This is a genomic window from Aromatoleum sp., from assembly GCF_035254505.1.
Classification (GTDB): Bacteria; Pseudomonadota; Gammaproteobacteria; order Burkholderiales; family Rhodocyclaceae; genus Aromatoleum.
In genome coordinates, this window is the sequence record NZ_DATFAO010000086.1 from 57,071 (window position 1) to 114,741 (window position 57,671).

Here is a 57,671-nt window from a genome sequence, read left to right on the forward strand (position 1 = left end):
ATGAATGCGTCGAAGAGCGAGCTGATCAAGGATTTCAAGACCGCGATCGATTTCGATCAGAGCGCGCTCTTCAAAAAGGTCTATGAAGAGGAGTTCGGAACCTTTGGCGGCGCCCCCTTCGGCACCTTGATCGGCCAGTTCGAACTGACGCGGCAACCGGAGGACATGTATTTTGTTGAACAGATGTCGCATGTCGCGGCTGCGGCCCACGCGCCCTTCATTGCTGCCGCATCACCTGAACTGTTCGGCCTAGATTCATATACCGATCTGGGCAAGCCCCGCGATCTCGCGAAGGTGTTCGATACCGTCGAGTATGCGAAGTGGAAATCTTTCCGAGATTCCGAGGACGCACGCTACGTCGGCTTGGCACTGCCGCGCTTCCTTGGACGATTGCCCTACAACCCGATTGATGGCGTCACTACCGAGGGCTTCAACTTCGTCGAGGACGTCGACGGGTCGGATCACGACAAGTACCTGTGGTGCAGCGCCGCGTTCGCGTTCGGCGCACGCCTCACCAGCGCATTCGAGAATTTCGGCTGGTGCGCCGCCATCCGCGGCGTTGAAGGGGGCGGCTTGGTCGAGGATTTGCCGACTCATACCTTCCGTACTGACGACGGAGAAGTGGCCTTGAAGTGCCCGACCGAGGTCGCAGTGACCGATCGGCGCGAGAAGGAACTGAGCGACCTGGGTTTCATTCCGCTGGTTCATTGCAAGAACACGGATTACGCCGCGTTCTTCGGCGCTCAATCCGCGCAGAAGCCTAAAAAATATGACAGCGACGCGGCGAACGCAAACGCATCGCTTTCGGCCCAACTGCAATACATCTTCGCCGTGTCGCGAATCGCGCATTACATGAAAGCGATGATGCGCGACAAGATCGGCAGTTTTGCGTCGCCCGCAAACGTCCAGGGCTATCTCCAGCGCTGGATCGACCAATACGTTACCGCGGACGACTCCGCGTCGCAGGAAACCAAGGCGCAGTTCCCTTTGCGGGAAGCTTCAGTCGAAGTGAGCGAGGTGCCGGGACGACCCGGCGTGTACCGCGCGGTCGCGTTCATCCGTCCCCATTTCCAGCTCGACGAGCTTTCGGTGTCCTTGCGTCTCGTCGCCGAGTTGCCCGGTTCCGGTCAGGCTTGATCCTGAATACCAGTTCTCAAACAGAGGAGCAGCGTCGTAATGAAGGATATTTACATCGAATTCAAGGGAAGCGACATCAAGGGCGATTCCCGCGATACCCGTCACAAGGATACCGTTGAGGTTTATAGTTGGACGCACCAGATGCGTCAGCCGAAGTCGGCCACTGCATCGGCGGCGGGCGGACATACCGCGGAACGCGTCGAGCATGGTGAAATGATCTTCACCAAGGATATCGACGGCGCGAGCCCCAAGCTGTACCAGGCGTGCTCGTCGGGGCTTGTCGTCAACGATGTGATCATCTACTTCTACCGCGCCTTCGGCGGCAAGAACACGACCGGCAACCCGTCTTCGACTCAGAGCCGGCATCAGTTCATGAAGATCGAACTCAAGAACGTCATCATTGGTTCGATTTCGCCGAGTGTGAGCGGCGAAGGAATCCCGCAGGAAAGCTTCTCGCTGAAGTACTCAGCAGTGAAGTGGACCTACGACGAGCTCAATATCGACGGTACCAAGTCGGGCAAGGTCAATATCCAGGGCGCCTGGAACCTGGCGAAGAACACGCCGAACCTGACCTGATGGGTTGCGTCTCACATGATTGCGGCGGAATTGCGTTTCCGCCGCTTTTTTTCCGGCCTTCGCGATGAAGGAATTCGAACCGTCGCTATTCGACAAACTCTTCGACGACGTGCCGATGCTCGCGACGCGTCGTCGTCTTTCCCTTGAGGAATTGAAGGACTCGGTCGCACGGGATCTCGAAGCACTCTTGAATGCGCGCACGATCATCGACGACGAGGCGATAGAGGCTTTTCCCCAAGTTTCCGACTCGGTCGCCAGCTTCGGGTTGAGCGACTTCGCCGGACTTAGCCTGGCCAGTGTCCACGATCGTTTCCGCATCTGTGGATCGATCGAAAGGGCGATTGCACGTCACGAACCGCGCCTCAAGGATGTGCATGTGACGCTGGAACTCAATCGTCAATCGACCAATGCACTCTATTTTTCGATCCGGGCCGTGCTGGTCGTGAGGCCGGCGCAGGAGCCCGTGTGCTTCGACGCCTTGCTGCAACCCACGACGTTGCAGTATTCCGTGAACAAACAGCGATTGCGCGGAGTGGCATCCTGAATGGAGGAACTGCTTCCGTATTACGAGCGGGAACTGGGATTCCTGCGCCGGCACGCGCGGGAATTTGCCGAGCGCTATCCAAAGATCGCAGCGCAACTGCTGATCTCCGGCGAAGGCTGCGACGATCCGCACGTCGAGCGGATGATCGAATCCTTTGCGCTGTTGAATGCGCGAGTCACCAAGAAACTCGAGGACAGCTATCCTCAGTTCACCGAGGCGCTCCTCAACGTTCTGTATCCGCATTATCTGCGACCGTTTCCGTCCTGTTCGATTGCGCATTTCGATACAGAAGGCAACGCCCAGGCCCTGTCGACCCCTGTGACCATCCCGCGCGGGACGGATCTGCATTCACGTCCGGTAAAGGGCGCGGTCTGCCGGTTCCGTACCGCCTGGTCGGTCGATCTCGTGCCTGTGCGGGTGGTCGACGCGGCCTTTGAACCCGTCATCCGCGCGCCCGCAGACCTTTCATTGCCCGTCGGCAGTTGCGCGTCGCTGTCGTTGACTCTTGAAATGCCGAAGGGTGAGGGCACGCAGGCGACCATCGGCCAGTTTCCGTTGCGCTTCTACATCGACGCCGAGCCGTCCGTGGCGGTCGCGGTACGCGATGCCTTGTTCCTCAAACTCGCCAAGGCATTCGTCATGGGAGAGGACGGGAGATGGATAGCGTGCCCGGAGGATCTGATCGGCGAGGTCGGGTTCGCCGATGATGAGGCGCTGATCGATATGCCGGCCAGTTCTCACCGCGCCTATCGGCACCTGACTGAATATTTCGCCTTCCCGGAGAAGTACAATTTTTTCGACGTCGCCTTGCCCCGGTTGTCACGGTCGGTACGTGCGCAGACGCGGATTACGCTGTTGCTGGTCATGAAGGAATTGCGCGCGGACAGCGATGCGTCGCGTCTATTGCAGACACTCACGGCGAAGAATTTCAGGCTGGGGTGCGTGCCGGTCGTGAACCTGTTTCAGCAACGGGGCGATCCGATCCGCGTGACTGAAAGAGCGTCGAGCTACCCGGTCGTGGCGGATGGCCGTCGTGCATTCGCGTACGAGGTCTACTCGATCGACGCCGTACGACGCGTGCGCCAGTGCTCTACCGGCGAGACGGTCACGGAGTTTCGCCCCTTGTTTTCGCTGCAGCACGGCGAGGATGTGGGCCGTCATGGCAACTACTGGTATGCGCAGCGCAATGCGCTGGTGGCTGCAAGAAGCCCCGGGTACGAGACGGAAATTTCGCTGGTCGATTCCGATTTCGATCCTGTTCAGGAAAAGGCCGATGTCCTGAGCATCCAGCTCACCTGCACCAATCGCGAGTTGCCGACGTTCATGTCGGTTGGCTTGCCGTCGGGAGATCTGTTCGTCGAAGGCGGATCGGTCGCGAAGTCGGTCCGGCTGCTGCGCAAACCGAGCCAACCATATCGCTTCGACCACCGTGGCAGTGGCCAGTGGCGCCTGATTTCCCATCTCTCGCTGAATCATCTGTCCCTGAGCGGAAGCGGTGTTGCGGCATTTCGCGAGATGCTGACCCTCTACGATTTGCCGCGCTCCGCTTCGTCGCGGCGACGTATCGACGGCATCCTCGCAATCGAGCAGGCGGAAAAGACGGTGTGGATGGCGGGCCGGCCGTTCGCGACGTTCGTGCGCGGACTGGAGGTCAGGATCACCGTGGACGAGGCGAACTTCGTGGGCAGCGGTCTGGATCTCTTTGCCCGATGCATAGACCGCTTCCTCAGCTTGTATGCTCATTTGAACAGTTTCGTACAACTGGTGCTGCTATCGGGCAGGACCGGTGAGGAGTTGATCCGATGCGTCCCGCGTACCGGCGAATCGATCCTGGGCTGATCGAGCAACTGGTCTCGGCTCCGCAGCGATTCGAGTTCTTCCAGGCGGTCCGGGTACTGGAACGGGTATTCGCAGCCAGGGAGGCGCGTCTCTCCCGCGAAAGGCCCTTGGAGTCGATCCGTTTCCGCAATTCAACCGCGCTTGCATTCGCCCCAAGCCAGATCGAAGCTGTGGAATGCCATCGTCGCGTCGATGCCGAAGGGCAGGCGCGCGGCGAGCTGGAACGGATCGAAATCACGCCCAGCTTTATCGGCATGTTGGGCATTCACGGTACGCTGCCTTCCCACTATACGGAGCGCGTTGCCGACCGCGAGCGCTATCACAAGGATCGCGCTGCCCGCGCGTTTTTCGATCTCTTCTCGAATCGGGCGGTTGGCAATTTCTATCGCGCTTGGAAGAAATACCGCCTGCCGGTCGCCTATGAGCAAGACCGGCGCCAGTCCTTCCTGCCCATGGTCCTTGCGCTCGCCGGTTTGGGCTTCGATGCGCTGCGGGATCGATTTCAAAGCGACTCGGGTAGCGTCGATGATGAAGTCATCGCGCATTTCGCCGGCGTGCTGCGGCAGCGTCCGCTGTCGGCCGCGGTGCTGCAGGACGTGCTGGCGGGCTATTTTCGCGTGCCGGTGCGGATCGAGCAGTTCGTCGGGAAGTGGTATGCGCTGCCGCCGGACCAGCGTTCGACGCTTGGCGGCACGAACGCCGCATTAGGGGCCTCGATGCTGCTGGGCGAACGCGTTTGGCAGCGGAATCTGCGCATTCGCATCTGGATCGGGCCGCTTGCACGCGACATGCACGCCCAATTCCTCCCGCGGGGCGAGCGGGCGGCCGCGCTGGAGAAGCTGCTCTCGCTTTCGTCCGGCCACCACTTCGAGTACGAGATTCGACCCATCCTGCGCGCGGATGATGTCCGCCCTGCGCGGCTTGGAGGTGGAATGCGGCTCGGTTTCGACAGTTTCATCCTCACACGTCCCTCGGACACGGATCGTGACGATCCGATGTTCGAATCGCACCCTGTCCATTGACTCGAAACAAGCCAAGAACAATGAGTACTTCGCTCAAGATACTGATCAGCAAACTCAACAACACCAGTCGCAAGGCAGCAGAACACGCCGCGAGTCTTTGCATGGGACGCGGCAATTACGAGGTGGACCTGGAACACTTGTTCCTGGCACTGCTTGAGCAGCATGACAGCGATGTATATGTGATTGCCACGCGCTGCGGAATCAGCCCGTCGGCCCTGGAACGGGACTTGATGAAGGAGATCGAGGGATTCAAGACCGGAAATTCGCGCACGCCGGTCTTCTCCCCGCATTTGCCCCGGCTGTTCGAGCAGGCGTGGTTGCTGGCCTCGCTGGATGAACGATTGCCTCGCATCCGCTCCGGCCATTTGCTACTCGCGCTGCTGACGGAGCCCGAGCTGTCGCAGTTGGCCTTGCGCGGGTCGTCTCTGTTCGCGCAGGTCAAATTGGGCGAGCTGAAGCACAACTTTTCGGCACTGACGGAGGGTTCTGTCGAGGCAACTGAAGCAGTCGGTTTGTCGCCGGACGCTGCTACGGCCGGCTCGGCCGAAAACGTCGACGGTCGGACGATAACTGGAGATGGCGCCGCTACTCCGGCTCTGGATCAATTCACGACCAATCTGACGCAACGCGCCCGGGACGGCAAGGTCGATCCGGTGATCGGGCGCGACAGCGAGATCCGGCTCGTGATCGACATCCTGATGCGGCGGCGGCAGAACAATCCCATCCTGACCGGCGAGGCCGGCGTGGGGAAGACGGCAGTCGTTGAGGGGCTTGCACTGCGAATCGCATCCGGCGACGCGCCGGCGCCTTTGCAGGAGGTCGAGCTTCATGTGCTCGATATGGGTTTGCTGCAGGCCGGGGCAAGTGTGAAGGGCGAGTTCGAAAATCGTCTGAAGAACGTCATCGACGAGGTGAAGGGCAGTCTCCGGCCCATCGTGCTTTTCATCGACGAAGCCCACACCATGATCGGTGCCGGAGGGCAATCGGGCCAGAACGATGCGGCCAATTTGCTCAAGCCGGCCCTGGCCCGCGGAGAACTGCGGACCATCGCTGCCACCACCTGGGCGGAGTACAAGAAATACTTCGAGAAGGATGCGGCGTTGGCTCGCCGCTTTCAGGTGGTCAAGGTCGAGGAGCCTACGGAGCCCATGGCCGCCGCGATGTTGCGCGGGATGGTGCCGTTGATGGAAGACCATTTCGGGATCCGCGTGTTGGACGAGGCGGTTACCGAGGCGGTCCGGCTGTCCCACCGCTACATCAGCGGCCGTCAGCTGCCGGACAAGGCGATCAGCCTGCTGGATACCGCGTGCGCGAAGGTCGCGCTGGGCCAGAGTTCGACACCCGCGCTCATCGATGACGATGAAAAGCGATTGCTGCGTGACCGGGCCGAGTTGGCCGTGCTGGAGCGCGAGGCGACGACCGGAGCCGGTCACGACGTGCGCCTGGTGGAATTGCGGGAGCAGATTGCAGCCGTCGAATGCGATCTGGCGATCTGGAAGGCCCGCTTTGATGAAGAGCGGACCTTGGTGGGGAAGATCCTCGACTTGCGGCGGGGTATGGAAGATCCGGCGGAGCCGCAGGCCGACGCGGATGTCGCTTATGCCGCAGATGCAGGTCGTGCGGTCGGGTGGCGCGGCGCGAAGGACGAGTTGGACGCGCTAATGTCCCGATTGCGGGACATGCAGGGCGAGACGCCGATGGTGCCGCTTCAGGTGGACGGCCATGTCGTCGCGGAAATCGTGGCGGCATGGACGGGAATTCCGCTCGGCAAGATGGTGAAGGATGAAATTCGCACGGTGCTGAATCTGAAGGCGCTCCTGCAGGAGCGGGTGATCGGGCAGGACCATGCGTTGGAGTCGGTTGCTCAACGCATACGGACGGCGCGCGCGAACCTCGAGGATCCGAACAAGCCCAAGGGCGTCTTCATGTTCGTCGGGCCCTCCGGCGTCGGGAAGACCGAAACCGCGCTTGCCCTGGCAGATATCCTGTACGGCGGAGAGCGCAAGCTCGTGACCATCAATATGAGCGAATACCAGGAGGCGCACAGCGTATCGGGGCTGAAGGGTTCGCCCCCTGGCTATGTCGGGTATGGGGAAGGGGGTGTCCTGACGGAGGCCGTGCGGCGCAATCCTTATAGCGTGGTGCTGCTCGACGAGGTCGAAAAGGCGCACCCCGACGTGTTGGAGCTGTTCTTCCAGGTTTTCGACAAGGGGGTGCTCGACGATGCCGAGGGGCGCGAAATCGATTTCCGCAACACCCTGATCATCCTGACGAGCAACGTTGGCTCGAGCCAGATCATGCAGGCGTGCCTGAACCGGCCTGCCGAGGAGATGCCGTCAGCAGAAGACCTGGGGGCGGCGCTGCGGCCGGTGCTGTGCAAGGCGTTCAAGCCAGCCTTTCTCGGGCGGATGCAGGTGGTGGCCTACTATCCGATTTCGGATGAGGTGCTGGCGCAAATCATCACGCTCAAACTGCGCCGCATCCGCGACCGCGTCGCGACGAATCACAGGGCGGCTTTCGTGTGGGACGAAAAGCTGGTGGATGCCGTTCTCGCCCGCTGCACCGAGGTCGATTCGGGGGCTCGCAATGTTGATCACATCCTGAACGGCACGCTGTTGCCGGAGATTGCCGAAGCCGTATTGGGACGCATGGCGGACGGTGCGGAGATCGAGAGGATCCGGGTGACGGCCTTGAAGAGCGGCGGATTCCGCTATTCGATCAAATGAACCGATTCGCATGAGTCGCCAGGGCTGCGGCGAGGGGCGGTGTTATACTGCAATTGATTGATCTCTCGACGGAAAAGCATGGATTCGCTGTACAACCTTCTCAAGCGTCCGCTACTTCATGTGGCGGGCTTCTCGTTCGTAGTGAATCTTCTGCTGCTTGTGCCGTCGTTGTTCATGCTGCAGGTGTTCGACCGCGTCTTTTCGAGCCAGAGTGGCGATACCTTGCTGGTGCTGACGCTCGGCGTCGGCATCGCACTCGCGATGATGCTTGCGCTCGACTACTTGCGCAGCCGGTTGCAGGGCGTGATCGGCAATCTCGTGTCGGACTCGCTGTCTCCGGCGGTCGCGCGGATCATGCTGGCGATGGGCGCGCAGCGTGCCGGGCGGGCGCCATCGGAAGGCTTGCGTGATGTAGCGTCGCTTCGGACCTTGTTCTCGTCTCAGGGTGTCGTTGCGCTGTTCGACGCGCCGTGGGTGGTTGTCTATGTCGCAGTGATCTTTCTTGCCCATCCCGCGCTTGGAATTGCCGCCGCCGTTTCGGCGTTGCTGATGCTCGCGTTGGCTTACTTGAACGACCGACTGACGCGGCGGGATATCGAAGGGGTGGTGAAGGCGTCGAGCGAAGCCACACGCTACCTCGAGGCTTCGCTTCAGAACGCGGAGGTCGCGCAGGTTCTGGGCATGAGCGACGCGCTGATCGCACGCTGGCGCGCCCGCAATGCCGACGTGCTGGCATTGCAGTCGCCGACGGCGCGCAAGTCGGTGGCGATGACGGCCTTTACGCGTGTCGTGCGCCAGAGCGTCCAAGTGCTGATGATGGCGCTGGGGGCCTGGCTGGTGATCAACGGTGAGGCGAGTGCCGGCGTGATGATTGCGACGACGACGCTGCTCGGCCGTGCACTCGCGCCGGTGGAGCAGGTGGTCGGAAGCTGGCGTGTGCTGGCCGAAGGACGGGTGGCATGGCGTCGACTGCAGGACTTGCTGGGCACCGCTGCGGCGGAGCCGGAGCGGATGAATCTGCCGCCGCCGGCAGGGCAACTGGTTGCACAACAACTGGTCTATCGGCCGCCGCGCGGGGACCGAACGATTCTCGCGGGTGTGTCGATGCAGTTGGAGCCGGGTGAATCGGTTGCGGTGATCGGCCCGAGCGGTGCAGGCAAGTCGACGTTGGTGCGACTGCTCACCGGTGTGTGGAAGCCGACAGCGGGCACCGTCCGCCTCGATGGGGCAGACCTCGCGGCGTGGCCGCGTGATCAGATCGGGCCCTGCATCGGATATGTGCCTCAGGACGTCGAACTGTTTGGCGGGACCGTGGCGGAGAACATCGCGCGGCTCGGTGAAGTCGATGGCGAGAAGGTCGTGCGTGCGGCGAAGCTCGCCAACTGCCACGAGATGATCCTCGGCTTGCCCGACGGCTACGATACCGTGATCGACCCGCAGAGCGCGGTGCTGTCCCCGGGGCAGCGCCAGCGCATTGCGCTGGCGCGTGCGCTGTACGGGGACCCGCGGCTGGTGATCCTCGACGAGCCGAATTCGAACCTCGACGGCGCCGGTGAACAGGCGCTGGGCGAGACACTCAAGGCGCTGCGCGGTAACACGACGGTCGTGATCGTAACGCACCGGACGACCCTGGTTCAGCACATCGACAAGATCCTGCTGATCGAAGGCGGTCGGGCGCAGAAGTTCGGGCCTGTTGCCGAGGTAATGGGAGCAATGCATGGCGGGCGCGTCGCGGGCGGTGGGCAGGTGGTGCCTCTGCCGGGAGCGGCATTGGCCCGGCCGGGAATGGAAGCAGGCGAGGCAGCACGATGAGCGGCGCAATGACTGTAGTGGGCGATTCGGTGGTTGTGCATCAGACCGAGGCCCGTCGGCTGGCGCGAAGCGGCAAGTATGTCCTGCTGGGCGGCCTGCTTCCGGCGGTGCTGTGGCTTGCCCTGGCACCCTTGAGTTCCGCGGTCGTCGCCCCGGGGGTCGTCAAGGTCGATCTCAACCGGCGCACCGTGCAGCACGCCGAAGGCGGCATCGTGAGCGAGGTAAAGGTCCGCGACGGGCAGCATGTGAAGCAGGGCGATACCTTGATCGTGCTGGGCGACGTGGGTGTCGCGGCCGATGAGAATCGCTGGACCTACCGGGTCAAGGCCGAGCGCCTCGGCATGGTGCGGCTGGAGGCCGAACAGGCCTTTGCCGGCACGCTGGCGTTTCCGGCCGACTTGGTCGAGGCGGCAGGCAAGGATGCGCGCCTGGCGGAACTGCTCGGCAAGGAGCGGGCGTTGTTCGCTGCGCATCGCAACGGGATCGTCGGCCAGTTGTCGTTGTTGAGCAGCCAGCGAACCATGGTGTTCTCGGAAATGGCCGCGCTGAAGGGGCAGATTGCGCAAGCTGAACTCGCGCTCAAGCACCAGCAGGAAGACCTCGACCGCAATCGCAGCCTGCAAAAGGATGGTTTCATTTCGACGTCCCGCATCACGCAGCTGGAAGCGAGTGTCGCGGACTATGGCGTCAAGCTCGAGGAAAAGCGCACAGATCTTGCGCGCGCCGAACAGCGGGTCGTGGAGATCGACCTGAAGGTGCGGTCGCTGGAGAGCGATTTCCGCCAGCAGGCGAGCGACCAGTTGAAAGTGACGGCTGCACGGCTGACGGAAATCGAGCAGGAGCAGCGCAAGTCGGTCGACGCGGCCGCGCGCCAGGTGATCATGTCGCCGGCGGACGGCGAGGTGATCGGCCTGAAGTTTACGACGCCAGGGGCAGTCATCGCCCCCCGTGAGCCGATCGCGGACATCGTTCCGAAGGACCCCCTGCTGGTGGTGGAAGCGCGGCTGCGCACAGAGGATTCGAGTCGCGTCACGAAGGATCAGCCCGCGGAGCTGCGCTTTACAGCCTTCAAGTACCGGACGACGAAGATGGTGCAGGGGCGGGTGAGCTATGTGTCGGCTGACCGCTTGGTCGATCAGAATGCGAACGTCGCGTACTACAGCGCCCTGATCGAGGTCGATCCGGCATCGCTGGCCGATGCCGGCAACATTCAGCTGCTGGCGGGCATGCCTGCGGAAGTCTATATCAAGGGTGAAGAACGTACGCCGCTGCAATATCTGGTCGAGCCGATCACCCAAGTCCTGCGACGCGCGGGCCGCGAGCGTTGAACCAGCGGATATTCGGAAGCGAGGCGCAGCGGCGACAGATAGAGCTGATTAATCAACTCCGATCTGTCGATAGCTGCCCAAAAATGATGCAGGATTCCGAAACCCCGTTGGCAGAAGCACTTGGCGACGCCATCCATCGGCAGCTCACAGGTTTATCCACAGCCGATGGGGACAAAGCGATGCAATACAGAGCTGTCGCCGCTTCAGGATTGCCTTGTCGAACAGGCCGCTTTCTCCCGCTGTGAAGATGTTGCTTCGCGTGCTGCCTTGGCTGGTCGGCATGGTGGTGCTGATTGCCGGGTTGGCTATAGGGATTGCGCTTGGGCGTCTGGATGCGGCACGCAAGCTCAGCGATGCGCGGAGCAGGACAATCGCCGAGCTGGCCGTCGTTCACGCGGAACTCGACGGGGTGATGAAGGAGGCGCTCAGCGGCGCAGAGGGGATCGTTCACCTCGTGCAGTACCAGGGCGACATACCGCAGGAACTCTTCGATGCGATGGCGGAACAGATCATCCGCAATCATCCGCAGATCAAGAACATCGCCTATGCCCCGGGCAATGTGATCACGCGCCTTTATCCGTTGTCGAGCAATGAAAAGGCGCTCGGGCTCGATTACCGCGCGATTCCCGAGCAGTGGCGAACCGTCGAGCGGGCGATGACCTCAGGCGTGCCCGTGCTGTCGGGACCTGTCCCGCTCGTCCAGGGGGGCTCAGCGGTGATCGTTCGCGCCCCGGTGGTGCTGAGTTCGACCGGTACTTCGGGCCGCAGCGGATATTGGGGCGTGATCTCGATTGTCGGGGACATCGACCGGATTCTGGTCGATGGCGGCGTCACGTCGTCGACATCCTTGCGCATCGGCGTCCGGGGCAAGGATGGCGAGGGCGCCGCGGGCGGACTTGTCGGGGGCGACGCGAGGGTGTTTGCCCATGATCCGGTCGTCACGAAGCTCGGTGTACCCGGGGGCGAATGGACGCTCGCCGCGATCCCGATCGACGGGTGGCCGCGGTTGGCGATCATCGACTCGCAGTATTTTCTTGCCGCGCTGGCAAATTCCTTGCTGCTTGCCTTGTTGGCCGCGATGCTTGTCGCACGTCACCGCCAGTTGCATGAGCGGCACGGGCTGCTGGAGACAGAGAGCCAGGAGCGCCAGCGCGCCGAGCGGGCCTTGCGGGACAGCAAGAATACGCTGCAGGCGATCGTCGATAACGCGCCGGCACTGATGTATATGTTCGATCTCGAAGGGCGGCTGCTGTTGTGCAATCGTCCGTTCGAGTCGATGGTCGGCCGGTCGAGCGACGAACTGCTCGGACGGACGCGCGAAGAGTTCCTGCCGACTCACATCGCCCGGCAGCATCAGGCCAACGACCACAAGGTGCTTGAGTTGGGGCGGATGTGCGAGTTCGAGGAGACGGGGCTCGACGCGCACGGCGTGCATACCTACCTGACGACGAAGTGCCCTTTGCACGATGAAAGCGGACACGCGATCGCAGTCATCGGGATGTCGACGGATATCACGCAGCGCAAGGCGTCCGAGGACGCGCTGCGCCTCGCTTCGACGGTGCTGGAATGCACCGCGGACGGCGTCGTCGTCACGGATCCGGCCGGACTGATCGTCGCGACCAATCCGGCCTTCACGGAAATCACCGGTTACGCTGCCGATGAAGTCAGGGGCAAGCGCCCGAGCATCCTCAAGTCCAGTCGTCACGAGGCCGACTTCTACCAGGCGCTCTGGAGTTCGATCACGACTGCGGGGGATTGGCAGGGTGAGATCTGGAATCGTCGCAAGAGCGGCGAGATCTTTCCCGAGTGGCTGACGATCAGCGCCGTTCGGAATGCCGACGGCAGCATCTGCAATTTCGTTGGCGTGTTCTCGGACATCTCGGCAATCAAGCGGAGCCAGGAAGACCTCGAGCGGCTCGCGCATTTCGATCCGCTCACCGCCTTGCCGAACCGTGTGCTGTTCCAGGATCGGATGCAACACGCGATCGATCGCGGCGGTCGGTATCAGCACAAGATCGGCGTGTTGCTGCTCGATCTCGACGGATTCAAGACGATCAATGACAGTCTCGGCCATCCGGTCGGCGACCAGCTGCTGCAGTTGGTTGCTGCTCGACTCAACACCTGCGTCCGTATTGAAGACACGGTCGCCCGCCTCGGCGGGGACGAATTTGCGGTCATTCTTTCCGAGCTGAGCGAAGGGACCGACGCCGTGGAGGTGATCCGGCGGATTCTTTCGGTGATCCAGGCGCCATTCCAGATGACAGGCGGCAACGGCATGGTGACGACCAGCATTGGCGTGGCCGTCTACCCGGACGACGGCGACTCGGTGACCGAGCTGATCCGCAACGCCGATGCCGCGATGTATGAAGCGAAGGGCGCGGGCAGGAATACCTATCGCTTCTATCAGCGGAGCATGACGCAGGAGGCTCAGTCGCGGCTGCATCTTGAGAATGCGCTGCGCCGGGCGATCGAGAAACGGGAGTTCGAGGTGTGGTTCCAGCCGCAGTTCAGCCTCGCGGACGGCGCTTATCTCGGAGCGGAGGCCTTGATCCGCTGGCGAGATCCGGAGCGCGGCCTAATTCCGCCAATCGAGTTTATTCCACTGGCCGAGCGCAGTGGCCTCATCATCCCGATCGGGGAGCAGGTGCTCGAGATGGTCGGCGAAGCGGCGCGGCGGTGGCTGGATGCGGGGTTGAACGTCGGGCGGCTCGGCGTCAATGTGGCAGGACCACAGATCGAACGCAGCGACTTCGTTGCGGTATTGCGTCGCGTGACCTCGCAGTGGAACCTGCCGCCCTCCGTGCTCGAGATCGAGATCACCGAAACGGTCATCATGGAGAATCCCGACCATGGACGGAAGGTGTTGAACGAGATCCAGGCACTCGGAATCACGACCGCGATCGACGATTTCGGTACCGGTTATTCGTCGCTCGCCTATCTCAAGAAATTGCCCATCGACACGATCAAGCTCGACCGCGCGTTCGTGAAGGACGTGCCTGACCATCCGTGGGATGTGGCGATTAGCCGGGCGGTCATAGCGCTGAGCCACAACCTTGGTTTCAAGGTAATTGCGGAGGGGATCGAGACCGAGGCCCAGCGGCACTTCCTCCACGATGAAGGGTGCGACGAAGGGCAGGGCTATCTCTTTGCGCGTCCGATGCCGGTGCAGGACTTCGAGACCTGGTTGCGGGCGAGGGCGACGCCGCCGGCGGCGACGGTGGGATCGCAGCGGGCGGTCAGCGACCGCCCTAGTGCGAGCTAGCTTCTTCTTGAAGCGGGAGGCTTACGTGGACGATGCCGGGCTCGTCGGAGGCACCCGCGCTGAAGCCAAAGACCTTCAACAGCTTGAGCATCGGTGCATTCTCGGCCATGACGTCGCCGGTCATTTCGTGGATGCCTCGTTGGCGCGCGTAGTCGATCATCTTGATCATCAGCTTTGACCCCAAGCCCAGGCCTTTCATGTCGGAGCGGATGATGATCGAGAATTCGGCGCTGTGCTTGTCCGGGTCGGCGATCGCGCGGATGACGCCGAGAGTTTCCGGTTGGCCGTCGTCATCCTGGGCACTGGCGATGAAGGCCATCTCGCGGTCGTAGTCGATTTGCGTCAGGCGCGCCATTTCGCTGTGCGGCAGCGTGCCGATGTAGTGGAAGAAGCGGAACAGGATATCTTCCGGCGTGAGCCGCGACATGAAGACGTAGTGCGTCGGTTCATCTTCTGGGCGGATCGGGCGCAGGACGACCGAACGGCCGTTGCGCAGCGTCGTCGTTTCTTCGAGCCCTTCCGGATAGGGACGGATCGAGAGGCGCTGCGCCTTGGGCGCTTCGGCGGAGATCTGAATGTGCGCATCGACGGCGATCACCCCTCGATCGTCGGCGAACAGCGGGTTGATGTCGAGCTCCCGGATCTCGGGCAGGTCGACGACGAGCTGTGAGACCTTTATCAGCGTCAGGGCGATCGCATCGCGATCGGCTTGCGGATGAGTGTGGTAGGCGGCGAGCATCGCGGCGGCGCGACTGCGGTCGATCAGGTCCTGGGCGAGCGGCAGGTTGAGCGGCGGCAGGCCCACGGCCATATGGCGGTAGACTTCGAGCGCGCGGCCGCCTTCGCCGAACACGATGATCGGTCCGAACAGCGGGTCGGTCGCGACGCCGATGATGAGCTGGCGGGCGTGGGCGCGCGATTCCATCCTTTGCACGGCGAAGCCGCTGACTGGGGTGTCCGGCCGCAGCGCGCCGATACGGGTGAGCATGCCTTGGGCAGCGGCCGCGGCTGCTGCAGGTGTCTCGACGTTCAACGCGACACCGCCGACTTCCCATTTGCGGCGGATGTCGCGCGACATGACGGTGACCGACACCGGTGGGCCAATGCGATCTGCGACGCGAGCTACTTCTTGCGGATTGGCGGCCAAGACGCTTTCCACGACCGGGATGCCGTAGGCGTCGAGGATCGTCTTCGCTTCCGGTTCGGTGAGGCGGGTACGGCCTTCGGCAAGGGCGCGGCGGACGATGGCGCGGGCGCGTTCGACGTCCGGCAGGAAGTCGTGTGGCATCGACGGCGGGACCTGCATCAGGACTTCGCGTGCGAGGCGGTGATTGACCATGTGCAGGAAGGCGCGTGTCGCGTGCTCCGGCGTGTCGAAGGTGGCGATCCCGGAGTCGACGAAGAGTTTGCGTTCGGCGGCCACGCTTTCGTCGCCGACCCAGCAGGTGAGAAGGTTGCCGCCCGAACTGCGGATGGTCTTGATGACCGCCTGCGCGGTGTCGATGCTGCTCGTCAATGCATTCGGGGTGTGCACGAGCAGGATCGCGTCGCCGTCGCGGTTTTCGGCGAGGATCTTGAGGACGTCATCATAGCGCTTGGGTGGCGCGTCGACGCGGATGTCGATCGGGTTGCGGCCGTCCCAGCCGGTCGGAAGCAGGCGACGCAGCCGCGTGACCGTGTTTTCCTGCAGTTCGGGCATCGTGTACCCGCCGAGGTGAAGGCTGTCCTCGGCCATGACGCCGGCGCCGCCGCCGTTGCTGACGACGACCAGCCGGTTGCCGACCATGGGCCGCGAACGGACGACCGTTTCGACGGCGCCGAAGAGTTCGTCGAGGTCGTCAACGCGCAGGATGCCGGCGCGGCGAAGCACTGCGTCGAAGACGTCGTCTTCGTCGATGAGGCCGGGGGTGTCGAGGAAGAGCGGGTCGGCGAGGGAGGCTGAAGCGCTGCGAGGGGCGCGTCCGGCCTTGATCGCGACGACCGGCTTGTTGCGGGCGGCCGAGCGCGCCGCGGCCATGAAGCTGCGGCGGTCACGGATCGATTCGATATAGAGCAGGATCGCCCGCGTTCCGGGGTCGCTGCCGAGGAAATCGAGGGCTTCGCCGAAGCCGATGTCGAGCGCGCTGCCGAGCGAGACGAAGTGGGAGAAGCCGACTTTCTTGGGCAGGGCCCAGTCGAGCACCATGGTGCCGACCGCGTCCGACTGGGATACGAAGCCGACGTTGCCGGGCTGGACGCTGACCTGGGAGAAGGTCGCGTTGAGCCCGAACTGCGGCACCATTACGCCGAGTGTGCCGCCCCCGAGCAGGCGGATGCCGTGGCGGCGGGCGGTCTCGAGGATCGTCTGGTCGAGCGGACGGCCGTCGGGGCCGATCGTGGTGGCGAGGTGACCGGCCATCACGATCGCCGCGCGGGTGCCGCGTCGCCCGAGCTGCTCGAGGATGCCAGGGATGGTCGCGGCGGGGGTGCAGATGATCGCGAGGTCTGGCGTCCGCGGCAGCGCGTCGACGTCGGGGTAGGCGAGAACGCCGCCCACGGCGTCGCGCTTGGGATTGACCGGCATGATGACGCCGGCGAAGCCGCCCGCGAGCAGGTTGCGCATCAGCACGCTGCCGATGCGGTGGGGTCGCGAGCTCGCGCCGATGACTGCGATCGACTGCGGGTTGAACAGGCTCTGCAGGTAGCGGAAGCTCATGATTCGATTCGGCGGCGCGTTCGGCTGTGTGTTTGACGACGTAAGAGGATCATCGCACGCGCCGGCACAGCAGGGCGTGGGTGACGATGTACTGGTACTTGCGAACGTGCTCGCGGATCAGCAGCGGAAACTCGGCTTCCTTGACGAGCTCGAAGCCGTCGCCGGCGAGTGTCACTCGCAGCGTGTCCGCACTGTGGACCGGGCCCTTGGCGTCCGAATAGCCCCCGAGCCAGGCACCGCGCGGCGTGAACTGCTCGAGCCAGGTGTAGGGCGAGAAGATCGCCAGCATCCCGCCGACGCGCACGAGCCCGCGCGGCCCGCCGAGACGTCCAAGCAGGGAGCGCGGACTCGGCAGGCGGCAGAGCAGGTTGGAGATCAACACCGCATCGTAGTCGGCGAGCTCGGTCGGCAGCGAACAGGCGTCCGCCTGACGGAAGCTCACGCGCTTGCGGGCGATCGCGGGATCGATCTGGGCGGTGACATGGTGGCCGAGTTCGCCCTCGTCGCGGCAGAAGTGTTCCAACACGCCGTTGCGCTTCAAGGCGTCGGCGGTATCGATGAAGGCACGGCTGAGGTCGACGCCGAGGACTTCGCGGTACGCCCGCGCGAGCTCGAAGCTCGCGCCGCCGACCGCGCAGCCGATATCGAGGGCGCGCTCCATCGGTGCTCCGCTGGCCCGTGCGCCTTCGATCAGCCAGCGCGCGCAGCGCTGCGGGAATTGACAGGCGTCGCGCGGCCCTGAGTCGAAGGGCATCTGTTCGGCGGCGCTGCCGAAGTGCAGCAGCAGGTAGTCGTCGACCATCTGCGCGCTTTCATAGACCTGGCTCGCGGCGTCTTCGGTATCGAGACGCACCGCGCCGCCGTCGTGCTCAGCCTGCACGACACGGAAGCCGGCATGCTGGAAGAAGTGTGGGCGGAAATGGAAGCGCGACCAGACGCTTGCTTCGTCGCCCGTCGAGACCCACGAGCCGCCGAGGATCATCTGGTGCTGGCCGTCGTAGCAGGGGCTGCTGAAGTCGTCGTAGTAAGGATGGACCTGGGCGCCGGGGAGCGGGTTGAAATGGTCGGCGAGCCATTGCCACACGTTGCCGAAGACGTCGCGGAAGCCCTTCGCAGTCGGGCGGCCGGCGTCCACCGGGGACGAGGAGCCGCAGCCGAGATTGAGGTTGAGCCCGCGATCGTGCAGCAGCGTGCGGCCGTCGGCTGCCATCACGGGATCGTCCGTCTCGTGGGAGACCGGGTCGCGCAGCGCGTTGTGCTCGGCCTCGCTGAGGAGCCTGTATTGCTCGCCGTCACGCTCCGACAGCCACGCGCAATAGGCGCTCGCCTCGTGCCAGTTGACCTCTGCCGGCCAGTCCCAAGGCATCTCAATGACTTCGAAGAGCGTGCGCAGGCGATACTGGTGGTATCCGGCAGGGCCTTCCGGGAGCCAGAAGGTTGGCCACTTGATGTTGCGGTATTTGCGCCATTCCCAGCCGGTTGCGGACCACCAGCGCGCTTCGCGATAGCCGCCGGCGGCAACGAAGCGATGGAACTCGCCGTTTGTGACGAGCCGTTTGCCGGCGCGAAAGGGCTGGACCTCGACCGTTCGGCTACCGTATTCATTGTCCCAGCCGTACGAAGGCCAGTCGGCCGGCTTGCCCAAGTGAACGGTCGTTGCAGGCACGGACAGGAGCTCGAGTTCCGGGTAGTCCCGGCCGGGTTGGGGTTCTGTGTTCCTTTGAGCGCTTCTGCGGGCGGACGGATGCAGGGCAGGCCACGCATCTGGGCGGCGGAGCAGATTCAGCGGCAGCTCGTGCATCAGCACCGACGAGGTTTCGAGGTGGATGCGCTCGTGCTCGAAGCCCATGAAAAGGGCCCAAAGCGGATGCGCTTGCGTGATTGGCGCATGGCCGTCGGCCAGGTCGGGGTGTTGCGCGATGACTTCGCCGACGCGCCGATACACCGTCTTCCGGTAGGCGTGCGCTTCGTCGAAGGACGGCCACAGCATCGTGTTCTTCGACATGTCGTCCCAGCGCATCTCGTCGACGCCGGTTTCGAAGATGCGCTCGAAGTAGGGGTTGATCGGCGCATCGATCAGCCCAGCCACCCGCAGCTTGTTCACATACAGTGCCGGCGGATGGCAGTAGTAGAAGAGCATCGGATGCCGTAGATGGTGGTAAGGCGGCCGATAGAAGGCCTCCTCGCCGATCAGGCCCGAGAACAGGAGTTCGGTGAGCGTCCAGCCGTTGTCGAAGTAGGCCTGGACTTCGCTGCGTGTGCAGCGGGCGAGATCGGGCAGCGGCAGTGAGGTCAGCGTGCCGTCGGGCCGCAGGCCGGGGCTGCGCGAGGGAGGGAGTCCGGTCCACCAGTCGGCCGGTCGTGGAAGCGCAAGCTGCGACTCGAACCTTCCGCTCAGGTTTTGTCGCCACGCTTCTTCGGTCGTTTCGATCGTCATCGCGGAGTCTCCTGTCCGGGGAGAATTGAAGACATGGAAGGGCTTCAGCGGCAAAGGATACCCTCGCCGTGGGCGCTATGCCATGGTAAAGCCGACCGGTGCGGAGCGTGCTTGTCTTGCATCTCTTCTACCGGTATGTGAAGATGCGGCCTCCGGATATTTCGGTGTATCTGTAACTTTCTGTTTTAAATAACAAATTTACGTCTTTTTGAAGGCCTTTTCGCGGACGGCGCGGCCGTGTCGTCGAGGATCGGCGGACTTTCGCTTGGAGCGGAAAGGCGTGGTACGCGAATGGCTTTCTTGGGTGGTCTGTCTCTGAATTTCCTGCCGGCCGAAGTGCCGGCGCAAATGCCCGCGCAGTGGTGGGATGAGGTATTGGGGGTTGCGGTGTACGGCGGGGTTTCGCCGACCGGCTGGCCGCAGTACGTTCCCTCGGTCCATGTCTCGATGCCGCCGCTTTCCGGGGCTGATGGAGCGTGCGAGGTGTGGCGAGCCCGCGGTCCGCTGGTCGACGGGACGCTGGCCGGGATCCGCTATCGCCGCAACGAGTCGGTGATCTTCGGATGTATCGAGCTGCCGGAAGGCGAATTCGCCGGCCAGGATATGGCCGAGTCACCGTCGGGGCTGCACCGCGCGACGCGTTCGATCTACGAACGGCTGTTTACGCTGCTCGATGAGATGCGCTATCCCGGCCTGCTCCGGGTGTGGAACTACCTGCCGGGCATCAACTTGGAGACGGACGGGAGCGAGCGTTACTGGCAGTTCAATGCCGGCCGGCAGGATGCCTTCATCCAGTGCGGGCGGACGACCGGCGGTAACGTGCCCGCAGCCTGCGCGCTGGGTTCCGCCGCCGGCCCGGTCGCTCTGTACTTCATCGCTGCGCGCGAGGCGCCGGTTGCGATCGAGAACCCGCGCCAGGTCAGTGCCTATCGCTACCCTGAGCGCTACGGTCCACGCAGTCCGACCTTTGCACGAGCGGGTTTGTCGCGACCACATGGATCGCCGCTGCTTTTCGTGTCGGGCACAGCGAGCATCGTCGGCCATGAGACCTGCCATCACGGCGACGCGACCGCTCAGACCGTGGAATCGCTGCGCAATATCGAGGCGGTCCTGACGGAGGCGCGGCGACATGCCGTCGACGCGCGATTCGGATTGCAGGATCTCGCGTACAAGGTCTATGTACGCAATCCGGACGAATTCGAGATCGTGCAGTCTGCGTTCGAGGCGCATCTCGCATGCGACGTGCCCGTTCTCTACCTGCAGGCGGATGTCTGCCGCAGCGACTTGCTGGTGGAGGTCGAAGCGTCGGCCGGACATGGGGTGGAGTACGCGCTGTGACCGGAGCGCGGCGTGAGTGAGACGTCGCGGAAGGCGCTGCCCCGCCTCCTGCGCAGGCTGCGCGAGTACGCAATGCTCTATCTGGGCCTCGGCTATCTTGGGGCGATCTGCCTCGCGTGGACACCGTTCGCGATCGTGCTGCATCCGCTGCTGCCATCCAGGGTGGGACGGCGGCTTGGACGCTTTGTCATCAACCGGGGGTTTCACGGCTATCTGCGTTTCCTGACCGGGATCGGGGCCTGCCGCTTCGATCTTTCGGCGCTGGATGCGCTGCGCGGGCAGGGACCGCTGATCCTTGCGCCGAATCATCCCTGCCTGCTCGACGCGGTGATGGTGATTTCGCGGCTACCGGACGTGGCCTGCGTCATGAAGGCCGGGCTGATGGACAATGTCTTTCTCGGCGCCGGGGCGCGGATGGCGCGCTATATCCGTAACGACTCGCCGCTGCGCATGGTCGGAAATGCAACGGAAGATCTCGCCGCCGGCAGCTTCCTGCTGGTGTTCCCGGAGGGCACGCGGACGACACGCCGGCCCGTGAATCCGCTGACGGCGAGCGTCGGCCTGATCTCGCGGCGGAGCAGGGTGCCGGTGCAGACGATCTTCATCGAGACCGAATCGTCTTATCTGTGTAAGGGATGGCCGCTGTTCCGCAAGCCCGAAATGCCTGTAACCTACAGGGTGAGGCTCGGTCGCCGTTTCGACCCCCCCGCGAAGGTCCAACCCTTCATGGCTGAACTCGAAGCGTATTTTGCTGCCGAACTGGCACACGCGGTCCTGCCGGAATTGCCGGTGCAGGCGCGTGCCTCTGCGTCGCCTGTCGACGCCTGAAACTGCTACAGAATGTCATGACCCGAGAATCGGCCACCCTACCGAACTTCACTCCGGCACCGGTGCCCGCGGAGACGTCCGCCGCGACGCATTTGTTGCTGATTCCGAGCTACAACCCGGGTCCGAAGGTCTATGACACGGTTCGTGCCGCACGTCAGGAGTGGATGCCGGTGTGGGTCGTCGTCGATGGCAGTACGGACGGAACCACCGAAGGGCTGCGCCGGATGGCGTCCGACGATCCGGGCTTGCGTGTTATCGTGCTGCCGGAAAACGGCGGCAAGGGCGCGGCGGTGCTGCACGGCATCGAGCAGGCAGCGGTGCTGGGTTTCACCCATGTGCTGACGATGGACTCGGACGGGCAGCATCCATCGGCGATGATTCCGGAGTTCATGGCCGTGTCCTCGGCGCGGCCGGAGGCGATGATCCTCGGCATGCCGGTTTTCGACTCCAGTGCGCCGTCAGTGCGCGTGCGGGGCCGCAAGGTATCGAACTGGTGGGCCAATCTGGAGACGCTGTGGACGGGTATCGGCGACTCGCTGTTCGGCTTCCGCGTCTACCCGATCGCGCCGCTGATCCGCGTGATGCGCGGCCAGCGCTGGATGCGACGTTTCGATTTCGATCCCGAAGCGGTCGTGCGCATGGCCTGGGCGGGCGTGCCGCCGGTCAATGTACCGGCGCCGGTGAAGTATTTCCGTCCGGAAGAGGGCGGTGTGTCGCACTTCAAATATCTGCGCGACAACGTGCTGCTCACCTGGATGCACACGCGGCTGTTCTGCGGCTTCCTGGTCCGGCTACCTGCCCTGGCGATGCGTCGCCTTAAATCATCCCGCCGTTGATCGAAATCACTTGGCCGCTGATATAGGCGGCCTGGGCGGAGGCGAGGAATCCCACGAGGTCGGCGACTTCCTCGGGCTGGCCGGCGCGCTTCATCGGCACCATCCGCGAGATCGCGTCGGCGTCGAAGGCGCCTTCGCTCATCGCCGTATCGATGATTCCCGGCGCAACGACATTGACGGTGATCCCCCGGCTTGCGACTTCGAGCGACAATGACTTGCTCGCTGCATGCAATGCGCCCTTCGCCGCCGAATAGTTGACTTGGCCGCGGTTGCCGGTGATCGCCGCGACCGACGATACGGTGATGATGCGGCCCCAGCGCGTGCGAATCATCGGCAGGGTCAGGGGCTGGGTGACATTGAAGAACCCGTTCAGCGACACGTCGATCACACGCTGCCACTGCTCGGCGCGCATCCCGGGGAAGACAGCATCGTCGTGGATGCCTGCATTGTTGACGAGGATCTGGATCGGCGCCTCGGCCGTGATCATATCCAGCGCGGCGGCGGTTGCCGTGGCATCGGTGATGTCGAAGGCGATTGCGGCGGCACTGCCACCGGCCTCCCGGATCTCGCTGGCGAGCGCTTCCGCCTTGTCGATGCGACTATTCGCGTGGATGAAGACGTGATGACCGTCGTGGGCGAGACGACGGCAGATGGCGGCGCCGATGCCGCCGCTGCCGCCGGTGACGAGGGCATTTTTCAAGCGGAACTCCTGGTGGCCCGGCCCGCATCGCCGGATGCGAGGACATCGGCGTCGAGAATGACGGCGGCGCGCCCGCTGACGAGCGCGGCGCCGGCGGCGGCCACGGTGAAGGTGTAGAGGATCTGGTTGCCGTTGCCGGTCAGGCGTTCGGCGCGGATGTCGAGCGGTCCGCTGACGGTATCGAGCCTATCCACGGCGAATTCGACCCCGCGCACGCTGGCAAGATAGCCGGGCCGCGGCGCACCGCCGGGTGGCGCGACCAGGGCGCCATGGACCGCCATGGCCTGGGCGGCATATTCGATTGCGCTCGTTGCCGGCAGGCCCCAGACTTCGCGTAGCGGATTCGCTTCGTCATGGTGGCTGGTCGCGTGGCAGCGAATCGAATCCGCATTCCATTCGTCGACGCCCGCGAGCAGGCACATGCTGCCCTGGTGAGGAATGCGCGCTGCGATGGCGTCGCGATCCAGCGTTCGAGGACCCCCGCTCACGTCGAGAACTCCACGGCCATTTGCGCATGGTCGAGGTAGTCAAGGACGATGCGGCCCAGCGTGCCGTTCGCGATGGCGGCGAGGAGCGGCAGGCTGCGGGCGGCGGGAATGGCTTTTCTCAGGCTTTCCAGTTCGGAGTCCGGCAGCGTGACTGCGGCGTCCGTCGTCAGGGCCACGGAGAGGCGACCGATGGGTTGTTCGCCCGGAGTGGGTGCGAGCAGCATCGCGACGCCGAAGGCGTCCGGAATCGGGCGCGTCGCGCGCAGAGGTTCAGGGTAATCGGCGTCGTAGGCGATCAGCAGGCAAGGCACGTCGTCGACCGTGACCTGGGCGAGCGCTTCCAGCAGGCCGGCCCCGAAACTGCCGTCGTAGGCACAGAGGACGGCGGACGGGGCCGTGGCGCCGGTCGCGATGCTCCAGTAGCCGGCGGCGGCGTTGTGCACGGAATTGTGGAAGCGCGTCGGAGAGATCTGACGGTCGTCCGAGGCGAGGGTCTCGCAGATCTGATGGCAGTTGAGCCCGTCGCCGCCGGAGGACGTGAAGATCGTGGTGAGCGTCGAGGCGTCGGCGCCGGCAGCGGCGGCCGCCTGTAGGCCGACCGAGAGGGCCAGTTTGACGACCTTCACGGCACGGCGGCGTTCGGCGGGCGGCAGCAGTTCGGGCGCGGTCAGCACCGTCGGAGCGAAAGTCCAGGACTGTTGTCGGCGCAGAACGGCGGCGGTGGTGGGCCAGTCAGGTAGGCCCGGCCCGAGGACGCCGATCCCGTGGATCCAGGCAGAAAGCGATACGGTCATGAAGTTCTTATCCTGCTCGGCCGAGAATCAGGCTGCAGTTGGTGCCGCCGAATCCGAAGGAGTTGCTCAGCGCGCGACGCACTGGCTGACGCCGTGTCGCGAGCAGATAGTCGAGGCCCGGTTCGGGATCGCGCGTGCCGGCGCTCGCAGGCAGGAAGCCGTCCCGCAGCGTTAGGGCCGAGATGACCGCCTCGACCCCGCCGGCAGCGCCCAGCGTGTGGCCGGTCGCACCCTTGGTGGAGCTGCAGGGCACACGGGTGCCGAACATCGCCGCGACGGCCTTGCCTTCGGCGGCGTCGTTGCTCGGGGTGGAGGTGCCGTGCAGGTTGATGTAGTCGATGTCGGCCACCGTGAGCCCGGCGGACGCGAGAGCGGCTTCCATCGCCTCGCGCGCACCCCGGCCTTCCGGATGCGGTGAGGACATGTGGTAGGCGTCGCTCGACTCGCCGACGCCCAGCAGCAGGATCGCGTCGTCGGCAAGCGTGACGGCGGGCCGTTCGAGCAGCGCGAACGCAGCGGCTTCGCCGATCGAGATGCCGTCGCGATTTCGGTCGAAGGGGCGGCAGGCGTCGGGCGAGGTGAGTTCGAGCGAGTTGAAGCCGTAGAGCGTGGTCAGACACAGCGAGTCCACGCCGCCTACGACGGCCGCGTCGATCAGCCCCGCGGCAATCATGCGGGCGGCGGATGCAAACACCTTGGCGCTCGACGAACAGGCTGACGAGACCACCACAGCTGGGCCGGTGAGGCCGAGCCATGCTTGCACGAACGCTCCGACGGAGTAGGTGTTGTGCGAGCCGGCGTAGTGGAAGTCCGCGGGCAGCGCGCCCGTGTCGGGATCGCGTCGCCGATAGGCCAGTTCGGTTTCGAGGATGCCTGCCGTGCTCGTCCCGAGGAAGAGGCCGATCCGGTCCTTGCCGTAGCGTTGCGCGGCGTCTTGCACGGCTTCGGCAAAGCCGTCCTGCACGAGGCCGATTTGGGCGAGGCGGTTGTTGCGGCAGTCGAAAGCGGAAAGGTGAGCCGGCAGGACTTCGTCATCGACGCCCTCGACTTCGCCGACCCAGGTCTGCAGCGCGACCGTTTCGAAGTGGCAGGGCTTCAGCCCTGAGCGACCGGCGAGCAGCGCGTCGCGCAAGGGCTCGATCCCGCGGCCGAGGCAGGTGGTGGCGGTATAGCGGGAGATCTGGAACGGGGTCACGACAAACCGGGAAAGCGAAAAGTATCTATTTTAGCAAAATGCACCGGTCGTCCGTCGGCGCCTGGATCGCCCATATCATTTCTGGCCGTCGCGAGCTGAGTTGCCGACATTCCGTAGCGCCGGCAGTTGCGGTGATCAGGCGCGGGCGGCGGTCAGCGTGACCGGCTTGAGGCGGGCGTCAGCACACGTAGCCAAGAGCTGGGGCAGGACTTGCAGGATGACGGGGACCCCGCGATCGTCGCGTGCCGCATTGGCGTCATGCAGCAGCAGGATGTCGCCCCCGCGCAGGCCGTCGAGCAGCCGTGCGGTCACGGATTGCGGATTGCCGTTGCGGGTGTCGTAGGCGCGCCGCGTCCACGCTGCGAGTTGCAGATCCAGTTTCGCGAGTGCCGGCTCGAGGAAGGGATTGCGCAGGCCGGCCGGGGCGCGGAAAAAGCACGGCGTGACGCCGCAGATGTCTTCGATCGTGCGTTGCGCGGCGGTGATTTCGGCTTCGAGCCAGTGGGGGCCGTGTAGCGAAAAGGTTTTCAGGTGGCGCTGGCTGTGATTTTCGACAGCATGGCCGCGTGCGACGATCTCGCGTGAGATGGCGGGGTGGCGTCGTACGGCGTCGCCGATCACGAAGAAGGTCGCTCGGACGGTGTGGCGGTCCAGGAGGTCGAGCACGCGCGGGGTGACGTCGGGATCGGGTCCGTCGTCGATCGTGATGGCAATTTCGCCGCGTGCGGCCGCGGAGTCCGGTAATCGCGTCCAGTTCGGCCCGAGCAGCTGGCAACGCGGCAGGAGGCCGGCCGCTGTGATGACGCCATGGTTTGCCGCGATCGCCGCGAGCGCCCAGGGCCAGGCTTCGGGGCGGAGCATGGCACCGGTCGCTGCGGCTGCGTGTAGGGCGGCCGAAGCGTGGATCAGCGGGCCGGGTTTCCAGGGGCGGGGCACGTCGGCCTCACGAGGACGGCGGAAAAGATCAGCGCCAGGATCGCGCCCGGGCCCACCGTGCAGCCGAAGGCTTGCAGCACAGGTACGGACGAGAATGCCAGCACGCCGAATCCGGTGACGGTGGTCAGGTTGGCGAAGAGGAGCGATGCGAGCGTGCGTGGCGCAGGCGTCGAGGCGACGGTATCGTTGTCAAAGAAGAGCGCGTAGTTTGAGCCCACGGCGACGATCAGCAGCAGCCCGACGAGGTGCAGGATCGTCAGCGAAACACCAGCCGTGACGAGTCCCGCGATGACGACCAGTACCGCTGCCGCAAGGGGCGTCAGGACTTGCAGGACGCGCATCGGGTGTCGCAAGGCGAATCCCAGCAGCACGATGATCGCGACGAGACCGGCGCACGACAGCACGGCTGCCTCGCGCAGGTAGCCGGAGTAGAGGCGCTCCGATTCGCCCTTCATGTCGATGAACAGCGCATCGGGCGCTGTCTGCTTGAGGACGGTACGTACGCGGTCGGCGTCGACCGACTGTGCATGTGGGCCGGTCGTCGGGGCGCGCAAGGGGATCAGCGCGCTCCATCCGCCGTTCTGTGCGATCAGCATGGAATCGACGGCGAGGGCGAAGCTGGTGCCCGCAAGCGCTTCGCGCGTCAGCAGCGGGCGCGAGCGGGCAGCCTCGACATCGGCGATGAAGGGGGCGAGGCGGGCGGCCGGGAGCGGCAATCCGGCCGTGGCGGGTCCGAGGCGGTGCTCGAGTGTTCCGGCGTCCGGCAGGCTCGCACGGCGCGCGGCCTGGCGGGCCTGGGAAGGCAGGTAGCGGCCGGGGCTCTCGTAGCTGCCGATGGCGCCGTCATCGACAAGGCCGTCGAGCTGCGTGCCGACCGCCTCTGCGGCCTCCAGCGTCGCTTCCGGGGTCTCACCCCTGACCACGATCATGTAGCGCACGTCGGGGGCGCCCAGGTCGCTGCGCAATTGCATGTCCAGGGCCTGATCGGCGTCCGGCACCGGGCTCAGCGCCGACAACTCGCGATTCCATACCGTGTCGCGCTGGACCCACACGATGCCTGCCGCGATCAGTGCGACGACGATCAGCGCACGGCGTAGGGGATGTGCCGCCTTGACGAGCGCAGCCAGGCGCTCGCCGAAGGGCGTGACGTCGCGGATCGCGAAGCCCGGCGGGAGCAGGTGCGGCAGGATGAAGCGCGTGCTGAGCGCAGCGGCGATCAGTCCGGCGATCGTGTACAGCCCGAGTTGAGAAAGGCCCGGAAAGCCGGAAAACATCAGCGCCGCAAAGCCGCAGATGGAGGTCATCACTCCGAGGCGGATGGTGGGCCAGAATGCGGGCGGCGCGACCGAGCCGTCTGTTTGCGGGGACGTCTTGTTGTCGGACTGGACGAAGAGGTAGATCGCGTAGTCCACGGCTTCGCCGATCAGCGTCGTGCCGAAGCCGAGCGTGATGCCGTGCACGCTACCGAATCCGAGGCTGACAGCGACGATGCCCGCCAGTGCTCCCGACGCTACGGGCAGCAGGCCCAGCACCAGCGCGGTCGGCGAGCGGTAGATGAAGAGCAGCAGGGCGACGATGAGCGAGGTCGAGACGATCGCGAGGCGGCCGACTTCGTCCTGGATGCCTGATCGCGACGCGACGGCGAATACGCCTGGGCCGGTCAGCAGCAGTCTGATTTCCGCAGGGCTTTTCCCGGCGTCGACGACGGCTCGGAGGAAAGTTGCGCGCAAGGTTTCGATCGCGGCCTGTTGCGCGTCGAGGTCGGACCCCGAAGCCCGGGTCTGAGCGAGAAGCAGGGCCCGCGACCGGTCGCGCGAAACCCAGATGCCGTCGGCCGTGGCGGGGCGGTTGCCACCGTCGAGGCGCTCGAGGAGCTGCATCAGCTCGCCGGTGGGGTCGCGCGGCAGAAGGGACTTCGTGAGCATACCCACGGGGGAGGCGAGCAGGTCGATCGATTCGGCGATGGCCTCATGCAGCCCGTCTTCCGTGAAACGCTCGGGGTTGACGGCGGGGCTTAGCAGGTAGCGGTTCTCGAACAGCAGCTTCTGGTCGCGTTCGCGATGCACGGCTTCGCCATTGGCGACGCTCACGAAGGCGGGATCGTCGCGCAAGGCTTCGCCGAGGGTGCGCGACACGGTTGCACGCGTCTGTGGGTCACCCCCTTCGATGCCGACCAGCAGGAGGCGGGACACCATGCCGTCGCGCAATTGATCGATCAGTAGGCGCTGCTCGGCCGTCGGTGCGTCGGGCAGGAAGGCCGACAGGTCAGTCGTGAAGCGCGTCTGGACGATGACGGCGATGCTGGCGATGACGAGGCCCAGCCACAGCAGCAGCGCGGCGAGCGGGCGACGCTTCACTGCGCGGCTCCGACGGCGGCGATCTCCATGACCGAGCGGTCGCCGTCGGCCTGACGGATCTCGATCTCGCGCAGCTGTGCGCGGCTGCCCTTGATGTCGATGCGCAGCACGAGTTCGGCCATCCGCGGGTCCCGCGGCAGCAGTGTCAGCGTCCAGTTGTCGGGATTCCCGGCCAGATGAAGCGCATAGGTGCGTTCCAGCGTTGCGCGATCGCCTACGAGCGTCGCGCGGATGCTGTCGACGAAGGCCGCGACTTCGCGATAGTCGGAGAGCTGCACGACGTATTGTTTCTTTCCGCGATTGACGGTGACGGTGTTGCCTTCGAGCACCAGCGATTCGGGCTTGGGCTTCAGCGTGATCTTTTCGAGGCGGTCCGGTGCGCGAAAGCGCAGCTCGCCGGACGATTCCACCGGCTGGTCGAGGACGGCGAGGTACTTGCGCTCGACGAAGGTCGCCTGGCCGCTCGTCTGGTGGCTCAGGGATTGCATCAGGCGATCGACGGTCCAGTCCGGCGAGGCAGCAAAGCCGGCGGGGCAGGCCAGCAGCGCCCATATGGCGAGCAGGCCGGACCGCAGCCGACGGGAAAACCGGACGACACTCACATTGCACTCCAAGGGGTCACCGCGCTTCGCGCGAGCGCGCACTCTGCCAGAAATCGAAGAAATTGAACCAGTTATATGGAGCACTGCGCGCGTAATGCTCCAGACGCGCGACGTAATGCACCAGCGCGGCCTGCTGCATCGCCGAGCGGTTGTCGCGCGTCGCCGTCGAGAAATCTGCGATCTGCTCGAAATGCAGGTCGTAGCGATTGCCGCCGCGGTAGAGTCCGACCATCAGGAACACCGGACGTTTCATCATCGCCGCCATGCGCCACGGCCCGAGCGGGAAATCTGCGGCCGAGCCGAAAAAATCGACCGGCGCGACGCCGTCATGGTCGAGGCTGCGGTCGGCCAGGAGGCCGACCAGCGAACCGTCGTCGAGCCGCTCCTTGACCTGCAGCATCGACTCCAGGCGGCCGAGCGGAATGATGTCCTGGTGCGCCGCGGGGTTGATCGCGGCAAGCGTCTCATTGACCTTGCGCGCGTTTTCCTCGTACATCACCATCGCCACGCGCGCGCCGAGCCCGTGTCGCCCCAGCGTACGCAGCACTTCGAAGCTGCCAAGATGAGCGCCCATCAGCAGCACGCCTTCGCCTCGGGCGACGCAGGCCCGGATCTCCTCGCCGCCGTGGATGTGGATGTCGAACAGGTCGTCCCGATCATTCACGAGATAGAGCCGATCGTGGATCGTCGAGGCGAAGGTGAAGAAGTGCTGCAGCAGGTCGCGAATCGACGGACGGCGACCGAGTGCGCGCTGCAGCCAGTTGCGCGACTGGCGCCGCGCGGTCGGCGAGAAGGCCAGGAAATAGGCCGCGATCAGCCCGAGCACGACGCGGGCAGTACGCCGTCCGAGCCGTAGCGAGATCCACGTCATGAGCCGCAGCGTCGCCTGGTTGCTGCGCTCCGGCTGCTTGGCCCAGTTCGCTTGGACTTGGCGGGTCGGTGTGTCGACCGAGGGAGGACTCATGCTGTCGGAACCTTGAGAGAGCCGGTCGCGACCGCGTCCACGTCGTCGACGATGTCGAAGCGCCACGCGCCAGACGGCTGCGGCGTGAGCCGGATCACGAGCCGAGTGCTGGGGGCAACCGGGCGGAGGAACTTGGCCGAGGCGATCTCGCAGGGCGGGACCGTTCGGCCGAGCATATCGCCCAGTGCCTTGACCGCCCAACCGAGAAGCACCACGCCGGGCAGGATCGGACGTCCGGGGAAGTGGCCGGCGAAGGCGGGATGGTCGGCTGCGACCATGATCGAGGTCTCGTGGATCATGAGCGATCTGTTCCCTGGCGGCTCTGCGCGATCAGTGCTTCGAGCGCGGCGCGCGGCAGCTTGCCCGTCGCATTGCGCGGCAGCGCGTCGGCGAAGAGCAGCGGACGCGGCAGGAACAGCGGATCGACCCGCTCGCGCAAGGCGCGGAGGAGGCCCGCATGATCGAGCGTCGGCGCGACGACCACGGCCATAAGGCGTGTGACGCCATCCACCTGCTCATCGTCGGGCATCAGGAAACATCCGTCGACGACGCCTGGGATCGCGTTGAGTTGGTGGTTCAGGTAGGACAGCGAACTGCGCTTGCCCGCGATGTTCACCAGGTCCGCGGAACGGCCATGCAGCAGGAAGCGATCGGCCGACACCGGTTCGATGATGTCGCTGAGGACTGTCGGCACGTCGATGTGCCCGTCCTGGGCTCGCACCTGGCCGTCTTCTTCGATCAGCGTCACGCCGCGAAAGAGCTGCCATTCCGTCGTATGTGCCGTACTGCGCGTCGCGAGCTGGCCGGTCTCGGTGCAGCCGTAGATTTCCAGCAGCGGGCACTGCAGTCGTGTCTCGATCTCTACGGCGAGATTGCCTGACAAGGGGGCGGTCGCGGAGACGACGAGATCGGCCTTCGGCAGCGCGATTCCGGCGCCGAGCAGGGTGCGCAGGTGGAACGGCGTCGACACCAGCGCGCGCGGCTGCGGGCACGCCTCCATTGCGGACACGATGTCCGCCGGATAGAAGGGGCGTCCGGCCCACATCGCACCGCCCCCGAGCATCGCGAGCAATACGGTCGATTCGAAGCCGTACATGTGCTGCGGCGGAACCGTGCCGATCAAGGTGAATCGGTCCTCCGCCCGCAGCGCCAGACGGTCTGCTTCGGCAGCGATGTTGCGGACCAGCGAGCCCCAGGTCTTGCGATGCGGTACCGGCGCGCCCGTCGAGCCGGAAGTGAAGACGTAGGCGACGCACTGCCCCGGATCGACCAAGGGAATCGCGCCGTCGAATTCGTCCGGCTGCACCTCAGGGTAGTGGCACTGAGGCAGCTCGATATCGCACGGAAGGGTGTCCGTGAGGCAGAACACATCCGGTGCGAAGCCGAGGAGCTGACGGACTGTGTCCGGCGTGTGGGTCGATGGCAGCAGGCTGATCTTGCCCGTCATCACCGAGGCTGCAAGGCCCACGGCGAAGCGATAGCGGTCGGCGCAGACGTTCAGGACGTGCTTGCCGGCCGGCAGTGCCCAAGCGACCCGCTCGACGTCCGACAGGAAGTGCGCGACGGAGATGCATTCGTCGCCGCGCCAGGCGAGGGGGGCATCCAGACTGGCGTGCCGCAGCAGCGGCAGGCCTGACGCAACAGACACGGAGTTCATCATTCGAGGGGGGAGGAAATTCGGGGGGCGGCGGAGCTCGCCGTGTTGCGCCGATAGGCGCGGATTGCGTCGATGATGTTGCTGCGGTCTTCGGGCAGCAGGCGCTGGCGGACGAGGTATTCCGCGACGAACATCGCTCCGACGAGCGGCCAGTTGAGCAGGTTCGCGAAGGTTGACCAGACCGTCGCGGGGGCAAAGGCGAAGAGGATTGCCGATGTGCCCGCCATCGTGCCGAAGAATACCGTCCAGGCGAGCGTCACCTGCCGCGTGTAACGGGTCGAGGCAGGACTGATGTGTCCGTGGATCATTTCGGCGATATCGGTGCAGAGAGGTTTGCGTCCCGCTGCGAGCGTGCGCCCGAAGCCGATGCCGAGCAGCAGGTTCAGACCGACGTGCTGCACGAAGAACAGCCAGTCGACGTTATGCGCGAGCGTCGGCCACAGGGCGGCGAGTGCGGCCGTCGCCGCGGCGAGCAGGACCAGCAGCACAGGGCGCCGCGGCGAATGCCAGGCGAAGGCTGCGGCGCCCGCGGCGAAGGGGCCGATCGCGAGCATCGCCCCCCAGTCCGACGACTCCACCAACGCGCTGGCGTAATGGGCCGCCACCGCCGATGCGGCGACGATCAGGCCGATGGCGAGCACGCGAGCTGCGCGTGCAATGCCGGGGTTCATTTTGTGCGGTGGGCCGCGATGTACTCGGTAAGGCTCCGCAGCGAGCGGAAGATGTTGACGTTGTCCTCGTTGTCGGCGCGCAGCTGGAAGCCGAAACGCTTCGATACCACCAGTGCCACTTCGAGGATGTCGATGGAGTCGAGGCCGAGGCCTTCGCCGAACAGCGGGTCGTCAGCGGGAATCGCGGCCGGAGCCAGATCGAGGTTCAGGGCTTCTACGACGAGGCCGGCGACTTCCAGACGCAGGGCATCGAGGTCGGCCGCGGAGGGGTTTGCAGGAACGGTCATGGATCTAGTCTTGCGCTGGACGCGCCGGTCTGCGCGCGCGTCGGGTTGAGTGCCGTCGGATCCGTCGGGCCTCGTGATATCGGAAGAAACGCTTCGAAGCGTGAGGCGCCGGCAAACCGGTGAAAACCTTGAATTTTACCCAAATCGACGGTCCACTGCACACGGAGGTTACATTGACAATGCATCCTCCTGGCGCAGGGGTCGATTATCATGCATCAAGACCCGTGAGCTGGAGATGCGTGCCTCGCAGCTCGAAACACAAACCCCGGTCAATGGATGGAAGCTTGCTGTGAACAAGGCATTTGTTAAAGAAGGCGACGGTTCCGACGACGATGAGGACATCCCTGTCGCGTCGCGTCTGCCGCCCGGGAGCAAGAACTACATGACGCGTCGCGGCTACGATGCCCTGCGGGTCGAACTCGATCAGATCGTGCGCGTGGAGCGGCCCAAGCTTGTCGAGACCGTCGCGTGGGCGGCATCGAACGGCGACCGCTCCGAAAACGGCGACTACATCTACGGCAAGAAGCGCCTGCGCGAGATCGACCGGCGCATCCGATTCCTGATCAAGCGCATCGAGAGCGCCGAGGTCGTCGACCTCGAGCGTCAGCAGGGCATGGAGCAGGTGTTCTTCGGCGCGACGGTGACGGTGTTCGACGTGGACGACGAAGATGGCGACGGCGAGCAGACTTGGCAGATTGTCGGCGTGGACGAGGCGGACGCGAGCGCGGGTCGAATCAGCTGGATCTCGCCGCTCGCACGCGCCCTGATGAAGGCCCGCGAGGGCGACGTCGTGCGCTTCGTGAGCCCGGCGGGACCGCGAGAGATCGAGGTTGTCGAAATCCGCTATCAGTGAGCGTTGCGGCGGGACTTGAAATTCCCGGAACGTGCCCCACATACGTGCGCGTTCCTGTGTAAATGGAGTTTCAACCGATGACCACTGCCGCCGGCGCTCAGACCCTGAATTTCCAGGCCGAGGTGAAGCAGCTGCTTCACCTGATGATCCACTCGCTGTATTCCAACCGCGAGATCTTCCTGCGCGAGCTGATTTCGAACGCGTCGGATGCCTGCGACAAGCTGCGCTTCGAGGCTCTCGACAAGCCGGAACTCTTCGAAGGTGAAGGCGAACTGGCGATCCGTATTTCGTTCGATACGGACGCGAAGACCGTCACCGTCGCCGACAACGGCATCGGCATGAGCCGCGACGAAGCGATCGCGCACCTCGGCACGATCGCCAAGTCCGGCACCAAGGAATTCTTCTCGCAGCTCACCGGCGACCAGAAGAAGGACGCCCACCTCATCGGCCAGTTCGGCGTCGGCTTCTACTCGGCCTTCATCGTCGCCGACAAGGTCACCGTCGTCACGCGTCGCGCGGGCCTGCCGGCTGCGGAAGGCGTGAAGTGGGAATGCTCGATGGTCGGCGAGGGCGCCGGCGAATACACCGTCGAAGCGGTCGACAAGGCCGGCCGCGGCACCGAGATCACGCTGCATTTGCGCGAAGGCCAGGAAGACCTGCTGTCGGGCTGGAAGCTGCGCAGCCTGATCCGCAAGTACTCGGACCACATCGTCCAGCCCATCCTGATGAAGAAGGAAGAGTGGGACAAGGACAAGAACGAGCAGGTCACGACCGACGAAGACGAGACCGTCAACCAGGCCAACGCCCTGTGGACGCGCTCGAAGAACGACATCACCGAAGACGAGTACAAGGCCTTCTACAAGCACGTCGGCCACGACTTCGACGAGCCGCTGGCGTGGAGCCATGCGCGTGTCGAAGGCCGCCACGAGTACACGCAGCTGCTGTATGTGCCGTCGCACGCGCCCTTCGACATGTGGGACCGCAACGCCCGTCACGGCATCAAGCTGTACGTGAAGCGCGTGTTCATCATGGACGACGCTGAGAAGCTGATGCCGATGTACCTGCGCTTCGTCCGCGGCGTCGTCGATTCGAGCGATCTGCCGCTCAACGTCTCGCGCGAGATCCTGCAGGAAAGCAAGGATATCGACACGATCCGCGCCGGCTGCACGAAGAAGGTGCTGGGCCTGCTCGAAGACATGGCGACCAGCGAAGACGCGGCCGAGAAGGAGAAGTACGCGACCTTCTGGAAGGAATTCGGCAAGGTGCTGAAGGAAGGCGTCGGTGAGGACTTCGCGAACAAGGACAAGATCGCCGGCCTGCTGCGCTTCGCTTCGACGCACACCGACACGCCTGAGGAGACCGTCTCGCTCGCCGACTACATCGGCCGCATGAAGGAAGGCCAGGACAAGATCTACTTCGTCACCGCCGAATCCTTCAACGCGGCGAAGAACAGCCCGCACCTCGAGATCTTCCGCAAGAAGGGCATCGAAGTGCTGTTGCTCTCGGATCGCGTCGACGAGTGGGTGATCGGCAACCTGACCGAGTTCGACGGCAAGCCGCTTCTCTCGGTCGCGAAGGGCGGTTTGGACCTGGGTAGCCTCGAGGACGAAGCCGAGAAGAAGGAAGCCGAGAAGGCTGCCGACGAGTACAAGGACCTGCTCGAGAAGATGAAGGCGAGCCTTGGCGAGCGCGTCAAGGACGTGCGCGTCACGCACCGCCTGACCGATTCGCCCGCCTGCCTCGTCGCCGACGAGCACGACATGGGGATGAACCTCTCTCGCATCCTGAAGGCCGCCGGCCAGCAGGCGCCGGTGTCGAAGCCGATCCTCGAGATCAACCCGCAGCACCCTGCGGTGATGCGCCTCAAGTACGAGGAAAAGCAGTTCGACGACTGGGCCGCGGTGCTCTTCGATCAGGCGCTGCTCGCCGAAGGCGGCACGCTCGACGATCCGGCGACCTTCGTCAAGCGCATCAACCAGCTGATGATGGCGATGAGCGGCAACTGAGTCCCGCCGCACGTCGTATCCGGAAACCGCCCATGCTTTCGTCGTGGGCGGTTTCTTGTTTACTGCCCCGGTAGTGGCTGCCGGTCGTCGCGAAGCGCCGGTACGCTGAAGGCTTCGGCCGTCGCGCGCCGAAGCATGGCCGCCGCGAGCGCATCGTAAAGCGGGAGCGGCGACACCGATCGCGAAATCCCGTGCGCGATCAAGGAGGTCGCCATCAGGGGCATCAACAGCTCGTGATTCGCCGTCATTTCCATCACGATGACGAAGGATGTGATCGGGGCCTGCGTCATTGCGGACAAGAAGGCGACCATGCCGAGCACCAGCAACGGGGCCACCGGGCCGGCAGGCAGGAAATGCGAAAGCACCGCGCCCACCCCAGCGCCGACGGCAAGGGCTGGCGCGAACAGACCGCCCGGAATGCCGCTGGCGAATGCCAGCCAGATCACGAGCATCTTTGCGGCGAAAAAATAGCCCGGCAGGGGCGCGATCCCTTCCAGCGCGGCCTTCGATTCCGCGTATCCGGTGCCCGAGGTCAAACCGCCCGTCGCCAAGCCGACGAGCGCTGTGCCGAGCCCGCACAGCGCGGCGAACGCGACCGGACGGTCAAGTGCGAAATGCCCAAGGCGGCCTGGCAGGCCTCGCGACGAAGCGATCAGCAGGCGGCAGAACGCACCGCCGAGGAAACCCCCGACCACACCGCAAGCCAGCGTCGGCCACAAGGCCCCCGGCCAACCGAGCGCCGTGAGCGTGCGACCGAAGTAGGTGTAGTTGCCGAGCATCGAAAGAGACATCAGGCCGGCGAAGATCACGGCCGTCAGCGTCGTGCTGTTGGCGCGGAAGGCATGGTCGCGGCACATCTCCTCGATGGCGAACATGATCCCCGCAAGCGGCGTGTTGAAGGCGGCGGCCAACCCCGCGGCCGCGCCCGCGACGATCAGGTTATGGCTCGACGCAATGCGCCCAAGCCTTCGATCGGCAAGACTGTGCATCACTGCGGCACCGACCTGCACGGACGGTCCTTCACGGCCGATTGACGCGCCGCAGAGCAGTCCCCCGAGCGTCAGCGCGATCTTGGCGAATGCGATGCGCAACGAAAGAAAGCGGACGCGCACACCCGGGTCGTCGCTGTGGGACGCAGCAATCGCCTGCGGGATGCCGCTTCCTTGCGTGCCGCGGAAGAAGCGCCGCGAAAGCCAGGACATTGCGGCGAAACCCGCGGGTGCGACGAGCAGCGACAGCCACGGCGAAATGTGCAGCAAGGCGTTGTGCGCAGCGAGCGCACGCTCCGCCCCCAAGGCGAATACGATTGCCATCAGGCCGGCAAACAATGCGGCGCCGACGAGGACAGCGCGGTTTCGCCAGCGTTGCGGCGACAGCCAGGGAACTGCGTGTCGGCGCCCGCTTCGGGCGATCTGACGAAGGTGGCGGGTGGGGGCCGAGTGCTTGGGGAAGAACAAGGAAAATTCCGTAAACTGAGGCGGGACAAGTGTCGGTGACGGCGGCTTTCCGCTACGATACGCGGCGCCCGCGTTCAGCGAAATGATTGCCGCAAATTTTGTTTGGAAGAAGCTACCGGAGTGCCACTCATGCCCCTTTCTCCCGTTGCAGACAAGGCCATGGAGACATCCAGGGTTACACCGCTGTCGGTTCTTCAGCGCTTTCGTGTGCTCATTCGGACCGCGCAGCGGCATTCGCAATGGATCGAGCGTCAAAGCGGCGTGACGGGGGCGCAGCTGTGGGCCCTGCAGGAACTCTGCGAGGCGCCGGGCCTGCGCGTCGGCGAACTGGCGACGCGGATGGCGCTGCATCAATCGACGGCGTCGAACATGATCGACAAGCTCGAATCCAACGGACTTGTCGTGAAGGAGCGAACGAGTGCCGATCAGCGCGTCGTGCGTCTGTCGCTGACGCAGGGGGGGCGGGACCTGCTTGCCCGCGCGCCTTCGCCCGCGCGAGGTGTGCTACCGGAAGCGCTGCGCCTGCTTGACGACGAGTCACTCGGGCGCCTGCAGGGCGAACTCGACGGGCTGCTTCAGCAGATCAAAGGGCTGGACGAGGGCTTCGGCATGCAGCCTTTGCCGTTCGCAGAGTAGTTCAGACCTTCTTCGCTAACTGCCGCATGGCCCGTTCCAGGCCGTCGAGCGTCATCGGATACATCCGTTCCCCCATGATCCGGTTGATGATCTCGATCGACTGGCGATAGGGCCACAGCCGTTCCGGTTCCGGATTCAGCCACGCCGCCGCCGGCCACGCGTCGAGCAGGCGGCGCAGCCAGGTGGCGCCCGCTTCCTTGTTCATGTGCTCGATAGAGCCGTGCTGGTGCAGGATCTCGTACGGGCTCATCGTCGCGTCGCCGACGAAGATCAGTTTGTAGTCGGGTCCGTATTTGTGGATCAGGTCGAGGACCGGCACGCTCGCGCTGAAGCGCCGGCGGTTGTCGCGCCACACTCCCTCGTAGACGCAGTTGTGGAAGTAGAAGTGCTCAAGGTGCTTGAACTCGCTGCGGCACGCGGAGAACAGCTCCTCGCAGGCCTTCACGTGATCGTCCATCGAGCCGCCGATGTCCAGGAAGAGCAGCACCTTGACTGCGTTGTGCCGCTCCGGGCGCATCAGCAGGTCTAGCCACCCGGCATTGCGCGCCGTCGCGGCGATCGTGCCGTCGAGGTCGAGCTCCTCCGCCGCGCCTTCGCGCGCGAATCGGCGCAGGCGCCGCAGCGCGACCTTGATATTGCGCGTGCCGAGTTCGATCGCATCGTCCAGATTGCGGAACTCGCGCTTCTCCCAGACCTTGACCGCCGTCCGGTTGCCGGCCGACTCGCCGCCGATGCGGATGCCCTCGGGGTGATAGCCGCCGTTGCCGAAGGGGGAGCTGCCGCCGGTGCCGATCCACTTGGAACCGCCCTGATGGCGCCCTTTCTGCTCCCCCAGTCGCTTGCGCAGCTCGTCCATCAGCTTGTCCCAGCCGAGTTTTTCGAGCTGGGCTTTCTGTTCCGGCGTCAGATGGCGCTTCATCATCGCGCGCAGCCATTCCTCCGGCAATTCGGTCTCGAGCCCCGGAATCTCGCTGACGCCCTTGAAGTAGGCGGCAAAGGCCTGATCGAATCGGTCGTAGCGCGATTCGTCCTTCACGAGGCAGGTGCGGGCGAAGTAGTAGAACGCGTCGATGTCCGGCCCGCATACGCCGTCGCGCAGCCCTTCGAGCAGGGTCAGGAACTCGCGCGTCGACACGGGCAGTTTGGAGGTCTTGAGATGGAGGAAGAAGTCGATCAGCATGGGGTATCGCTCCCGTTTCCGGCTGGCTAGGCGTTGACCTCGAGCGCCCACGAGAATGCGTCCAGATGGTGGCGCGTGGCGACCTCTGGTCCGATGCCGCAGCGTTCGGCGGCGCTCCTGAGTGTTTCCGGATCGCCGTTCTCGCAGGCGACCGCAAGCTGCAGGAAGTCGGCCATTGGGCCTTCGGCCCGCAGCACCGCGGCCTCGATTTCGGGCGCCGGCGCCAGCGAGGCGATCGCCTCCGCCATCGGCACTTCCAGGATGACATCGACGAGCGACAGCAGGCCGACGAGATAGAGGGCGTCCCGCTGCGCGGCTGGCCGATTCTCGCCAAGCAGCTCCATTAGCCGCGCCCGCACGAGCGCGTTTTCGAGCGCCGCCGCCGCGCGGGGCGAGCCGCCCTTGTCGGCGCCGTAGAGCAACAGCATCAGCCAGCGATAGAGCTTTTCCCGCCCGAGTCGCAGGACCGCCCCTTCGATCGACGTGATCTCCTGCCCCGACCCCACCGCTGCGGAATTGATGTAGCGCATCAGGCGCAGCGACAGCGCCGCGTCCTGTTTCAGCAGGTCCACGAGTTCTCGCGTGTCGGCATCCCCGCGTAGGCGTGAGATGAGTTGTGCCAGCCGCGCGGTATTTGGCCCGAGCCGGTTGCCATGCCAGTCCTGCCGGCTCGTGACGAATGGGCCTTGGAAGAGGGCGGCACCCAGTGTGCGGCACAGCTGGAAGTCGTCCTGGCTGGGAAGATCGCGCGCGATGACTTCGGCCTTCGACGCCGCCTTCTTCAGGCGATCCATCGATTGTTTGAGTTGTTCGGGTTCGGATGCCGCGGCCCGCACGACGATGTAATCGCATTCGGCAAGCAGGGCCGGGCGATCTCCGTCGAGTTGTTCCGCCCGCAGCCCGATACGGTAACCCGCCTTGCGCAAGGAGCGGGTCGTGGCGAGCAGATCGACGAGGGCCGGCGCGCCGTCTTCTTCGGGAATGGCGGTTACGACCAGTGCGGTGTTGCGGGCCGGGAGGTCGAGGATCGACGGGTGATCAAGAAAGGAATCGGGAACGTCGAGGAACGCCGTGCGATGCCCGAGCAGGCGCCCGATGTCCACATTGGCGAGATTGCGCGCGAGGACTTCGGCGTAGACGTGCTGGATGCGGCGACCGCGTGCGCGGATGCGATTCCGCGTGCCTTCGTGCAGCATGAACTGGTAGCCCGCAACGCGCTGATCTCGGCCGAGCACCGACTCCCGGCAGAGGAATCCGTCGATTTCGGGGGCCGCGGCCGGGCGCGCCTGCACCGGAGTCGAAGCGGCCGCAGTGCCCGGAGCGCCCGAAGTGCGAATGGGCGCCTGGCGATTCAACTCGTCGAAGTGCTTGCGTTCGGCGGCCTCCTTGCCTTCGTCGTGACCGGAAAACGCACCTTTCAACGCGGACAGGATGCGAGATAACATCGTCGGCAAACCGCCCTCAGCGATTCTGGCGAGCCATATAGACGAGCCGCTCGAAGAGGTGAAGATCCTGTTCGTTCTTCAGCAGCGCTCCCGCCAGCGGCGGTATCCCGGCCTGCTTGCCTTCGGTGCGTAGCGCGGCGGGTGGAATCTCTTCGGCGATCAGCAGCTTCAGCCAGTCGATCAGTTCCGAGGTCGAGGGCTTCTTCTTCAAGCCCGGTACGTCCCGCAAGCCGAAGAAGACTTCCAGCGCTTCGCGCAGCAACTCCTGGCCGAGGTCGGGGTAATGCACGTCCACGATGCGTTGCATCGTTTCGCGGTCTGGGAAGCGGATGTAGTGGAAGAAGCAGCGCCGCAGGAAGGCGTCCGGCAGTTCCTTTTCGTTGTTCGACGTGATGAAGACGATGGGACGATGGCGTGCCTGCACGGTCTGCCGGGTCTCGTAGACGTGGAACTCCATGCGATCGAGCTCACGTAGCAGGTCGTTCGGAAATTCGATATCCGCCTTGTCGACCTCGTCGATCAGCACGACGCACGGCGTCTCCGATTCGAAGGCCTGCCAGAGCACGCCCTTGACGATGTAATTGGCGATGTCCTTGACACGGTCGTCGCCAAGCTGGGAGTCGCGTAGCCGCGACACGGCGTCGTATTCGTAGAGGCCCTGCTGGGCCTTGGTCGTCGATTTGATGTGCCACTGCAGCAGCGGAAGGCCGAGTGCGGTCGCGACTTCCTCGGCAAGCATCGTCTTGCCGGTGCCCGGTTCGCCCTTGATCAGCAGCGGCCGTTGCAGCTTGATCGCCGCGTTGACGGCAAGCATCAGGTCGGGGGTGGCGACGTAGTCCCGGGAACCTTCGAAGCGCATCGCGGAATTCCTCCAGTTGGCGAATTCCGATTATAGGGCCTATGGGCCGTTCTCATCTGGAACGCGGGTGCGTTGCAGTTGGGAGCCTTGCGACTCCGGCCACTCGAGATGGAAGATCGCGCCTTGGCCAGGGCTGCTTGAACCCCAGCTTCGTCCGCCCATGCGTTGCATGGCCTTGCGCACGATTGCGAGGCCGACCCCGGTGCCGGGGTAATCCTCGCTGCGATGCAAGCGTTCGAAAATATCGAAGATGCGATCATGGTGCCGCATGTCGAAGCCGATACCGTTATCGCGGACCCATAGACGGTGACATGCGTTTTCCTTTCGCGACCCGATCTCGATTTCCAGCGGCCTTCCGGCAGCGGCAAATTTCAGCGCGTTGGATAGAAGATTGCGCAGCGCCTGGGTCAGCGCGTTGCGGTCGGCGGTGATCTCGCGTGAAGCGATATTGATCGTGATGTGCGCATCGCGCTGGTCGAGTTCCGCGCGGAATTCCGCGTGAAGGGCCTCGGCGACGCGCGCCACGTCGAGCCGCTCGAAGTTCATCGAGCCCCGTTCGAGTCTCGAGTACTCAAGCAGATCGTCGATCAGGCGTCCCATGTATTCGGTGCCCTCGACGATCTTGCGCAGGTATTCGTGCCCGTCGGCAGAAAGCGCCGAGCTCTCCGTCGATGCGAGCAGCGTGCTGTAGCCATTGATCGCCCGCAGCGGCGACTTGAGGTCGTGGGCGACGGCGTAGGTGAAGGTCTCGAGCTCGCGGTTTGCGTGCTGGAGCGCAGCGTTCGCGCTTTCCAGGTTGTCGCGCGACTCCTCGAGGGCGCGGTACAGCTTCAAGGTGCGGAGCACCGAGCGGAGCTTCGCTTCGAGGATCTCCAGGCCGATCGGCTTGATCAGGTAATCGTCGCCGCCCGCAAGCAATCCTTCGACGAGGTTGCCGTGACTGCCGAGTACGGTCAGGTAGATTACGGGAACCCAGTGCGTGCCGGCGATCTCCTTGATGCGGCGCGTCGTCTCGAAGCCGTTGGGTCCGGGTAGCAGGACATCCATCAGGATGAGGTCCGGATTTTCGCTGCAGAATCGCTCGATCGCCTGGGCGCCGTCACATGCGAGCACAACCCGCTGGCCGAGATGCTCGAGGAGGGCGACGGTCTTCGCGCTTTGAAGCGGGTCGTCTTCAACGAGCAGCACCTTCAAGACGGGCAGTCCTTCTACGGTCATGGTTGTCCAGATTCCGGGTTTTCCGCAACCGCCCGCTGCGCCGCGGCTTTGAGCGCTGCCATGAGGACGGGAAGGCGAGCATGCACTGCCGGGTCGAACTTCGAGTGGCCGAGCCCGCCGGGAAACATCGCTTGCTCCATCTCGCGCGCCGCTGCGCTGACCTCCGGACAGCCGAAGGTAGCTCCGGCGCCCGCGAGGCTATGCACGATCACATGGACGGCCTTTACGGTCTCCTCGTCCTGTCCCAGCTTCGCCAGCGCTTCGTCGAGTGCCCGGATGCGCTCGGGGAGCTGGGCGACGAAAGCTCTTTGGAGGACGGCGATCTTGGCGGCGAGGGGATCGTCTGCCATGGTTCATCCTTCTTGAGTGCGGTGCCAGATGTCTTCTATCCGAGCGGCAAGCGTCATCGGATCGAAGGGCTTTGCGATGACGTCGACAGCCCCCAGCTCCAGATATTCGTCGATTTCCTGCGACTGGACCTTTGCCGTCATGAACACCGCGGGCGTGTCGGCGAGTCCGGGCAGATCGCGCAGCGCGAGCAAGGTCGTCGGCCCGTCCATACCGGGCATCATCACGTCGAGCAGCAGCAGATCTGGCGAAAATTCGGGCGCCTTCGCGACGGCCTCCCGACCCGATTCACACGATTCGAGCGTGAACCCGCCCAGCGTTTCGAGTGCCATCACGGCGATCAGCCGGATGTCGGGCTCGTCTTCAACGTAGAGAATCTTCTTGAGGTTCTTCATGCTCATTTCGCTTCACCGAAGGAAGACTCTGGAAGATATGTGCCCGCAAGGTGCCGAGCAGGCGCGCATTGTCCGTATTCGACTTGACCAGACAGGCCGCGAAATGTTGCGCGTCGCACTGCGAAACGTCGTTTGCCGAAAAGACGACGACGCGCGGCGGCGGGGACTGTGCGGAGATCAGCGGCAGGAGCTCCCACCCCGAACCGTCCGGCAGGGCGAAGTCGAGAATGATCAGATCGTAGACCTGTCCGGTCAGCTTGCGGCGGGCGGTGTCGAGGTCCGGCGCGTGGTCGAAGTCGGCCAGATCCTTCGCAAGCCGGGAGATGAACCGGAAGACGTCCGCATCGTCCTCGACATGCAGGATTCTTTGCCGCCCCGCCGGGCTCTCCGCTTGCCTTTGCCGGGCCGCCGCTGCGCTCATGCTGCGCTGCAGGACCCGTAGCAGCCGTTGCTGGTCGATCGGCTTCTCCAGCCAGTCCGCGACGGCCATTCCACCTCCGACGCGGGCCTTGCCCTCGTCCGCGCGCGCGGAAACGACGACGATGGGCAGGTCGCGAAGCGCTTCCATATCGCGCAACTCCCGGATCAGCGCGATGCCGTCCTGGTCGGGAAGGGCGATGTCGAGGGTCATCGCGTCGTAGCGGTTGCCGGCCAGCATTCGCCTCGCGTGTTCGGCATCGACCGCAATGTCGGCGCGATAGCCCGCCTCCTCGAGCATGTAGCGGATCAGGGCTGCAGCGTCCGGATCGTCTTCGCAGATCAGGATGCGAGAGGCGTCCTCGCCGCCCTTGTCGCCGAAGGGCTCGTTGTCGGGCAGTGCACCCAGTTCGAACCAGAAGCACGCGCCGCTGCTGGAGCTGTCGTATCCGACACGCCCGCCCATGCCTTCGATCAGCGAGCGCGTGATCGCGAGCCCCAGGCCGCTGCCCCCCTTCTGCCGCGTGTCCGAGGCATCGGCCTGGGAAAACTTCTCGAAGATGCGCTCGCGGAAGGCGTCGGGAACGCCAGGGCCGCGGTCACGGACGCTTACCCGCGCCGAGCCGTTGCGTCGCTCCAGCGACACTTCGACTGCGCTCCCTGGGGGCGAGAACTTCGCGGCGTTGGACAACAGGTTGGCAAGGACTTGCGCCAGACGGTCCGGATCTGCGTAAACACTGGCGTCGGCCGGGTCTCCGGTCAGTTCGATCTTGACGCCGAGCTCTTCGGCATACGCGCGATTAGCCTCGATCGCCTGCCGGATCAGCGGCAACAACGGCTGCGCGCCGAGGATGAAACTCATCTTTCCGGACTCGACCTTGTCGATGTCGAGGATGTCGTTGATCAGCCGGACAAGGCGTTCGCTGTTCCGGCTCGCGACGTCGAGAAGCTTTGCTGCCTGCGGCGGCAGTGGGCCCGCAGCCCCGCCCGCTATCAATCCGAGCGAACCTCGGATCGACGTCAACGGCGTGCGCAGCTCGTGGCTGATCGTCGAGATGAATTCCTTCTTGATGCGCTCGGCCTCCTTGCGTGCGCTGATGTCACGCACGATGCCCGTGAAGAATCGACGATCCCGGAGCACGGACTCGCTGACCGAGAGATCCATCGGAAACTTGGTGCCGTCCTTGCGTCGGCCGACGACTTCGCGCCCTGTCCCGATCACGTGGGGCACTCGGGTCGTGATCAGGCGGCGGATATAGCCGTCGTGTTCGCTCCGATACGGCTCCGGCATCAGCATGCTGACGTTGCGGCCGATGACCTCCGCGGGTTCGTAGCCGAAAATGGCGGCGGCGGCGGGATTGAACGACTCGACGAGGCCGCTTTCGTCGATCGTGATGATTCCGTCGTTGGCGGTATTCACGATCGCGCGCAGCCGCTCTTCGTGGCTGCGCAGTGCGTCGACGGCTTCTTCGAGCCGAGTGCGGCCGAATTCCTCCTGCACGAGGTTGCCCAGATCGCGCAGCAGCGAGCGCTCTTCGGCATCGAGCCGGCGCGGCGAGCGGCCGATCAGGCATAGTGTGCCGACGCGGTGACCGTCCAGGCTGGACAGCGGCGCCGCGGCGTAGAAACGGATATTCGGAGGCCCCGTGACGAGGGGGTTGTCAGCGAAGCGCGGGTCGTCCGCGGCGTCGCAAACCTCGAAAATCTCCGGCGTCAGGATGGCATGGCCGCAAAACGAGATGTCGCGCGATGTTTCGGTTACATCGAGGCCCTGGCGCGACTTGAACCACTGGCGATCCTGGTCGATGAGGGTCACCAGCGTGATGGGAATGTCGAAGAGCCGCCGCGCGATCCGCGTGATCCGATCGAAGCGCTCCTCGGGCGGCGTGTCGAGCAAGTCCAGCGCGCGCAGGGCCTCGAGGCGAAGCGATTCGTCGGGCGGAATGGGCGGGACTTGCATCGGGGCTCCCGGTCAGGTCAAGGCGGGGCTGGCGCTCGGGCTATGCTGTTATTGTAGTGCGGGTCCGATGCGAAATGCTTCGCCTTTCTCATCTTGGGTATCAGCGCGCGCGACGCAGCACGCAGCTCACGTAGGCCCGTCCGTCGGGCTGAGTGTTATTGCGCTGAGCGTCGAACATGGTTTCGCCGAGACACTCGAGGACATCATGCAGCGCCTGATGCTGGTCGTCCCGCCGTCGCAGGCAGGCTTCAAACGCGGCGCGCAGCCCGGGGGGCTGGTCGATCGACAATTGCTCGGCGATCGCGAGATGCAGCGACAGGTGGAGGAAGGGGTTGATCTGCCCGTCTTCAGGCGAGAACTCGCGTGCGACCGAATCCGGATCATCGAGCAGCGCATGGTATTCGGGATGGAGCTGGATCAGATCGGTCGCCATGTGCTCGAGCGGCGTCTGTACTTCCTGCGCGCGATACTTGCGCCAGCTTTCGATGAAGAATTTCCGGACTTCATCGCGGGTCGGATTGAACATTGTTCCCTCGGTTGATGATGGGGTCAGGCGGTCTTGTCCCGGAATTCACACAAGTCGCGCACGATGCATTCCGGGCAGCGCGGCTTGCGGGCCGTGCATACGTAACGGCCGTGGAGGATGAGCCAGTGATGGGCGTCGAGCAGATATTCCTCCGGCACCCGTTTCATCAGTGCCTGCTCGACGGCCAATACGTCCTTTCCGGGCGCCAGCCCTGTCCGGTTGGCGACTCGGAAGATATGGGTGTCGACGGCCATCACCGGCTGGCGGAAAACCGTGTTGAGCACGACGTTCGCCGTCTTGCGCCCGACGCCGGGCAGGGCTTCGAGTGCTTCCCGGTCGGCAGGGACTTCGCCGCCGTGGCGTTCCAGCAACTGATGCGACAGCGCGACGACGTTCTTCGCCTTGTTGCGGTAAAGGCCGATCGTCTTGATGTGGTCGGCAACGCCTTCCTCGCCGAGTGTGATCATCTCTTCCGGGGTCGGCGCGGCGGCGAACAGTCCACGCGTCGCGAGATTGACGCTCTTGTCCGTCGCCTGGGCCGACAGCACGACAGCCACCAGCAACTGGAAGGGTGTCCCGAATTCCAGTTCGGTAGTCGGCGCCGGATTCGCCTCAGCGAGCCGGCGGAAGAATTCGCGAATCGCGTCCCGCTTCATCGTCATCGCCGGCTCAAGAGGCGGCCTTGGCAGGGGCGAGGTCGCGGTCGTCCGTTTCGGGGCCGGCGGCTTTGCGTTGTGCCGCCCGGCTGCGGATCCAGTTGGAGAGCGCGATCAGGCATCCGAGCGTGAAGAATGCCCCTGGCGGCAGGATTGCGATCAGGAAGCCCGGGTAGTCCTTGCCGAACACCGGAATGGCCGACGCTCCAGGGATGATCATCTCGATGCCGGCGAACAAGGTGCCGTTGCCCGCGAGCTCGCGTAGCCCGCCGAGCACAGCCAACAGGCAGACAAGGCCCAGGCCCATCATGACGCCGTCGACGGTCGAGGAGAGCGGGTCGTTCTTGGCGGCGAAGGCTTCCACGCGCGCAAGCACGATGCAGTTCGTGACGATCAGCGGGATGAAGATGCCGAGCACCAGATACAGGTCGTGGAAGTAGGCATTGAAGGCCAGGTCGACCATCGTCGTGAGCGACGCGATGATCAGGATGAACACGGGAATGCGGATCTCGTATGGGATGAGATTGCGAAGCGAGGCCACGGCGAGGTTGGACATCGCCATCACCAGCACTGTGGCGAGGCCAAGGCTCGCGGCATTCACGATGCTGGTGCTGATCGCGAGGATCGGACACAGGCCCAGCAACTGGACAAGGCCCGTGTTCTGCCGCCACAGGCCGTTCCAGGCACTTTCACGAAAGCGTTCGAAATTCATCGTGAGAATCCTTCGTCAGAGCGCTGCGCCCGGATGAGCGGCAAACAGAGCGTCACGATGCGCGCCGGCGAACTCCAGCGCCCGTCGCGTGGCGTTCGTTACTGCCCGCGCGCTGATCGTTGCCCCGACGCGATAGGCGAAAGCACCGCCGTCCTTGCCGACCTTCCATTTCTCGGGGCCTGTATCCAGCGACATGCCCGCGAACTGCCCGATCCAGGGCTTGTCCTTATTCCGGTCCTTGCGTGGATCGATGTAGTCACCCAGGCCCGGCGTCTCCTTGTGCGTGACGACCCGCACACCGCTCAGTGTCCCGTCCGCCGCCACCGCGACGACGAGCTGGATCCGTCCGGCGTAGCCATCGGTGGCGATGGTTTCGAGGACGAGACCGGCAGGCGCACCGCCACGTCGCGCGCGATACACGCGCCCGCCCTGATCGAGGCCGAGCTGCGGAGTGGGGCCCAGCGTGACGTAGTCGTCGAGCAACGCGTTATCGTAGGCGGCTGGCGGAAGCACCTCGTTGATCAGCCGCATCTTGCCTTCCTGCGCAGAGGCTTCGATTGCGGGCCGCGTCGCATTGTAGGTCGCGGCCATCGGCGCCGTGAACGCGATCGTGAAGAGCACCAGGATACCCGCGGTCCGTGCGGAGGTCCGACCCGCGGAGTACCGTTCGCTCATCGCGCCTTGTCCTCGCGGTGGCCGAATACCGGCGGTTGCGTCTTCATGTCGATCAGCGGAACGCAGATGTTCATCAGCAGGACCGCGAAGGCGATCCCGTCCGGGAAAGCACCGAACGCGCGGATCAGATAGGTCAGGATCGCGATGCCAGCGGCAAAGATCAGTTTCCCGCGCGGTGTGGTCGCACCGGAGACCGGGTCCGTCACAATGAAGAAGGCCGCCAGCATCGTGCCGCCACTCGCCAGATGGAAGAGCGGAGACGGGAAGTGTCCCGGATTGGCGAGCCAGAACATGCTGGAAATGAGCGCCAGCGTCGCGAGGAAGGCGACCGGCATGTGCCAGGTGATGATCCGTCGAGCCAGCAGAAAGAGCCCGCCGACCAAGTACCCGAGGGGGAGCCATTCCCATCCACGGCTTCCAAAATGGCCGAAGGCCTTATCGGAAAGAATCGTGGCAACGGTACCGCCGCCCGAGCGCAGGCCCGTACGCATCGCATCGAGCGCCGTCGCGCCGGCGATCGCATCGACCTGACGCTGGTCGCCCAGCACCAGATGGAGCTGAGTCGCGAAATCGAGCTGTCCGACGCCTGGCCACTGGGACATCAACGACGGAAACGCCACGATCATCGCGCAAAAGGCCACCATCGCCGGATTGAACGGGTTCTGTCCCAATCCGCCATAAAGCTGTTTGACCGCGACAATGGCGATCAGCACCCCGAGAACGGTCGCCCACCAGGGCAGGATGGGCGGAAAACTCAGCACGACCAGCCAGGCTGTCACCACCGCTGACAGATCAGATAAAGCGGGGGCGAGTGGCCGTGCGCGAACCTTGAGCACCAGGGCTTCGCCGACGAGTGCGGTGATCGTCGCCAGCAGCAGATTTACCAGCACGATGACGCCCACCTGCCAGACGTAGAGCGCGATGGCCGGGAGCAGGGCAAGCAGCACGGCGAGCATCACGCTCGTGACGCTGGCCGGTTTGCGAACGTAAGGGGATTGCATCATGTCAGGAGGCCGGACTCGTGTCCTGCGGCTTTGATTTTTCTTCGCGGCGAGCATCGATCTCCGCGATCTTGGCCTGGGTCTCGGGGTTCAGATCGGCAGTGTTGCGCGGCGCTATTGCGGCTTTTTGTTGCTTGGCACGCGCCAACGCAGCAGCAATCAAGGCCTTCTTCGGATCCTCGGCTTCCACAGCAGGCGTTTCTGCCTGCTGCGGCGCCTCTGTCAGCTTTGCCTGAATTTCTGCTGCCTTGGCCGCGAGTTTCGCCGCCTTTTCCTCTTTGTCGCGCTGCTGGCGGAAATTGCGGAACTCGAAACGGTCTCGCGCCTGGTCGGCTGCCGTCGTGTTTCGTTCGCGTGCCCAGATATCGCTCTTCGCAAAGCGGAAATAGTCGACGAGCGGGATGTGCGAAGGGCAAACGTAGGCGCAACAGCCGCATTCGATGCAGTCGAACAAGTGGTACTCCTGCGCTTTGCCGAAATTCTTCGAACGCGAAAACCAATACAGCTCGAACGGCTGCAGGTCGGCGGGGCAGGCGCGGGAACACTCCCCGCAGCGGATGCAGGGCAGTTCCGGCGGCGGAGGCGGGAACAGGGAAGGCGAGGCGGCAATGATACAGTTGGCGCCCTTGGTGATCGGCACAGCCGCGCTCGCCAACGCAAACCCCATCATCGGACCGCCCATGATGTAGCGGTCCGTATCGACCTTCGGAGCGGCAAGCGCGAGTAGTTCGTCGACTGGCGTGCCGAGCAGCACTTCGTGGTTGCCCGGCTTCGCGACATTGCCCGTCAGGGTCACGATACGCGCAAGGAGCGCCTCGCCGTGGTGGATCGCGCGATGCACCGCATAGGCCGTGCCGACGTTGAAGCATTGCACGCCGAACTCCGGTCCCAGCTTGCCATGCGGGATCTCGATGCCGGTCAGCACGCGGATAAGCTGCTTTTCCCCGCCCGCAGGATACAGCGTCGGCACGGGAACGATTTCGACACCGTCGGCGCCCCCCGGCGCATCCCGCATCGCCGAGATCGCCTCCGGCTTGTTGTCCTCGACACCGACCAGGACTCGACGCGCGCCGATTAGATCCCGCAGGATCATCGCGCCGGACAGCACCTGCGTCGCGCGCTCGCGCATCAGACGATCATCGCAGGTGATCCAAGGCTCGCATTCGGCGCCATTGATCACCAAGGTGTCGATGCCCGTTCCCTTGCCAAGCTTGACGTGCGTTGGGAAGGTGGCGCCCCCGAGCCCGGCGATACCGCAGCCGCGAAGATAGGCCAGGGTCGCGTCGCGCGAATTGCCGTGATAGTCGAAGGCAGCATGATCGATCCAGCGGTCTTCGCCGTCCGGCTCGATCACCACCGACAGCGCGCTCAGACCCGAGGCGTGAGCCATCGGATGCTCGCCGATCTCGAGCACGGTGCCGGAGGTCGAGGCGTGAACGCTCGTGCCGAGCAGGCCTTCGCCCTCGCCGATAGGTTCGCCTTTCAGCACCTTCTGGCCCGGTTCGACGAGGCAGCGCGCCCCTGAACGAGGATTTTGGCGCAAGGGAATCACGAGACGCCGCGGCATTGGCGCCGCAGTGATCGGCGCGCTGGCGGACTCCGTCTTGTGGGACTCGGGCTTCACGCCCCCCCTGAAACCGAAGAGACGGCCGATCATGCTGCGGGCCTCAATTCGATCACCGGATACTTCCATTTCCAATTTTCGACCGTTTCGCGCACCGGCTCCATGGAGATGCAGTCGACAGGGCAGGGCGCCACGCACAGTTCACAGCCCGTGCACAGCGGGTCGACGACGGTATGCATCTGCTTTGCTGCGCCGACGATCGCATCCACCGGGCAGGCCTGCATGCACAGCGTGCAACCGATGCACAACTGCTCGTCGATCAGCGCGACGGCTTTGGGCTTTTCGACGCCATGTTCTGCCGACAGCGGTTTGAAATCCCGTCCCAGCAGGTCCGCGAGCTTGCGGATACCTTCCTCGCCGCCCGGCGGGCATTGGTTGATATCCGCCTCGCCGTTCGAAATCGCCTGCGCATAGGGCTTGCAGCCCGGATAGCCGCACTGGCCGCACTGCGTTTGCGGGAGGATCGCATCGATCTTTTCGACCAGCGGGTCACCCTCGACCTTGAAACGGATCGAGGCGTAGCCAAGTGCTGCACCCAGCACGATGGCGATCCCGGTCATCACGAGAATGGAGGTCAGCATTGTGTCGGCGCTAAGGGCGCGATTGCCGATACGCTCGGGCCGGTCGGCAGGTTCGCGGGGCAGTCCTGCATTACTGGAAACGATCCATGCCGGCGAAGCCCATGAACGCAAGGCTCATGAAGCCGGCCGTGATCATGGCAATCGCAGTGCCACGGAAGGGGCCGGGTACGTCGGCGCCGTCGAGTCGCTCGCGGATCCCGGCGAAGAGCACCAATGCCATCGTAAATCCGACTGATGATCCGAAGCCGAACAGAAGAGATTGCAGCAGATTGTGCTTCAGGCCCACATTGAGCAGCGGGATTCCGAGCACGGCACAGTTGGTCGTGATCAGGGGCAGATAAATGCCCAGCACCTGATGCAGCACCGGGCTGGTCTTCTGGATCACCAGTTCCGTGAGCTGCACGATCGCCGCGATCACCACGATGAAGGCCAGCGTGCGCAGGTAGCCGAGGTCGAAGGCCTGCAGCAGATAGGTGTCGATCAGGTAGCTGGTGCCGCAAGCGAGCGTCAGTACGAAAGTCGTCGCGGCACCCATGCCGATCGCGGTATCCAGCTTCTTGGATACCCCCATGAACGGGCACAGCCCGAGGATCCGGACCAGGACGACGTTATTGACGAGTACCGCGCCGAGGACGAGAAGAATGTAGCTGCTCATGATCCGGTGCCGGAGAATCCTGCAATTATCGCCCGTGCGCCGCCGTCAGCTCAAGGCTTGGTCATGCGCGGGGGCTTGCCACAGCGGCCTGCTGCGGGCGTCACGCGGATCTTGTCGCGTGAGCATCATTGGTCGCGCGTACGCATTCGACAACGAGCGCCCCACCCCGATAGATCAATCCGCTATAGACCTGAACGAGAGCCGCGCCGGCATCGATCTTGGCCTGCGCGGCGCGCCCGTCGAGTACGCCGCCGGCGGCGATAATCGGCAGCTCGCCGGCCAGTGCCTGAGCGAGCTGGCTCACCACTGCGGTAGACGCCTCGAATACCGGCGCCCCGGAGAGCCCGCCCTGCTGTTCCGCGTAGCGTACACCCTGCACCTTATCGCGCGAAATCGTGGTGTTGGTTGCGATCACGCCGTCGATGCGGTGGCGCCGTAAGGCATCGGCGATGTTGGTGATCTGCGCTGGTTCGAGATCCGGCGCGATCTTGAGCGTCAGCGGCACGTAGCGGCCATGACGGTCCGCGAGCGCCTGCTGGCGCGCCTTCAGTTGGCCCAGCAGGTCGTCGAGCTCCGATGCGCCCTGCAGTTGCCGCAGATTCTTCGTATTGGGCGACGAGATATTGACCGTGACGTAGCTTGCCAGCGGGTACACCTTGTCGAGACAGGCGAGGTAGTCGTCGGCTGCGCGTTCGATCGGCGTGTCGAAGTTCTTGCCAATATTGATGCCGAGGATTCCGCGGAACTTCGCCTGCCGCACATTGGCGACCAGTGCGTCGACGCCGTGGTTGTTAAAGCCCATCCGGTTGATGATCCCGCGCACCTCGGGGAGCCGGAAGAGGCGCGGTCGTGGATTTCCGGGTTGCGGACGCGGCGTCACTGTGCCGATCTCGAGGAAGCCGAACCCGAATCGCGCCAGGCCGTCGATGGCCTCGCCGTTCTTGTCCAGACCGGCCGCGAGGCCGATGCGATTGGGGAAGTTCAGTCCCATTGCCTGAACGGGTTCGGCGGCGAGCGGCGTTGCCGCTGGCAGCAGGCGGCCGGCAAGGTGCAGGGCGGCTAGGGAAAATTCGTGCGCAGTTTCCGCATCGAGCGAAAACAGGATAGGGCGGGCGATGTCGTAGAGCATCGCGGGATTTTACCGATTTGGGGCGGCGTCTGCCCTGCGGATTTCACGATGGACAGTGTTCCCGGCAGAAAGGGATTCAGCCGGCGGTCGAATCGCGTTCCGGATCGAGCAGGATCCATTCTCCTCGGATGCGTCCTTCCAATGGCCGGAAGCGGATCTTGTACGCCATCTTGCGGCTCTCCTTGATCCAGTAACCGAGGTACAGATAGGGCAGGCCGAGCCGGCGGCATACCTCGATCTGCCAAAGCACGCCATAGGTCCCGTACCCCGCCGGATGATCGTCCGGGTCGTAGAAGGTATACACGCTCGACAACCCGTCAGTCAGCCGGTCGATCACGCTCACCATCCGCAACAAGCCGGCACTGTCGCGGAATTCGACGAGGCGCGTGTCCACTTGGCTTTGCAGCAGGAAGTGCGTGTATTGCTCCCTGTTGTCCTGGTCCATGCCCCCGCCGGCGTGACGGGTGCCTTGGTAACGCTGGTAGAGGGCGTAATGCTCCTCCGAGAACTGCAACTCCCGCTCCGCGGCCTGCAGTCCCGCGAGTCGCTTCCAGGTGCGCCGTTGGCTGCGGTCCGGCGTGAATTCCTCGACCGGCACTCGCACCGGCACGCAGGCGCGGCATTCGTCGCAGTAAGGCCGGTAGGTGAACATGCCGCTGCGGCGGAAGCCGTTTCGCACGAGTTCGCTATATACATGCGAATCGATCAAGTGCCCGGGCGTTGCAACCTGGGAGCGGGCGAACCGCTCGGGCAGATAGGAACACGCGTACGGCGCTGTCGCGTAGAACTGGATGAGAGCGTAGGGGTAATCCTTCTGCATCGCAGTCGGTTCAGAAGACGACCCGCGGATCGGTCGCAGGCCAGCGACTTGGCGCAGGGCCCTCGCCGGTCCAGACCGCGAGTCCGGACGCGAATTCGCTGCGCGCAATTTCACGCGCGCCGAGCGAGAGCAGGTGCGAAGTCGTCATCTGGCAGTCGATCACGGCAAATCCCAGCAGATCCAGGTATCGGGCGAGGTGCGCCAGCGCGACTTTCGAGGCATCGTTCCGGCGGCTGAACATCGATTCCCCGTAGAAGACTCTTCCCAAGGCGATCCCGTACAAGCCGCCGACAAGCTGGTCACCGTCCCACGATTCGACACTGTGAGCGTAACCGAGTTCGTGCATCCTCACATAGGCCCGTTGCATCTCGGATGTGATCCAAGTCCCGCCGCCGGGCTCTCGCGGTTCGGCGCAGGCCGCCATGACGTCGGCGAAAGCCGTGTCGAAACGGACCTTGAAGCGACCTTGGCGCAGCGTCCGCCGCAAGCTGCGGGAGACGTGAATTTCGGAAGGAAGCAGCACGAGGCGGGGATCCGGGCTCCACCACAGGATCGGTTCGCCGGGGCAGAACCAGGGAAAGACCCCTTGGCGGTAGGCCACGAGCAGCCACTCCGGCGTCAAGGCGCCGCCAGCCGCGAGCAGGCCGTTCGGTTCGGCAAGGGCTTGCGAGACAGGGGGGAACTCGGGCGCTTCCGACAGCCAGGGGATCATCGCGCAACTGACGCCTCTTCGCGTTCGGGGCGCAGAGGCGCGGCAGCGGAATGTGCGCCGGGAAACGTCACTACGTGGTCAACGTCCAGGCGGATCCCGATTCGCTCCCCGATGGCGTGATTGTGATGGCTCGGTACCAGCGATAGCACCCGGGCGCCGCTGTCGAGACGCAACGTGTAGAGGATCTCTGCGCCGCGGAAGGCCTTGTGGACGACTTCGGCCTTCATATCGCTCGAATCGTCATGAACGACGTCATCAGGACGCAACAGCACGTCGACCCAGCATTCCTCGCCGGGGCACTGATCGTCCCCAGGGCAGCATTCGACCGGAATCGCGCTGTTGAGCGTGCCGAGTTCGACGCGGACCTGATGATGGCTGATCACCCGCCCGGACAGGAAGACGCCTTGTCCGATGAAATCCGCCACGAAACGATTGGCCGGCCGATGGTAGAGGTTGTAGGGCGCGTCCCACTGTTGGATGCACCCCTCGTGCATGATCCCGATCTCGTCGGCCACGGCGAAGGCTTCGTTCTGATCGTGGGTGACGAGGATCGCGGTCGTCTGCGTTGCCTGGATGATGTCGCGCACCTCATACGACAGGCGTTCTCGCAGTTCCACATCGAGGTTGGAGAAAGGTTCGTCGAGCAGCAGCAGGCTGGGGCGCGGCGCCAGCGCGCGCGCCAGCGCAACGCGCTGCTGCTGTCCACCCGACAACTCGTGCGGGTACTTGTTGGCTTGGTCCTGCAGGCCCACCACCCGCAGCAGCTCGGCCACCCGTTTGTTGCGCTGCCCGCGATCCATCGCACGCAATCCAAAGCCTACGTTCTGCGTAACGGTGAGATGCGGGAACAGCGCGTAGTCCTGGAACACCATGCCGATCCGACGCTTTTCGGGCGGAACGTGCTGCCCCGGGCGGCTCACGACCGCGCCATCGAGGCGAATCTCGCCCCCGCTCACGCGTTCAAACCCTGCGATGCTCCGTAACACGGTCGTTTTACCGCACCCGGACGGCCCCAGCAGGCAGCCGATGCTCCCCTTTTCCAGTCGCATCGATAGCCCGCGAACAACGCGTTGAGTGCCGTAAGCAAGGTCGATTCCTGCGAGCTCTAGATGCGACATGGCGGGGCATATATCAGGATGTCGGGATGCTCGCCATTATTGCATCGCAGTAATCGAAATGCGATCCATTATAATTTTCCGCTGTATCGCGGCGGGACAACTCGCGCGACGTCATGGATCGGGAGTGATATGCATTTTGGAGAAGGGCTGGAGAGGCTGCTGAAGGACAGGTCGACGCTGACCGGCTGTGCTCTGCTGATCGCTCTTCTGATCGCGATGCCGGTGTTGTCCGTCTTCTCGAACGTATTCGTGGGCGGCACGGGTGGCACCTGGGCGCACCTGGCGAGCACGGTTCTGCCCGAGTTCGTTCGCAATTCGCTGATTCTGTGCGTCGGGGTCGGCCTCGGGGTTTCAAGTATCGGCATCACGACCGCATGGCTCACGACCATGCTCGAATTCCCCGGGCGGCGCTTCTTCGAGTGGGCTCTGGTGCTCCCGCTGGCGGTGCCGGCCTATGTGATGGCCTACGTCTATACGGACTTCCTGCAATTCGTCGGGCCGCTGCAAAATTGGCTTCGCGCGGCCTTCGGCTGGAAGGCAGGCCAGTACTGGTTTCCGGACGTACGTACGACCGGCGGCGCGGTCGCGATGTTCATGTTCGTGCTTTACCCCTACGTCTACCTCCTTGCCCGCACGGCCTTCCTCGAGCGAGCCGCGGGAATGCTCGAGGCCGGGCGTTCGCTCGGCCTCGGCGCATGGGGATGTTTCTTTCGCGTCTCGCTCCCCCTCGCTCGCCCCGCCGTCGTCGCCGGCTCGGCGCTGGCGCTGATGGAGACGCTGGCTGACTTCGGCACGGTTTCCTACTTCGGAGTCCAGACATTTACCACCGGGATCTACCGTGCGTGGTTCTCGCTCGGCGACCGCGTCGCTGCGGCACAACTCTCGGCAATGCTGCTCGCCATTGTCGTCCTCGTTCTCGTCGTAGAACACGCCAGCCGCGGTCGCGCCCGTTACGGCAATACGTCGCGCCAGCAGGCACTGCCGACACCTGTGCGACTGTCCCTGTTGCCGGGCCTGCTCGCGGCCGTCGCCTGCGCTCTGCCCTTGCTGCTCGGCTTCGTGCTGCCGGCCGGACTGCTGCTCAAGATGGCGCTCGCCGAGGGCGACTCTCAGTTCGGCGCGCGTTTCTTCGCACTCGCGCGCAATAGTTTTTTCCTCGCTTCCCTTACGGCACTGGCGGCCGTCGCGTTTGCGGTGGTGCTCGGTTACGCCGCGCGGCTTGCCCGCTCGCGCTTTCCCCATCTCCTGAATCGCGTCGTCGGACTGGGATACGCGGTCCCGGGCTCCGTGATTGCCGTCGGCGTACTGATCCCCGTCACACGGCTGGACAACGTGCTGGCAGCCTGGTGGGAGGCGAGTTTCGGCGTCAATCCGGGTCTGATCCTGACCGGTGGCGTCGCGGCGCTCGTCTATGCGTACCTGACGCGTTTCCTTTCGGTTGCGCTTCATACCGTTGAATCCAGCCTCGGGAAGATCACGGTTTCGATGGATGATGCGGCGCGCTGCCTCGGTTTCGGAAAATGGAGTACGCTGCGCCGTGTGCACGTCCCGATCCTGCGCGGCAGCCTGCTCACGGCCGGATTGCTCGTTTTCGTCGACGTAATGAAGGAGCTGCCCGCGACGCTCGTGATGCGCCCCTTCAACCTCGACACGCTGG

At 64.4% G+C, this 57,671-nt stretch carries 50 protein-coding genes (2 of these 50 running past the window's edge); 16 read left to right on the top strand and 34 right to left on the bottom strand.

The genetic code is table 11. The annotated features are described in order from the left end of the window. From tssC to VJ673_RS17370, 9 genes are all read left to right on the top strand, one after another. Nucleotides 1–1,137: the 3' portion of a type VI secretion system contractile sheath large subunit gene (tssC, locus tag VJ673_RS17330; RefSeq protein ID WP_324127408.1), read on the top strand. Its footprint begins 348 nt before the window's first position; the window shows 1,137 of its 1,485 coding nt (coding positions 349–1,485); the start codon falls outside the window, past its left edge; it ends in the stop codon at nt 1,135–1,137. 39 nt (nt 1,138–1,176) lie between these two features. Continuing rightward, the gene (locus VJ673_RS17335; protein ID WP_015435378.1) at nt 1,177–1,713 is read left to right on the top strand and encodes an Hcp family type VI secretion system effector; all 537 of its coding nucleotides are present in this window, start codon (nt 1,177–1,179) and stop codon (nt 1,711–1,713) included. 64 nt (nt 1,714–1,777) lie between these two features. Beyond that, the gene (gene tssE / locus VJ673_RS17340; RefSeq protein ID WP_324127409.1) at nt 1,778–2,257 is read left to right on the top strand and encodes a type VI secretion system baseplate subunit TssE; all 480 of its coding nucleotides are present in this window, start codon (nt 1,778–1,780) and stop codon (nt 2,255–2,257) included. Continuing rightward, nucleotides 2,258–4,096, top strand: a complete 1,839-nt coding sequence (gene tssF / locus VJ673_RS17345) for a type VI secretion system baseplate subunit TssF (protein WP_324127410.1) — start codon at nt 2,258–2,260, stop codon at nt 4,094–4,096. It abuts the gene before it with no gap. Further along, nucleotides 4,060–5,118 carry a type VI secretion system baseplate subunit TssG gene (tssG, locus tag VJ673_RS17350; protein WP_324127411.1) on the top strand — a complete coding sequence of 353 codons (1,059 nt, stop codon included), beginning with the start codon at nt 4,060–4,062 and terminating at the stop codon, nt 5,116–5,118. The genes tssF and tssG overlap by 37 nt, the downstream gene beginning before the upstream one ends. A gap of 20 nt (nt 5,119–5,138) precedes the next feature. Further along, nucleotides 5,139–7,844: a type VI secretion system ATPase TssH gene (gene tssH, locus VJ673_RS17355; RefSeq protein WP_324127412.1), complete on the top strand. Its 2,706-nt coding sequence runs from the start codon at nt 5,139–5,141 to the stop codon at nt 7,842–7,844. A gap of 78 nt (nt 7,845–7,922) precedes the next feature. After that, entirely contained in the window at nt 7,923–9,656 is a 1,734-nt protein-coding gene (locus VJ673_RS17360; protein ID WP_324127413.1) for a type I secretion system permease/ATPase, read from the top strand. Next, complete coding sequence (locus VJ673_RS17365; RefSeq protein WP_324127414.1) at nt 9,653–10,984, top strand: HlyD family type I secretion periplasmic adaptor subunit; 1,332 nt, start codon at nt 9,653–9,655, stop codon at nt 10,982–10,984. The genes VJ673_RS17360 and VJ673_RS17365 overlap by 4 nt, the downstream gene beginning before the upstream one ends. Nucleotides 10,985–11,231: 247 nt before the next feature. Next, on the top strand, nt 11,232–14,246 hold the full coding sequence (locus VJ673_RS17370) for a bifunctional diguanylate cyclase/phosphodiesterase (RefSeq protein ID WP_324127472.1): 3,015 nt from the start codon (nt 11,232–11,234) through the stop codon (nt 14,244–14,246). Here the strand turns inward: VJ673_RS17370 and VJ673_RS17375 are convergent. Both VJ673_RS17375 and ovoA read right to left on the bottom strand, forming a co-directional pair. After that, complete coding sequence (locus tag VJ673_RS17375) at nt 14,233–16,941, bottom strand: bifunctional acetate--CoA ligase family protein/GNAT family N-acetyltransferase (protein WP_324127415.1); 2,709 nt, start codon at nt 16,939–16,941, stop codon at nt 14,233–14,235. The genes VJ673_RS17370 and VJ673_RS17375 overlap by 14 nt on opposite strands. Before the next feature lie 49 nt (nt 16,942–16,990). Next, nucleotides 16,991–19,378 carry a 5-histidylcysteine sulfoxide synthase gene (ovoA, locus tag VJ673_RS17380; protein WP_324127416.1) on the bottom strand — a complete coding sequence of 796 codons (2,388 nt, stop codon included), beginning with the start codon at nt 19,376–19,378 and terminating at the stop codon, nt 16,991–16,993. Between the two features lie 291 nt (nt 19,379–19,669). Here ovoA and VJ673_RS17385 point away from each other — a divergent pair, with 291 nt between their 5' ends. Genes VJ673_RS17385 through VJ673_RS17395 form a run of 3 tightly spaced genes read left to right on the top strand, consistent with a single transcriptional unit; the run spans nt 19,670 to nt 22,380 of the window. Beyond that, on the top strand, nt 19,670–20,716 hold the full coding sequence (locus VJ673_RS17385; RefSeq protein ID WP_324127417.1) for a chorismate transformation FkbO/Hyg5 family protein: 1,047 nt from the start codon (nt 19,670–19,672) through the stop codon (nt 20,714–20,716). 12 nt (nt 20,717–20,728) lie between these two features. Beyond that, nucleotides 20,729–21,544 carry a lysophospholipid acyltransferase family protein gene (locus VJ673_RS17390; protein ID WP_324127418.1) on the top strand — a complete coding sequence of 272 codons (816 nt, stop codon included), beginning with the start codon at nt 20,729–20,731 and terminating at the stop codon, nt 21,542–21,544. Nucleotides 21,545–21,561: 17 nt separating this feature from the next. After that, entirely contained in the window at nt 21,562–22,380 is an 819-nt protein-coding gene (locus VJ673_RS17395; RefSeq protein ID WP_324127419.1) for a glycosyltransferase family 2 protein, read from the top strand. Here the strand turns inward: VJ673_RS17395 and fabG are convergent. From fabG to VJ673_RS17455, 12 genes are all read right to left on the bottom strand, one after another. Beyond that, a complete protein-coding gene (gene fabG / locus VJ673_RS17400; protein WP_324127420.1) occupies nt 22,361–23,080 on the bottom strand; it encodes a 3-oxoacyl-ACP reductase FabG in 720 nt (239 codons plus the stop codon). The genes VJ673_RS17395 and fabG overlap by 20 nt on opposite strands. Further along, entirely contained in the window at nt 23,077–23,568 is a 492-nt protein-coding gene (locus VJ673_RS17405) for a hotdog family protein (RefSeq protein ID WP_324127421.1), read from the bottom strand. The genes fabG and VJ673_RS17405 overlap by 4 nt, the downstream gene beginning before the upstream one ends. Further along, complete coding sequence (locus VJ673_RS17410) at nt 23,565–24,362, bottom strand: beta-ketoacyl synthase chain length factor (protein WP_324127422.1); 798 nt, start codon at nt 24,360–24,362, stop codon at nt 23,565–23,567. The genes VJ673_RS17405 and VJ673_RS17410 overlap by 4 nt, the downstream gene beginning before the upstream one ends. Before the next feature lie 7 nt (nt 24,363–24,369). Beyond that, on the bottom strand, nt 24,370–25,557 hold the full coding sequence (locus tag VJ673_RS17415) for a beta-ketoacyl-[acyl-carrier-protein] synthase family protein (RefSeq protein ID WP_324127423.1): 1,188 nt from the start codon (nt 25,555–25,557) through the stop codon (nt 24,370–24,372). A gap of 135 nt (nt 25,558–25,692) precedes the next feature. After that, nucleotides 25,693–26,493 (bottom strand): polysaccharide deacetylase family protein, encoded by an 801-nt coding sequence (locus tag VJ673_RS17420; RefSeq protein WP_324127424.1) that lies wholly within the window; start codon nt 26,491–26,493, stop codon nt 25,693–25,695. Next, nucleotides 26,463–28,850 (bottom strand): MMPL family transporter, encoded by a 2,388-nt coding sequence (locus VJ673_RS17425; protein ID WP_324127425.1) that lies wholly within the window; start codon nt 28,848–28,850, stop codon nt 26,463–26,465. The genes VJ673_RS17420 and VJ673_RS17425 overlap by 31 nt, the downstream gene beginning before the upstream one ends. After that, nucleotides 28,847–29,452: a LolA-related protein gene (locus VJ673_RS17430; RefSeq protein WP_324127426.1), complete on the bottom strand. Its 606-nt coding sequence runs from the start codon at nt 29,450–29,452 to the stop codon at nt 28,847–28,849. Before VJ673_RS17430 ends, VJ673_RS17425 begins: the two co-directional genes overlap by 4 nt. A gap of 16 nt (nt 29,453–29,468) precedes the next feature. After that, nucleotides 29,469–30,416, bottom strand: coding sequence for a lysophospholipid acyltransferase family protein (locus VJ673_RS17435; protein WP_324127427.1), 948 nt, complete (start codon nt 30,414–30,416; stop codon nt 29,469–29,471). Then, nucleotides 30,413–30,715: an ApeI family dehydratase gene (locus VJ673_RS17440; RefSeq protein WP_324127428.1), complete on the bottom strand. Its 303-nt coding sequence runs from the start codon at nt 30,713–30,715 to the stop codon at nt 30,413–30,415. Before VJ673_RS17440 ends, VJ673_RS17435 begins: the two co-directional genes overlap by 4 nt. Continuing rightward, nucleotides 30,712–32,073 (bottom strand): AMP-binding protein, encoded by a 1,362-nt coding sequence (locus VJ673_RS17445; protein ID WP_324127429.1) that lies wholly within the window; start codon nt 32,071–32,073, stop codon nt 30,712–30,714. Before VJ673_RS17445 ends, VJ673_RS17440 begins: the two co-directional genes overlap by 4 nt. Further along, complete coding sequence (locus tag VJ673_RS17450) at nt 32,073–32,744, bottom strand: COG4648 family protein (protein ID WP_324127430.1); 672 nt, start codon at nt 32,742–32,744, stop codon at nt 32,073–32,075. The genes VJ673_RS17445 and VJ673_RS17450 overlap by 1 nt, the downstream gene beginning before the upstream one ends. Beyond that, on the bottom strand, nt 32,741–33,031 hold the full coding sequence (locus VJ673_RS17455) for a phosphopantetheine-binding protein (protein WP_324127431.1): 291 nt from the start codon (nt 33,029–33,031) through the stop codon (nt 32,741–32,743). Before VJ673_RS17455 ends, VJ673_RS17450 begins: the two co-directional genes overlap by 4 nt. 289 nt (nt 33,032–33,320) lie before the next feature. Between VJ673_RS17455 and greB the strand changes: the two genes are divergently transcribed. Further along, nucleotides 33,321–33,884: a transcription elongation factor GreB gene (gene greB / locus VJ673_RS17460; RefSeq protein ID WP_324127432.1), complete on the top strand. Its 564-nt coding sequence runs from the start codon at nt 33,321–33,323 to the stop codon at nt 33,882–33,884. A gap of 77 nt (nt 33,885–33,961) precedes the next feature. After that, nucleotides 33,962–35,890: a molecular chaperone HtpG gene (htpG, locus tag VJ673_RS17465; RefSeq protein WP_324127433.1), complete on the top strand. Its 1,929-nt coding sequence runs from the start codon at nt 33,962–33,964 to the stop codon at nt 35,888–35,890. A gap of 59 nt (nt 35,891–35,949) precedes the next feature. Here htpG and VJ673_RS17470 read toward each other — a convergent pair whose 3' ends face one another. Then, a complete protein-coding gene (locus VJ673_RS17470; RefSeq protein ID WP_324127434.1) occupies nt 35,950–37,203 on the bottom strand; it encodes a chloride channel protein in 1,254 nt (417 codons plus the stop codon). Nucleotides 37,204–37,476: 273 nt separating this feature from the next. On the opposite strand from VJ673_RS17470, the gene VJ673_RS17475 reads away from it, so the two are divergent. Beyond that, a complete protein-coding gene (locus tag VJ673_RS17475; RefSeq protein WP_324127435.1) occupies nt 37,477–37,983 on the top strand; it encodes a MarR family winged helix-turn-helix transcriptional regulator in 507 nt (168 codons plus the stop codon). A gap of 1 nt (nt 37,984) precedes the next feature. On the opposite strand, the gene VJ673_RS17480 is transcribed toward VJ673_RS17475, so the two are convergent. From VJ673_RS17480 to VJ673_RS17570, 19 genes are all read right to left on the bottom strand, one after another. Beyond that, the gene (locus VJ673_RS17480; protein ID WP_324127436.1) at nt 37,985–39,163 is read right to left on the bottom strand and encodes a vWA domain-containing protein; all 1,179 of its coding nucleotides are present in this window, start codon (nt 39,161–39,163) and stop codon (nt 37,985–37,987) included. Nucleotides 39,164–39,189: 26 nt separating this feature from the next. Further along, nucleotides 39,190–40,608 carry an EAL and HDOD domain-containing protein gene (locus VJ673_RS17485; RefSeq protein ID WP_324127437.1) on the bottom strand — a complete coding sequence of 473 codons (1,419 nt, stop codon included), beginning with the start codon at nt 40,606–40,608 and terminating at the stop codon, nt 39,190–39,192. A 16-nt stretch (nt 40,609–40,624) separates the two neighbouring features. Then, nucleotides 40,625–41,467 (bottom strand): AAA family ATPase, encoded by an 843-nt coding sequence (locus tag VJ673_RS17490; protein WP_324127438.1) that lies wholly within the window; start codon nt 41,465–41,467, stop codon nt 40,625–40,627. A gap of 39 nt (nt 41,468–41,506) precedes the next feature. Next, entirely contained in the window at nt 41,507–42,685 is a 1,179-nt protein-coding gene (locus VJ673_RS17495; protein WP_324127439.1) for a hybrid sensor histidine kinase/response regulator, read from the bottom strand. Continuing rightward, entirely contained in the window at nt 42,682–43,035 is a 354-nt protein-coding gene (locus VJ673_RS17500) for an Hpt domain-containing protein (protein ID WP_324127440.1), read from the bottom strand. The genes VJ673_RS17495 and VJ673_RS17500 overlap by 4 nt, the downstream gene beginning before the upstream one ends. A 3-nt stretch (nt 43,036–43,038) precedes the next feature. After that, a complete protein-coding gene (locus tag VJ673_RS17505; protein ID WP_324127441.1) occupies nt 43,039–43,434 on the bottom strand; it encodes a response regulator in 396 nt (131 codons plus the stop codon). Next, a complete protein-coding gene (locus tag VJ673_RS17510) occupies nt 43,397–45,805 on the bottom strand; it encodes a PAS domain S-box protein (protein WP_324127442.1) in 2,409 nt (802 codons plus the stop codon). The genes VJ673_RS17505 and VJ673_RS17510 overlap by 38 nt, the downstream gene beginning before the upstream one ends. A 100-nt stretch (nt 45,806–45,905) precedes the next feature. Continuing rightward, on the bottom strand, nt 45,906–46,331 hold the full coding sequence (locus VJ673_RS17515; protein ID WP_324127443.1) for a DUF1841 family protein: 426 nt from the start codon (nt 46,329–46,331) through the stop codon (nt 45,906–45,908). A 23-nt stretch (nt 46,332–46,354) separates the two neighbouring features. After that, nucleotides 46,355–46,987 (bottom strand): endonuclease III, encoded by a 633-nt coding sequence (gene nth, locus VJ673_RS17520; protein ID WP_324127474.1) that lies wholly within the window; start codon nt 46,985–46,987, stop codon nt 46,355–46,357. Nucleotides 46,988–47,000: 13 nt separating this feature from the next. Next, nucleotides 47,001–47,699: an electron transport complex subunit E gene (locus VJ673_RS17525; protein ID WP_324127444.1), complete on the bottom strand. Its 699-nt coding sequence runs from the start codon at nt 47,697–47,699 to the stop codon at nt 47,001–47,003. 15 nt (nt 47,700–47,714) lie between these two features. Beyond that, nucleotides 47,715–48,374, bottom strand: a complete 660-nt coding sequence (locus VJ673_RS17530) for an RnfABCDGE type electron transport complex subunit G (RefSeq protein WP_324127445.1) — start codon at nt 48,372–48,374, stop codon at nt 47,715–47,717. Next, nucleotides 48,371–49,378 carry an RnfABCDGE type electron transport complex subunit D gene (locus tag VJ673_RS17535; RefSeq protein ID WP_324127475.1) on the bottom strand — a complete coding sequence of 336 codons (1,008 nt, stop codon included), beginning with the start codon at nt 49,376–49,378 and terminating at the stop codon, nt 48,371–48,373. Before VJ673_RS17535 ends, VJ673_RS17530 begins: the two co-directional genes overlap by 4 nt. Before the next feature lies 1 nt (nt 49,379). Next, complete coding sequence (rsxC, locus tag VJ673_RS17540; protein WP_324127446.1) at nt 49,380–51,032, bottom strand: electron transport complex subunit RsxC; 1,653 nt, start codon at nt 51,030–51,032, stop codon at nt 49,380–49,382. Continuing rightward, entirely contained in the window at nt 51,029–51,580 is a 552-nt protein-coding gene (rsxB, locus tag VJ673_RS17545; protein WP_324127447.1) for an electron transport complex subunit RsxB, read from the bottom strand. The genes rsxC and rsxB overlap by 4 nt, the downstream gene beginning before the upstream one ends. 70 nt (nt 51,581–51,650) lie before the next feature. After that, entirely contained in the window at nt 51,651–52,235 is a 585-nt protein-coding gene (rsxA, locus tag VJ673_RS17550; RefSeq protein WP_324127448.1) for an electron transport complex subunit RsxA, read from the bottom strand. Between the two features lie 100 nt (nt 52,236–52,335). Next, on the bottom strand, nt 52,336–53,364 hold the full coding sequence (locus VJ673_RS17555) for a quinone-dependent dihydroorotate dehydrogenase (protein ID WP_324127449.1): 1,029 nt from the start codon (nt 53,362–53,364) through the stop codon (nt 52,336–52,338). 76 nt (nt 53,365–53,440) lie between these two features. Continuing rightward, nucleotides 53,441–54,184, bottom strand: coding sequence for an arginyltransferase (locus VJ673_RS17560; RefSeq protein WP_324127450.1), 744 nt, complete (start codon nt 54,182–54,184; stop codon nt 53,441–53,443). A 10-nt stretch (nt 54,185–54,194) separates the two neighbouring features. After that, nucleotides 54,195–54,896 (bottom strand): leucyl/phenylalanyl-tRNA--protein transferase, encoded by a 702-nt coding sequence (gene aat, locus VJ673_RS17565; protein WP_324127451.1) that lies wholly within the window; start codon nt 54,894–54,896, stop codon nt 54,195–54,197. Further along, nucleotides 54,893–56,014 carry an ABC transporter ATP-binding protein gene (locus tag VJ673_RS17570; RefSeq protein WP_324127452.1) on the bottom strand — a complete coding sequence of 374 codons (1,122 nt, stop codon included), beginning with the start codon at nt 56,012–56,014 and terminating at the stop codon, nt 54,893–54,895. Before VJ673_RS17570 ends, aat begins: the two co-directional genes overlap by 4 nt. A gap of 129 nt (nt 56,015–56,143) precedes the next feature. Here VJ673_RS17570 and VJ673_RS17575 point away from each other — a divergent pair, with 129 nt between their 5' ends. Further along, on the top strand, nt 56,144–57,671 hold the 5' portion of the coding sequence (locus VJ673_RS17575; RefSeq protein ID WP_324127453.1) for an ABC transporter permease. Its footprint extends 155 nt past the window's final position; only the first 1,528 of its 1,683 coding nucleotides appear in the window; it begins with the start codon at nt 56,144–56,146; its stop codon lies beyond the right edge, outside the window.

What these genes read in the sequence shown, in the direction of transcription:
- VJ673_RS17335 (WP_015435378.1), top strand. Translation starts at nt 1,177, where the DNA reads ATGAAGGATATTTACATCGAATTCAAGGGAAGCGACATCAAGGGCGAT.
- tssE (WP_324127409.1), top strand. Translation starts at nt 1,778, where the DNA reads ATGAAGGAATTCGAACCGTCGCTATTCGACAAACTCTTCGACGACGTG.
- tssF (WP_324127410.1), top strand. Translation starts at nt 2,258, where the DNA reads ATGGAGGAACTGCTTCCGTATTACGAGCGGGAACTGGGATTCCTGCGC.
- tssG (WP_324127411.1), top strand. Translation starts at nt 4,060, where the DNA reads ATGCGTCCCGCGTACCGGCGAATCGATCCTGGGCTGATCGAGCAACTG.
- tssH (WP_324127412.1), top strand. Translation starts at nt 5,139, where the DNA reads ATGAGTACTTCGCTCAAGATACTGATCAGCAAACTCAACAACACCAGT.
- VJ673_RS17360 (WP_324127413.1), top strand. Translation starts at nt 7,923, where the DNA reads ATGGATTCGCTGTACAACCTTCTCAAGCGTCCGCTACTTCATGTGGCG.
- VJ673_RS17365 (WP_324127414.1), top strand. Translation starts at nt 9,653, where the DNA reads ATGAGCGGCGCAATGACTGTAGTGGGCGATTCGGTGGTTGTGCATCAG.
- VJ673_RS17370 (WP_324127472.1), top strand. Translation starts at nt 11,232, where the DNA reads ATGTTGCTTCGCGTGCTGCCTTGGCTGGTCGGCATGGTGGTGCTGATT.
- VJ673_RS17375 (WP_324127415.1), bottom strand. Translation starts at nt 16,941, where the DNA reads ATGAGCTTCCGCTACCTGCAGAGCCTGTTCAACCCGCAGTCGATCGCA.
- ovoA (WP_324127416.1), bottom strand. Translation starts at nt 19,378, where the DNA reads ATGACGATCGAAACGACCGAAGAAGCGTGGCGACAAAACCTGAGCGGA.
- VJ673_RS17385 (WP_324127417.1), top strand. Translation starts at nt 19,670, where the DNA reads ATGGCTTTCTTGGGTGGTCTGTCTCTGAATTTCCTGCCGGCCGAAGTG.
- VJ673_RS17395 (WP_324127419.1), top strand. Translation starts at nt 21,562, where the DNA reads ATGACCCGAGAATCGGCCACCCTACCGAACTTCACTCCGGCACCGGTG.
- VJ673_RS17410 (WP_324127422.1), bottom strand. Translation starts at nt 24,362, where the DNA reads ATGACCGTATCGCTTTCTGCCTGGATCCACGGGATCGGCGTCCTCGGG.
- VJ673_RS17435 (WP_324127427.1), bottom strand. Translation starts at nt 30,416, where the DNA reads ATGAGTCCTCCCTCGGTCGACACACCGACCCGCCAAGTCCAAGCGAAC.
- VJ673_RS17440 (WP_324127428.1), bottom strand. Translation starts at nt 30,715, where the DNA reads ATGATCCACGAGACCTCGATCATGGTCGCAGCCGACCATCCCGCCTTC.
- VJ673_RS17445 (WP_324127429.1), bottom strand. Translation starts at nt 32,073, where the DNA reads ATGAACTCCGTGTCTGTTGCGTCAGGCCTGCCGCTGCTGCGGCACGCC.
- VJ673_RS17450 (WP_324127430.1), bottom strand. Translation starts at nt 32,744, where the DNA reads ATGAACCCCGGCATTGCACGCGCAGCTCGCGTGCTCGCCATCGGCCTG.
- VJ673_RS17455 (WP_324127431.1), bottom strand. Translation starts at nt 33,031, where the DNA reads ATGACCGTTCCTGCAAACCCCTCCGCGGCCGACCTCGATGCCCTGCGT.
- htpG (WP_324127433.1), top strand. Translation starts at nt 33,962, where the DNA reads ATGACCACTGCCGCCGGCGCTCAGACCCTGAATTTCCAGGCCGAGGTG.
- VJ673_RS17470 (WP_324127434.1), bottom strand. Translation starts at nt 37,203, where the DNA reads ATGGCAATCGTATTCGCCTTGGGGGCGGAGCGTGCGCTCGCTGCGCAC.
- VJ673_RS17475 (WP_324127435.1), top strand. Translation starts at nt 37,477, where the DNA reads ATGCCCCTTTCTCCCGTTGCAGACAAGGCCATGGAGACATCCAGGGTT.
- VJ673_RS17480 (WP_324127436.1), bottom strand. Translation starts at nt 39,163, where the DNA reads ATGCTGATCGACTTCTTCCTCCATCTCAAGACCTCCAAACTGCCCGTG.
- VJ673_RS17485 (WP_324127437.1), bottom strand. Translation starts at nt 40,608, where the DNA reads ATGTTATCTCGCATCCTGTCCGCGTTGAAAGGTGCGTTTTCCGGTCAC.
- VJ673_RS17490 (WP_324127438.1), bottom strand. Translation starts at nt 41,467, where the DNA reads ATGCGCTTCGAAGGTTCCCGGGACTACGTCGCCACCCCCGACCTGATG.
- VJ673_RS17495 (WP_324127439.1), bottom strand. Translation starts at nt 42,685, where the DNA reads ATGACCGTAGAAGGACTGCCCGTCTTGAAGGTGCTGCTCGTTGAAGAC.
- VJ673_RS17500 (WP_324127440.1), bottom strand. Translation starts at nt 43,035, where the DNA reads ATGGCAGACGATCCCCTCGCCGCCAAGATCGCCGTCCTCCAAAGAGCT.
- VJ673_RS17505 (WP_324127441.1), bottom strand. Translation starts at nt 43,434, where the DNA reads ATGAGCATGAAGAACCTCAAGAAGATTCTCTACGTTGAAGACGAGCCC.
- VJ673_RS17510 (WP_324127442.1), bottom strand. Translation starts at nt 45,805, where the DNA reads ATGCAAGTCCCGCCCATTCCGCCCGACGAATCGCTTCGCCTCGAGGCC.
- VJ673_RS17515 (WP_324127443.1), bottom strand. Translation starts at nt 46,331, where the DNA reads ATGTTCAATCCGACCCGCGATGAAGTCCGGAAATTCTTCATCGAAAGC.
- nth (WP_324127474.1), bottom strand. Translation starts at nt 46,987, where the DNA reads ATGAAGCGGGACGCGATTCGCGAATTCTTCCGCCGGCTCGCTGAGGCG.
- VJ673_RS17525 (WP_324127444.1), bottom strand. Translation starts at nt 47,699, where the DNA reads ATGAATTTCGAACGCTTTCGTGAAAGTGCCTGGAACGGCCTGTGGCGG.
- VJ673_RS17530 (WP_324127445.1), bottom strand. Translation starts at nt 48,374, where the DNA reads ATGAGCGAACGGTACTCCGCGGGTCGGACCTCCGCACGGACCGCGGGT.
- VJ673_RS17535 (WP_324127475.1), bottom strand. Translation starts at nt 49,378, where the DNA reads ATGATGCAATCCCCTTACGTTCGCAAACCGGCCAGCGTCACGAGCGTG.
- rsxC (WP_324127446.1), bottom strand. Translation starts at nt 51,032, where the DNA reads ATGATCGGCCGTCTCTTCGGTTTCAGGGGGGGCGTGAAGCCCGAGTCC.
- rsxB (WP_324127447.1), bottom strand. Translation starts at nt 51,580, where the DNA reads ATGCTGACCTCCATTCTCGTGATGACCGGGATCGCCATCGTGCTGGGT.
- rsxA (WP_324127448.1), bottom strand. Translation starts at nt 52,235, where the DNA reads ATGAGCAGCTACATTCTTCTCGTCCTCGGCGCGGTACTCGTCAATAAC.
- VJ673_RS17555 (WP_324127449.1), bottom strand. Translation starts at nt 53,364, where the DNA reads ATGCTCTACGACATCGCCCGCCCTATCCTGTTTTCGCTCGATGCGGAA.
- VJ673_RS17560 (WP_324127450.1), bottom strand. Translation starts at nt 54,184, where the DNA reads ATGCAGAAGGATTACCCCTACGCTCTCATCCAGTTCTACGCGACAGCG.
- aat (WP_324127451.1), bottom strand. Translation starts at nt 54,896, where the DNA reads ATGATCCCCTGGCTGTCGGAAGCGCCCGAGTTCCCCCCTGTCTCGCAA.
- VJ673_RS17570 (WP_324127452.1), bottom strand. Translation starts at nt 56,014, where the DNA reads ATGTCGCATCTAGAGCTCGCAGGAATCGACCTTGCTTACGGCACTCAA.